This window comes from Pseudomonas sp. NFACC46-3 (genome assembly GCF_900114515.1).
Taxonomy (GTDB): domain Bacteria; phylum Pseudomonadota; class Gammaproteobacteria; order Pseudomonadales; family Pseudomonadaceae; genus Aquipseudomonas; species Aquipseudomonas fluorescens_Q.
Genome location: NZ_FOTH01000012.1, coordinates 115,344 through 164,909, shown reverse-complemented (window position 1 = coordinate 164,909; position 49,566 = coordinate 115,344). Strand labels below are relative to the sequence as shown.

Here is a 49,566-nt window from a genome sequence, read left to right as displayed (position 1 = left end):
AGTGGGCATCCCGGCATGGATGCCGGGATAGCCGCGCTGGGCCATGGATGGCCCTTCGCGGCGGGCCCACGGAGCAATGCCGGAGTGAGGGCATGCCGAGCCCTAGCGAGGCACCAAGTGGTGGGGCAAAAGCGTTTTGCTTACTTTTGCGCTTCTCAAAAGTGAGACGCCGTAAGGGCGGAACCTTAAGTGGCCGTTACCGCAGAAATGGATATGTACTCAATCAAACCTCAGTAACCGTCGGACTCATAGTCCGGGGTAAAAGCAAACCCAACCACCCGCTCAACCCCCGTCTCCAACCGCCCATCCGGCCAAAGCCGCAACCACCGATACCCCGGCGCCTGCGAGCCCACCGCAAAATCCTCACTCCCCGGCTCAAACTGAATACAAGTCGAAGGCGAAGCCAACAAACGAACCCCCTCGCGCACCCGGTCAACCTCCTGATGCACATGCCCCCACAGAACAGCGCGCACCTGGGGAAACCGATCCAACACCGCAAACAACGCCTCAGGATTACGCAACCCGATAGGCTCCATCCACACACACCCAATCGACACCGGATGATGATGCAGACACACCAGATGATGCCGCTCCGGCGCCTCACTCAACGCATTGGCCAACAGAATCAACTGCTCCTCAGCCAAAAACCCCGGCACCGAACCCGGCACGGCGGAATCCAACAGAGTGACGCGCCAGTTGCCAATATCCACCACCGGTTCGAGCAGCGTGCTCTTGACCGCCGCTTCAAGCATGACCTGCGGCTCATCATGGTTACCCGGAATCCAGCGCGCCGGCGCATCGATTCGCCCGCTCATCTGCCGAAACGCCTGATAGGACTCCAGCGTTCCGTCCTGGGACAAATCCCCCGTGGCCAGCATCAAATCGATCTTCGGCTGCTGCTCGAGCACCAGGTCAACGACCGCCCGCAGGCTGTCGCGGGTATTCATGCCCAGCAACGAACCGTCGGCCTCGGCAAACAGGTGACTGTCGGACAGCTGGACCAGCAACGCCGCATCAGCGGTGGTCAGGATGGATACGTTCGGCAAATCGCTCTCTCCCAGGCGCACTCACGCCGTTGGATGACGCCGCAATTATGCTGGGGAAGATCGAAAGGGGAAACCCGCGAACCGGAACCGGTTCACAACCAGTGTCCAGTATTTGAACGACAACTACCGAACGACTTCGAACTCGTGGCCCAGCGCCAGGCAATGACTCAGCCATTCACCCAGGAACAGGTTCAACTGGGCCTTTTCGTCCGGCTGGTGCATTGACGCATTGGGATAAGGATAGATGCCGCGAAAGCGTCGCGCATGTTCGGCACTGACGACTTCGGCCATGCGCGCATCGTGATAGACCTGAACTTCCAGCTGCGGCACCGGTAGCCAGGGCAGGCTGTGCTCCTGGCGCACCTGCAAGGTCGTGGTGTACGGGCAGGTCTGCAGCACTTCGAGGGCCAGCACGCCGAGCATCTGGTCGCCGTGGGTCACGGCGATACGCCGCGGCGCCGGATCGTTGCGCATGTCCGGCAACAAGCGCATCAGGCGGGCGTAGTTGGCCTCGCAGGCGGCCTGCAACCCCACCAGATCGACGCGATAGCGATCGCGCAGCTTGTTCAGGACCATAACCCCCTCACTTCCTCGCGGTTCAAGGCCAGCCATTGCAGGGCGATGATGCTCGGTGCATTGCAGATTTGTCCGTCGCGCACAGCTTGCAGGGCATCTTCGAAAGACCAGACCTTGACGCGGATATCTTCCGCCTCTTCCTCCAGGCCATGCAGCCCGCCCGCCCCCGTGCTGTCGCAACGCCCCAGGTACAAATGGACGAATTCATCGCTGCCGCCCGGGGATGGAAAATACTTGGTCATCGGCCAAAGCGCAGCGAAGGCAAGCCCAGCTTCCTCCTGCGCTTCACGATGAGCAACTTCTTCCGGTTGTTCGTCCTTGTCGATCAGGCCGGCCACCAACTCCACCAGCCAAGGGTTGGCGACCTTGTCCATGGCGCCGACGCGAAACTGCTCGATCAACACCACTTCATCGCGCTGCGGGTCGTAGGGCAACACGCACACCGCGTCATGGCGCACGAACAATTCACGGCTGATTTCGCGGCTCATGCCACCGGCAAACAATTCGTGACGCAAGTGCACACGATCGAGTTTGTAGAAACCCTGGAAGCAGCTCTCGCGCTTGACAATGTCCACGGTGCTCGGTGCGGCGTTGGCGAAATCGGTCATGACAATCCTCGTGTGCAATGGATCAATACGAGGTTCCAACCTCGGCTTCGCGCCATCCTAACGCGCCCGTACCCTTTGATGCAGCCCCTTTCCACTCATCGGGATGGACGGCAGAAGGTGAAAGAACTCTAATGAGCTTAGTGGCGAACTGATTGTCCTGCTGGCAGTCGAAGCGGGTAACTTTTCGCCTTTCCCTGTTCCATGAAGGACGCCCATGTCGCTTTTCAAAACTGCCTCCGTGGCCGCCATTGCCCTGACCCTGGGCGCTTGCCAAAGCCTGTTCCAACCCAATTACCGCGCACCGCTGGAAACCACCCGCGATGCGTCGGAGCAACTGCAACAAGGATGCGCCAGTGCCGACTGCCCGTTGGTGAACATCGATACCCTGCACTTTCCCACCGAGCCGGCCCTGGACGGCATCGTCGAAAAACGCCTGCTGCAAATGACCCGCACCACCCCGGACGCCCCGGTTGCACCGACGCTTGCCGCCTATCGCGAGCAGTTCCTGCGCAGCGCCGCGCCCCGCAACAGCAGCTATTTGCAGGCCAAGGTACGTGAGCAACATGACGGCCTGGTGATCATCGAACTGTCCAGCTACCTGGACACCGGCGGCGCCCACGGCACGCCGGGCCGCGGCTTCATCAACTATTCGCGCCAGCAACACAAGGTTCTGACGCTGTCGGACATGCTGCTGCCGGGCCAGGAGGAAGCCTTCTGGAAAGCCGCCCAGGTCGCCCACAACAGTTGGCTGATCAGCACCAAGCTGGATCAGGAACCCGAGTTCCTGAAACAGTGGTCCTTCCAGAAAACCCCACACGTGGCGCTGACCTACGGCGGGGTGATCCTCAAGTACGAAGTGAGCACCATCGCCCCGTACGCCCTGGGCCACATCGAATTGAAGATCGCTTACCCACGCCTCAATGGCATCCTCAAGCCCGAGCTGTTCCCCGGCCGTAGCTGAAAGCCCGGCCCAGCAACAGTTGCAGCAACCCTGCCAGAATCAGCGACGGCAGGGTTGCGCCGATGTCTGGATGGAAGTTGGCCAGCAAGTGATAAGTGCTCACCCCACCCAACCAGGCCAACAGGGCCGGCCAGCGCAATGCGGCTGATACCACTTGGCTGCTGCGCTTGCGCAGGATGAAGTGATCCACCAGCACCACGCCAAACAGCGGTGCGAACACCGAGCCGATCAGCAACAGGAAGTTCTGGTACTGCGCCAACGGCGCGAAGCAGGCGATCAAGGTACAGAGCACGCCAATCGCCAAGGCCAGGTGCTCGACCTTCAGCCCCGACAACATGCCACAGGAGACCGCCGCCGAGTGGATGTCGGCGAAGGCGTTTTCCGACTCATCCAGCAGAATCAGCAGCAACGGAATGCCCAACCCGGCGCCAGCCAAGGCCAATAGCAACGCATTGACTTCACCGCTCGGCGCGAACGCCAAGGTGTAGGCCACGCCCAGGCTCATCAGCCAGAAGTTACCGATGAAGAATCCCACGGCAGTACCGCCGAAGACATTCCTGGCACGTTTGCCGAAGCGCGAGTAGTCGGCGATCAGCGGCAACCAGGACAACGGCATCGCAATGGCGATATCAAACCCCACCGCCAACGGCATCGAGCCATCGCCTGCCTGGGCCCACAACGCCGCCAGGTCAGCCTTGGCGAACAGGTTCCAGGTCAACCAGATGCACGCCGCCAACAGCAGCCAAATGCCCCACTTACGCAGGACTTTACGCACGAACGTCAGCGGCCCGCTGACCGCAAGCAGGGTCGCCAGGGCGCCGAAGAACAGCGTCCACAGCAGTGGGTTGGAGCCCAGGCTGCCTTCGCTGAAGGCTCGGACACCGAGCAGGCTGGCGGCATCACGCATGACGATGATTTCGAACGAGCCCCAGCCGATCAACTGCAGCAGGTTCAACACCGCCGGCACGCTCGCGCCCTTGCCGCCGAGGCTGAGCTTGAGGGCCGCCATGGCCGACAGGCCGGTGTCGCTACCGATCACGCCGACGGCCGCCAGCAGCAGGACGCCCACCAACGTGCCGAGGAAAATCGCCAGCAACGAGCCGCTCAAGCCCAGGCCCGGCGCGAGCAAGGCGCCGACCTGCAAGACCATCAGGCCGATGCCCAGGGAGAACCACAGGGAAAACAGATCGCGGGCGCCGAAGACACGTTTGTCCAGGGGGACCGCGGTGTCTGGGGAGTAGGTGCTGGGTTGGATGTTCACAGAGATTCTCAAGGGAGATTATTGTTTTGGGTCGCAGATCACCCCTTGTGGCGAGGGAGCTTGCTCCCGCTGGTCTGCGAAGCAGACCCAATACCAAACGCCGCGTCCTGTCAGTCAGAATCGCGGTGCAGGTTTTGCGGCTGCTTCGCAGCCGAGCGGGAGCAAGCTCCCTCGCCACACAGGGTGAGCGGTGCTTTTGCAAGCACCGCCCGGATCAAACTTTCTTGTAAAGCTGACTTCCTTCCTGCTTGAACCGCTCGGCCTGTTCCGCCAAGCCCTGGGCAACATCGACATCCACCGCTTCAATGCGCTGGTTGGCCGCGTACTCGCGCACTTCCTGGGTGATTTTCATCGAGCAGAATTTCGGCCCGCACATCGAGCAGAAATGCGCCACCTTGGCCGAGTCCTTCGGCAGGGTTTCGTCGTGGTACGAGCGGGCGGTATCCGGGTCCAGGCCGAGGTTGAACTGGTCTTCCCAACGGAACTCGAAGCGCGCCTTGCTCAAGGCGTTGTCACGGATCTGCGCGCCCGGGTGACCCTTGGCAAGGTCGGCGGCGTGGGCGGCGATCTTGTAGGTGATGATCCCGGTCTTCACGTCATCCTTGTTCGGCAGGCCCAGGTGTTCCTTCGGCGTGACGTAGCAGAGCATGGCGCAACCGAACCAACCGATCATCGCCGCACCGATGCCGGAGGTGATGTGGTCGTAGCCCGGCGCGATGTCGGTGGTCAGTGGGCCGAGGGTGTAGAACGGCGCCTCGTCGCAGCACTCGAGCTGCTTGTCCATGTTCTCTTTGATCAACTGCATCGGCACGTGGCCGGGGCCTTCGATCATGCATTGCACGTCGTGCTTCCAGGCGATCTTGGTCAGCTCGCCGAGGGTTTCCAGCTCACCGAACTGCGCTTCGTCGTTGGCGTCGGCAATCGAGCCCGGACGCAGGCCATCGCCCAGCGAGAAGCTGACGTCGTAGGCCTTCATGATTTCGCAGATGTCTTCGAAGTGGGTGTAGAGGAAGTTCTCTTTGTGGTGCGCCAGGCACCACTTGGCCATGATCGAACCACCACGGCTGACGATACCGGTGACGCGCTTGGCGGTCATCGGCACATAGCGCAGCAACACGCCGGCGTGGATGGTGAAGTAGTCGACGCCCTGCTCGGCCTGTTCGATCAGCGTGTCGCGGAACAGCTCCCAGGTCAGGTCTTCGGCCACGCCGCCGACTTTTTCCAGGGCCTGGTAGATCGGCACGGTACCGATCGGCACGGGCGAGTTGCGGATGATCCACTCGCGGGTTTCATGGATGTGCTTGCCGGTGGACAGGTCCATGACCGTGTCCGAACCCCAGCGGATGCCCCAGGTCAGCTTCGCCACTTCTTCTTCGATGGACGAACCCAGCGCGCTGTTGCCGATGTTGCCGTTGATCTTCACCAGGAAGTTACGGCCGATGATCATCGGTTCCAGTTCGGTGTGGTTGATGTTGGCCGGGATGATCGCGCGGCCACGGGCGATTTCATCGCGGACGAATTCCGGGGTGATGACTTTCGGCACGCTGGCACCGAAGCTGTGGCCGGCGTGTTGCTGGTCCAGTAGGCCGGCGGCGCGGGCGACTTCCAGCTTCATGTTTTCGCGGATGGCGACGTATTCCATCTCGGCGGTGATGATGCCTTTGCGCGCGTAGTGCATCTGGCTGACGTTGGCACCGGGCTTGGCACGACGTGGGTTGTTCACGTGGGCGAAGCGCAGCTTGGTCAGCTCGGGGTCGGCCAGGCGTTCCTGGCCGAAGTTGGAGCTCAGGCCGGCAAGACGCTCGGTGTCGCCACGGGCTTCGATCCACGAAGAGCGCACGTCGGCCAGGCCTTTGCGCACGTCGATGATCACGTTCGGGTCGGTGTAGGGACCCGAGGTGTCGTACACCACGACCGGCGCGTTGATTTCGCCGCCGAAGTCGGTGGGGGTCACGTCAAGGCTGATTTCGCGCATGGGCACGCGGATATCCGGGCGGCTGCCCTGGACATAGATTTTTTGCGAGCGGGTAAAGGGCTGAACCGATTGCTCATCGACCTTGGCCGAATCGCTGAGGTTGGTCGCGTTTTTTGATTTTGTCGTCATCACGGGCTCTCCAGACACACATCCAGGCAGTGGATTTTTGTCGGAGCGAACCTGTAACGAATGGACGCGTCCCTGCACGAAAGTGCGGACGCTGTGCTTGCTGCTCGAGCATGTTCGAAAATCGAAAGTCGATGGTCGAACAACATCCCGGACGAAGCACAAGAGGACTCGCCGGGTGACGAGAAATCTTGTTCCCTACGCAGGCGCTAACCTGATCAGGTTCAACGGGATCCGAAATTATTCGATCTCAGCCTCATAGCAAGGCACCCCGACAAGAACCCGGCCAGTCTAGACACAACCACGAGAGAACGCCATCGCCAGGGCAAAAGGCGTGATGAATGGCGCATATACAGGATTGTTGCGGCGCGCAGGCGCAACTACACTCGCTACGCCGCGCCTCTTGTGCGCAATCATCTGAGAAGTAGGGAACGCCTCATGCTGCGCAAACTCTCACTGGCCCTTGCCGTGTCTTGTGCGTCCAATGGAATGGCCTGGGCTGCCGAAGCACCCTTGACCACCAGAACCGATCTGGTGAGCGTGTATCAGGAAGCGGTGGATAACAACGCCGACCTGGCCGCGGCTCGCGCCCAGTACGGCGCCCAGAAGGAAGTGGTGCCCCAGGCGCGTTCCGGGTTGCTGCCGAACCTTTCGGCCGGTGCCGACCTGAACAACACCCGTACCGAGCTCGACCAGCCGGCGATGACCGCCACCCGCAGTTCCACGGTTTACCAGGCCACGCTGTCCCAGCCGATTTTCCGTGCCGATCGCTGGTTCCAGTTACAGGCTGCCAAGTCAGTTGACGAGCAAGCGTCGCTGCAACTGTCGGCCACTGAACAGAACATGATCCTGCAGAGCGCCGAGAGCTATTTCAACGTGCTGCGCAGCCAGGACAACCTGGCCTCGACCAAAGCCGAGGAAGCGGCGTTCAAGCGTCAACTCGACCAGTCCAACGAGCGCTTCGACGTGGGCCTGTCGGACAAGACCGACGTGCTGCAATCCCAGGCCAGCTACGACACCGCCCGCGCCAATCGGATCCTCGCCCAGCGCCAGGTCGACGACGCCTTTGAAGCCTTGATCACGTTGACCAACCGCCAGTACAACTCGCTCCAAGGTATCGTCCACACCTTGCCAATCCTGCCGCCGGCACCAAACGATGCCAAGGCCTGGGTAGATACGGCAGCCAAGCAGAACCTGAATTTACTGGCCAGCAACTACGCCGTGACCGCCGCCGAGGATACGCTGCGCCAGCGCAAGGCCGGTCATGCGCCGACCCTCGATGCGATAGCCCAGTACAGAAAAGGTGACAACGACGGCCTCGGTTTCACCAACCCGAACCCGACCGGACAGCGCTACGGCGGCGATGCCGAGCAACGCACCATCGGTTTGCAGCTGAGTATCCCGCTCTACAGCGGCGGGCTGACCAGCTCCCAGGTGCGCGAGTCCTACTCGCAACTCACCCAGACCGAGCAGCAACGCGAAGCCCTGCGCCGGCAGGTGGTGGAAAACACCCGTAACCTGCACCGTGCAGTGAACACCGACGTGGAGCAGGTCCAGGCCCGGCGCCAGTCGATCATCTCCAACCAGAGCGCGGTGGAAGCCACGGAAATCGGCTACCAGGTGGGCACCCGCAACATCGTCGACGTGCTCGACGCCCAGCGTCAGTTGTACACCTCGGTGCGCAACTACAACAACGCCCGCTACGACTACATTCTCGACAACCTGCGCCTCAAGCAGGCGGCTGGGACGTTGAGCCCGGCGGACCTGCAAGACCTGTCGCGCTATCTCAAGCCCGACTACAACCCGGACCGCGACTTCCTGCCGCCGGACCTGGCCCAGGCAGCGGCGCAGCAGTTGCGCTCGCGGCCAGCGCAGTAACGTAGAGAGATAGTGTGTGGCAATAAGCTTTTGTGGTGAGGGGATTTATCCCCGCTGGGCTGCGCAGCAGCCCTAAAACCTGACAGCGCGGTGTGTCAGTCGTTTGAGAATGGGGTGCTTCGCACCCCAACGGGGATAAATCCCCTCGCCACAAAAGCGTGCTCCGAGTTCAAAAAAGGTGGGCTGCTCGTGATCAGTCGAGCAACCGCCCCAACCCCGCCAGCAACCGCTGCAACGCCCCCTGGTTGCTGCGCATCACCTTCAACCCCGCCTCGGCCATGCGCTGGGCATCGCGGGGCAGTTCGAACAGGCGCTGCACCGCCAGGGCCAGGCTTTCGGCATCTTCCACTTCCGCCAGCGCACCGGCGGCGCGCAGTTGCGCGGCGATTTCGAGGAAGTTGAACAGGTGCGGCCCGCTGAGTACCGGTTTTGCCAGCGCCGCCGGTTCGAGCAGATTGTGCCCGCCGTTGGGCACCAGGCTGCCACCGACAAACGCACTATCGGCCAATGCGTAGAGAAACAGCAGCTCACCCATGGTGTCGCCCAGCAGCACCGAGGCCTGGGCAGTGACGGGTTGCGCACTGGAACGCCGGACCGTGGCGAAGCCTTCGCTTTCGCACAGCTGGTGCACGGCATCAAATCGCTCGGGATGACGTGGCACCAGGATCAGCAACGCATTGGGATAGCTGTCGAGCAACCGACGGTGGGCAGCCAGCACCACTTCGTCCTCGCCTTCATGGGTACTGGCGGCGATCCACACCGGACGCTCCGTGGCTTGCCACTGGCGGCGCAAGGCGCTGGCGTCTTCGAGCAGTTGCGGGTCGATGGTCAGGTCGAACTTGATCGAGCCGGTGACCTCGACGGTTTCTACCCGGGCGCCCAACTGACGGAAACGCTCGGCTTCGGCGTCGGTCTGGACGGCGAACAGGCTCATCTCGGCGAGCATCGGCCGGGTAAGCTTGGGAAAGCGTGCATAACCCCGCGCCGAACGCTCCGACAACCGCGCATTGGCCAGGGCCACGGGAATGCCGCGTCTGGCGCATTGGTGAATATGATTGGGCCACAGCTCGGTTTCCATGATCACCGCCAGGGACGGCCGGACCCGGTCGAGAAAACGCTTGGCGGCGCAGGGCAAGTCGTAAGGCAAATAGCAATGCTGGATGCGCGGCTCGTTGGCGAACAACGCCCGGATCCGCTCCGAACCGGTGGGCGTCATGCAGGTGACGGTGATCGGCAGCTGTGGATAACGTTGCAGCAAGGCGCGGATCATGGGCGCGGCGGCAATGCTCTCGCCCACCGACACCGCGTGGACCCAGATCCCCCCCGGCAGCATGACCGGCAGTCCCCAGGAGAATCGCTCGCCAATGCGCCGGGCATAAGCCGGCGCCTTGCGGGCCCGCAACCACAGCCGAATCGCTACCAGTGGCAGCCCCAGGTAAAACAATGCGCTATAGAGAGTTCTGTTCATGGCGGCGGAGTTTATCGGTTTTTCAGCCGATCGCCTGCAACTGCACGGCAAAACGTTCCGCCAGCCAACGCGCGGCCGGGCCCAGGGGTTCATCGCGGCGCCAGACCAGTTCCACCACCAGGGCCGGCGGGGTCCATTCGCTGCTGAGCTCGACCATGTCGCCCAGGTAGGCCGGGTATTGCACCACATGCCGAGGCAACCAGGCCCAGCCCAGGCCACTCCTCAGCCATTCGGCCAACACATAGAAACTGTCGGCTCGCCAGACCTGCGGGCTGGCCTGTTCACTGCCGGGATAGACGCTGGACTGGGTGGCCATCAACAACTGGCGGTGGCGAGCCATTTCCCGACAGGTCACATAATCATGGTTCGCCAGTGGGTGGCCCCTGCCGCACACCGTCACCATCTCGACGCTGCCCAGCACCCGGCGCTCCAGTGCCTCGGGGATCTGGTCGTGATAGAACAGCAAGCCGAGGTCGGCGCGCCGCTCCACCAGTTTGCGCGCCACGTCGCCCTGGGCGGCGCTGGCCAATTGCACTTCGAGGGTAGGAAATTGCTCGGCCAGGGCCGCCAGGCTGTCGATGACCGGTTGATAGGGCATGGCTTCGTCCTGGGCCAGACGCAGCGACGCTTCCTGCCCGCGCATCAGGGCCAGGGCCCGGCCATTGAGACGCTCGCACTGACGCAGCACTTCCCTGGCCTCTTCGAGCAAGGCTGCGCCAGCGTCGGTGAGCCTGGGCTGACGGCCGCTGCTGCGCTCGAACAGGTTCACGCCCAAATCCGTCTCCAGCAACGCAATCGCACTGCTGATGGCCGATTGGGCTTTGCGCTGATCCCGGGCCACGGCGGAAAACGAACGCTTCTCGGCGACCCCGACGAACAGCCGCAATTGCTCCAGGTTCCACTGAACGTTCATGGCTCAACCTATCTTGATTACAGATAGGTAATGACTTTACCGCATCTGACCTATCTCTAGAATGGCCCCATCGAAAGACGCAACCGTCGAAGAGGAACCGCCTATGAACGCCTACTACTACCTGGCCATCGCCATCTGCGCCGAAGTGATCGCCACCGTTTCGATGAAAGCGATCAAGGGCCTGAGCACACCCCTGCCTTTGCTACTGGTCATCGTCGGCTACGCCACCGCGTTCTGGATGCTGACGCTGGTGGTGCGCACCGTACCGGTGGGCGTGGCCTATGCGGTCTGGGCCGGGCTGGGGATCGTCATGGTCAGTGTCGCGGCGTTGTTCATCTATGGGCAGAAACTGGACGTGCCGGCGATGCTGGGGATGGCGTTGATCGTGCTGGGGGTGGTGGTGATCCAGCTGTTTTCCAAGACGGCCGGGCACTGAAAACACACTGATCATTTGAGCTGGAATACCTCTGTGGCGAGGGAGCTTGCTCCCGCTTGGGTGCGAAGCGCCCATAAAAATGGGGTTGCTGCGCAACCCAGCGGGAGCAAGCTCCCTCGCCACAAAAGCTTTCCCTGCACGCTGCCGATGTTGATCGTCAACAAATTCCCTCTGCACCGAGTCTGTATACTGCGCCCTCGTCTTGAACACTGAGGTCGCTCATGCCATCCGTTATTTCCACCGACATTCTGATTGTCGGCGCAGGCGTCGCCGGCCTCTGGCTGAATGCACGCCTGCGTCGCCAGGGTTTTTCGACCGTGCTGGTGGAAAGCGCCAGCCTCGGCGGCGGGCAGAGTGTCAAATCCCAGGGCATCATCCATGGCGGCGCCAAGTACGCCTTGCATGGCGCCCTGACCGGTGCCTCGGAAGCCATTGCCGACATGCCGCGTCGCTGGCGCGAAGCCCTGAAAGGTGAAGGTGAGCTGGACCTGTCCGGCGTGCGCATGCTGTCCGACGCCCATTACCTCTGGTCCCCCGGCACCCTGGCCGGCAACCTCACCAGTTTCTTTGCCAGCAAGGCCGTGCGCGGACGGGTCGACCAGGTCAAGGGCGACCAGTTGCCACCGGCCCTGCAAGACAAACGTTTCAAGGGCAAGGTCTATCGCCTGGCCGAGCTGGTGGTGGACGTGCCGAGCGTGATCGCACGCCTGGCGGAACTGGCCGGCGACAGCTTGCTGGCCGGGCAACACATCGAACCGCTGCGCGAAGGTGGCGAGCTGATCGGACTCAAGGTCGATGGCCGCGAGATTCGCGCGCAACGCATTGTCCTCAGCGCCGGGGGCGGCACCGCCGACCTGCTCGACGCCTTGGGCCTGGACCAGCCAGCCATGCAGCGCCGACCGTTGCACATGGTCCTGGTCAAGGGGCCCAGCCTCAAGCCGCTCTACGCCCATTGCCTGGGCGGCGGCCCGAAGCCGCGCGTCACCGTGACCACTCATCCGGCGGCCGATGGCCAATGGGTCTGGTACGTGGGTGGCGATCTGGCCGAAGGCGATGGCGTGACCCGCGAGCCTGCCGCACAGATCGCCGCCGCCCAGAAAGAACTCGGCCAGTTGTTGCCTTGGATTGACCTGAGCACGGCGCAATGGGCCACGCTGCGGGTGGACCGCGCCGAACCGTTGCAGTCGGGCCTGACCCGCCCGGACAACGCCTTCCTCGCCGAGCAGGATCGCCTGCTGGTGGGTTGGCCGACCAAACTGGCCCTGGCCCCGGACTTCGCCGATCGGGTGGTCGATGCCCTGCAGCGCGATGGCATCCAGCCAAGCCACCCGGCTCCACTGCCGGACCTGCCGAAGCCGCCGATGAGCGTCCCTGCCTGGGAGCAACTGCTGCCATGAGCCAACCGACCCTGCATGACCTCTATCGCCCCCTGGGCCATGACGGCCCGCGGGTCTCCCCCTTGGGCCTGGGGACCGTCAAGCTTGGTCGCGACCAAGGCGTCAAATACCCCAACGGCTTTCAGATCCCCGATGACGACGAAGCACGCAGGTTGCTCAAACTGGCGCGCGACCTGGGTATCAACCTGATCGACACCGCGCCGGCCTATGGCCTGAGCGAAGAACGCCTCGGCCCGCTGCTGCGCGGCCAACGCCAGGACTGGGTGATCGTCAGCAAGGTCGGCGAAGAATTCAGCGACGGCCAATCACGCCATGACTTCAGCGCCGCCCATACCCGACTCTCGGTGGAGCGCAGCCTCAAGCGCCTGGAAACCGATTATATCGACCTGGTGCTCGTGCACTCCGACGGCAACGACCTGGCGATCCTCAACGACAGCGAGGTCTACCCGACCCTGGCGGCGCTCAAGCGCGAGGGCAAGATCGGCGGCTTCGGTTTTTCCGGCAAGACCGTCGACGGTGGCTTGAAAGCCTTGGAGCAAGGCGATTGTGCGATGGTCACCTACAATCTGAACGAACGAAACGAAAAGGCTGTCATTGACTACGCCAGCGAACACGGCAAAGCGATCCTGGTGAAAAAGGCCCTGGCCAGCGGCCACGTTTGCCTGAGCCCCGGGGTAGACCCGGTTCGCGCCAGCTTCGAACTGTTGTTTGAGCATCCTGGGGTCGCCAGTGCTATTGTCGGCACCATCAATCCGCTGCACCTCGCCCACAACGTCGCGACCGTAGCCAAGGTCCTGCGTAAAAACTGACGCCGCCCTACGCGGCCTTAAGGAAGGAGCCGACATGCCGCGTACGCTCATCAGAAAGAATCCCAGCAACTTCAAGACCCTGCCCCTGTTCGTCGAAGCGACACCCGAAGGCCTGACTTACCAGAGCGTCGGCATGCCGCTGAATTTCGCCCAGACCTTGCAGCGCCGCCGCCCGGTAGCCGTGGCCGATACCGAACGCTTTTCCTTGGAGTTGGCAAACCTGGGCGTTTCTGTGCGCCTGACCCTGCATTGGCAGAACCGCGACTATTGGGTACTGGTGCGCCAGCGCCGGCAGGATCGCGGCGATGTGGTGCTCAAGCTGATTTCCGGCTACGTCCCAGCCCACGAGTTGAACCTGCCACTGCTTACCGCCATCAGCGAAATTGCCGAAGAATGCCTGCTGGAAACCCCGGAAGGCTGGCTTGGCGGGCGTTTCAACGACACCTGGCTGCCGGCCCCCTACGCCACGGCCCTGCATTACAGCGAAGCCTTGCCGTTTCGGCTGACACCCCTCTCGGGCTCCGCCCGCCCGGTGCGCAGCGCCAACCTGCAACTGATCGAGCGACCACGGGCCTACGTGCATCTGCCGACGGCATCGCTGCAATTGATCTATGACTTGCGCCTGGATGTGCCCAAGGAAGCCAAGTCCCTGAGCCTGTTTCACGTCGATGAGCGTTTGGAGGGCGACCAGTTGGTGGCGCGCCTGGACCGCAAGCGACCTGATCTCTACTTGATGCCGCTACAGGACGGCCAACCCATGCCCGAGCTGTACACCTTGAAAAAGGACCAGCTATACCCGGCCAGCACGCGTGGGCTGTACCTGGCGGAGAGCTTTGCCAAGCAGGACGGCTGGCTGGTGCGAGACGAGCGGATTCGCTGGAAGGACTGGCTGCGCCAACAAGGGCTGACGCCACCGGGCAAGGAGTCAGGCCTGACTCGACTCAAGGGCAAGGCCCGGCAATTGCTCAAGAAGATCGTGCCGCGCAAGGTAGTTCGTTAAGACAAAGAACAACTAGTCGAACCTAACCTGTGGCGAGGGGATTTATCCCCGCTGGGCTGCGCAGCAGCCCCCAAAGCCTGACAACGCGGTATGTCAGATAGCTTTGAATGGGGGCGCTTCGCACCCCAACGGGGATAAATCCCCTCGCCACAAAGTCTTTTCGTCGCCAATTGAATCGCCAAACTCAGTTGTTGCGGATCTTCTCCACAATCGCCGTCGTCGAGCTGTTTTCCACCAGCCCCAACACCTTCACTGTGCCGCCGTAGGCGGTGACAATGTCCGCGCCCACAACCTGGTCGATCCCGTAGTCACCGCCCTTGACCAGCACGTCCGGCTTGACTTCGCGCAGCAGGTTTTCCGGCGTGCCCTCGCTGAAACTGATCACCCAATCCACCGCGCCCAGGCCGGCCAGGACCGCCATGCGTCGGTCGACGCTGTTGATCGGCCGCCCCGGCCCTTTGAGGCGGCTGACGGAGGCGTCGTCATTGACCGCGACGATCAGACGATCACCTTGGGCCCTGGCCTGCTCGAGGTAGGTCACGTGGCCTGCGTGCAGGATGTCGAAGCAACCGTTGGTGAAGACGATTCTTTCGTTGTGGGCACGGGCGTCGTCAACGGCCAGCAACAGTTGCTCCAGGCCCAGCACACCGCGCTCGGAGCCTTCCTCGCGCTGGATGGCGCGGCGCAGTTCCGGGGCGCTGATCGCCGCCGTACCCAGTTTTCCAACAACGATGCCGGCCGCCAGGTTCGCCAGGGCTACCGCATGGGGCAGTTCTTCCCCTGCGGCGATGGCGGCGGCCAGGGTGGAGATCACGGTGTCGCCGGCCCCCGTCACGTCGAACACTTCACGGGCACGGGCCGGCAGGTGCAACGCCGGGTGATCGGGGCGCAGCAGGGTCATGCCATGCTCGCCACGGGTCACCAGCAAGGCGCCGAGATCGAGGTCTTGCATCAGCTGGGCGCCTTTGCTCACCAGTTCGTGCTCATCGACACAACCGCCAACGATGGTTTCGAATTCGCTGAGATTCGGCGTGATCAGACTGGCGCCACGGTAGATGGAAAAATCCTTGCCCTTGGGATCGGCCAGGACCGGAATGCCACGGGCACGCGCGGCCTGGATCAGCGCCTGGTGGTTTTTCAACGCGCCTTTGCCGTAGTCCGACAACACCAGGACCTTGACGCCTTCGAGCAGGCTGTCGACCTCGGCACCAAGGGCCAGGGGGTCGGTGGCGAACGGCTCTTCGAAATCGATGCGCAACAGTTGCTGGTGACGACTCATGACCCGCAGCTTGACGATGGTCGGCTGGTGCGCAACACGCTGGAATATCGCACGTACGCCCGCGCCCTTGAGGCTGTTGGTCAAGCTGTCGGCAGCCTCGTCGTCGCCGGTCACGCCCACCAGGGAAGCCGGCGCGCCGAGGGCGGCGATGTTCAAGGCAACGTTGGCGGCACCACCGGGACGATCCTCGATATGCTCGACCTTGACCACCGGTACCGGCGCCTCAGGGGAAATTCGTGAGGTACCGCCATGCCAGTAGCGGTCGAGCATGACATCGCCGACCACCAATACAGGGGCTTGATCGAATCGCGGCATGGACAACTTCATGGAGCATCCCACATACAAAATGAACAGGGCGGGGATATTAGCACAGGGTTGGCGCAAGGCTCTTCTATGGCGGTGACGGGATGCGTTAGTCGTGCAATAGCGCCCACAGCCGGTCGCAGGCCTGGCCCAGCTCCAGCTTGTCGGTGTCGATTTCGCAAGCGGGTGTCAGCGGCACTTCGTATGGACTGTCGAGCCCGGTGAAATTCTTGAGCCTACCCGCGCGCGCCTCCCGATACAGTCCTTTTGGATCTCGTTTGGCACACACGTCAAAAGGCGTGCTCACATAGACTTCGAGAAAAGTGTCCGGGGCGAACAATTGCCGTGCGGCCTCACGGTCAGCCCGAAACGGGGAAATGGCCGCGACAATGACGATCAGTCCAGCATCGACCATCAATCGCGCCACCTCACCGATTCGTCGGATGTTTTCCTTGCGCGCCTCGGGACTCATGCCCAAGTCACTGCATAACCCCTGGCGCAGGTTGTCCCCGTCAAGGAGGCAGGTGTGGAGGCCTAGCTCGTGCAAGCGTACTTCCAACGCATTGGCCAATGTTGACTTTCCCGCGCCGGACAAACCGGTCAGCCAAATACATCGCGGTCGCTGGGATTTGATCGCCGCCCGGGCCTGCGCTGAGACTGTCAACGCAGAAGGCCCGATAGCCGGCCGTGATGTCGATATCTTTGTCGTCCTGTCCATAACCGAGTCTCTCCCTGAAATCGAAATCCTGGGGGTTTACCGGCCTCCGCGCTGCATCGCGCGCATACCGACTTATTGCCCAGAGCAAAGCATAGGCTGAACACCGCATGTCGACGGTTCGCTAATCATCCTTTGGCGACACATCCAGTGGGCGCGTCCAGAAAAGCTCATGTCGACGAACCGCCTTGCGGAAAAACTCATCCTCCCCGGTACGAGGCCAGCGACGCCCGGCCAACAACCGCTGGATCATTCGCCGCAGCTGTCTTTTGAAGGGTGGACGACCCTGCAAATCGTGCTGCATGCCTAAGGCCATCGCCTTGTCCATACGGGTTGGTGCATCCAGCAGCGGACTCCATAGGCCATCGGCCGGCAACGGCTCGATGGCTGGCGGCAAGGCGATACCATAGCCTGCCGGACCCATTGGCCAACGGTCGTTATCGTGCAGGTGGTTGGCATACAGCAGCAGGGTACGTGGGCGCCAGGTACTGAGTTCAATTGCCTCCATCAAGGCGCGAGTAGCGGCAACATGGTCGCTGTGAGGATCCAGTTCGGGATGAGGTGTCACTACCGCGTCCGGTCGGTGATGCTCAAGCAGTCCTACCAGATCGGCCACCAGGTTGCGCCAACTGGGCTGGCCGTCAACGTCACCGGGCAGACTCAGGGCGTTGAACCGGCGCACGTCCCGAGTATCACTATCGCCCGACTCCAGAGAGCCGAAGCTTCGCTCCGGTTGTTGCGCCATTGCCCCTAACTGAAGGCAGTAGTAGCCCAATTGCACACACTGCTGCTGCCCCACCCCGCCCCACAGCGGTACCGCCAGGCTGTCCCAGCTACGCAGGCGGCCCTTCAGACGAGCGGCTTGAGCCATGTCCAGGCCCATATCGCGATAGTTATCGGCTTCGATTTCACCCTGGGTGAGCGTGACAATGGCCACATCGCTCGCCCGACTATAGAGACCAAAAGCCGCGAGTTCGGCATCATCGGCATGAGGAGCAATGATAAGCAAACGTTGCTGGCCAAAGTCCGGGTTGCTCAGGACATGAAGGGTCGCCTGTGACGCCAGGCTGCAAAAACGGCCGTGCACTCTCAGGGCGCCGCTTGCCAGTAGCGAATCCTGTCCGGACAGATTGAGGAAACGTTCCCCCGCGGCACCACGCTCCAGATCCTGGCGATCGTCACCGATCCATACCTGAGGATCGAAAAAACGCCCCAACCAATGGCTTTTGACCCGCACTTGCAGAATCAGGGTCTGCCCCGCGCTGAACGCGCCCGCCACCTGCAAGAGGCCATCGTTCAAAATGGCAGAAAACTGCAGCGTGCCTGCAGGGAAGTCATAACGATAGTCGTCGTCCGGAGCATAGAACAGATGATCGCAAAACCAGGCCTCGTGGGCGACCCAGCCCAACAGCAGGAAAAGCGGCGACGCCCACCACGACACAAAAAAACCCAGTGCCGACGCCACCAGCAACATGCCAATCAGTATCAGGCGTTTGCGTTGACGATGGCGTTTGAGCAATTGCTGTTTGCGTCCGCTCATGGCTGTTTACCCTCGCTCAAACCTGATAGACCGGAACCCGGTGACACCAGCGATCCTTGTATTCGCGATCGGCACGGCCGAACGAATAACGCAGCGGCTTGCCCAGGGCGCGGGCCTGCTCCCAAGCGGTTTGGGTATTGACGAAACTGAGCACGCTGCCAGGACTGAACTCGCGACTCTGCGGGTCGACGCCGCCGTTGATGTATTCAAGGCTGGTCCACTTGGGTGCCTCGACCCGGTACAGGATCTGAATAGCCACCGGCTCGTCGTTCAGGTAAATCAAGGACCCGGTCATGAACTCTCGCATCAGGCCGAACACGTCAGCCAGATGTTTTTTGCCCGGGGCTTCGAAGTTCCAGCGGCGTTGGAACAGGTCTGCATAGATGGCCGCCTGTTCGCTGGCGCTCAGCTCCAGCATAGGCCGGATACTGCCACCCGCATCCTCCAACAAACGCTGCTCGCGACGTTGGTTGTAACGAAACTTCTTACTGTATTCCTCGGGTTCACGGGCCAGCGCCAAACCTTCAGGCTGCTCAACAAGGCCGGTCATGTTCCGGGCATTGAGCTCGGACACATAGCGCATGCGATGTCGTACACGAATCCGAGCGTCTTCGGCAACCGGCAGGATGACCTCGGCATTGCCAAGATCGAGCATGCCACGCTTGCCTTCACGCTTGAGCACATCCTTGGATAAGGCCACATGACGTCCCCAGGTCGGGATCGCAGCACACAATTGCCCGTCAACGAACCACCCCAGGTAACGCACCGGAATACCTACAAGCCCGGCCAGGCGCTCGACCACATTGGGATGAGTTGCCACACTGCCGCCAAACTGTTGCCAGGCCTGGGCGTAAGCCACAGCATCAATGGGGGTCCAACCACTTTCTCGCCAAGACCGCCAGTAACTCAAAATCAAACGAAGGACTCCTTCGCTGCCTCTTCGGCACCTTCGACGAAATCTTTCTCGTGCAACCGGGCATAGAAGCCATTGAGTGCCAGCAACTCGGCATGAGTACCGCGCTCGACGATGCGCCCCTTGTCCATCAACAGGATCAAGTCGGCCTTCTCGATAGTCGACAAGCGGTGAGCAATCACCAGCGTGGTGCGCCCTTTTATCACTTGATCCAAAGCTGCCTGGATGTGGCGCTCGGACTCGGTATCAAGGGCCGAGGTCGCCTCATCCAGAATCAACAACGGTGCGTTCTTGAGCAGCGCACGGGCTATCGCCAGACGCTGACGCTGCCCTCCGGAAAGCAGGACGCCGTTTTCGCCCACCAGCGTGTCGTACCCCTGAGGCATCTGTTCGATGAACTCGGCGGCGTAGGCATCTTCGGCCGCCTTGCGCACAGATTCGAACGGCGCATCGGCAAGGTCACCATAAGCGATGTTATTAGTGACGCTGTCGTTGAACAGAGTGACCTGCTGGGTCACGAGGGCAATGTGGCGCCGCAGGTTGGTAAGCTTGTATTGCTCGACGTCCACACCATCGAGCAGGATCTGGCCCTGGTCATGGTGATAGAAACGCGGGATCAGGTTGGCCAAGGTCGACTTTCCGCTGCCCGAACGCCCCACCAGAGCAATCATCTGACCTTCTTCGGCCGTAAAGGAAATGTCATCGAGCACGATCTTCTCGGTACCCGGATACTGAAAGCTCAGGTTACGCACTTCCAGACGCCCGTTGACACGAGCCATCTCCTTGGTCCCCGTATCGACTTCCGGTTCCTCGTCGAGCTGCTCGAAAATGCTATCTGCTGCGGCCAAGCCTTTCTGGATCGTGGCGCTGACTTCCGACAACTGACGGATGGGCTTGGGTAACAAACCGGCGGCGGTGATATAAGCAACCAATTCGCCGGCAGAAGCGTCGCCGCGAAGGTAAAGCACCAGGTACATCAACACGGCCATGCCGATGTAGATCACCAACTGCAACATCGGCGTATAGATCGACTGGGTCCGGGTCATACCCAGGCTGCGGTTCATGTTATCGGCACTGGCCTTGTGAAACCGTTCGATTTCGTAACTTTCACCGCCAAAGCTGCGAACCACACGGTAGCCCTGGATCGTCTCCGAGGCCACGTGGGTCACATCGCCCATCGCCACCTGGATTTTCTTGCTCTGTTTACGAAATTTCTTGCTCGCGCTACTCACCAGAATGGCAATAACCGGCAGAATCGCCAGCAATACCAGCGTCATCTTCCAATTGCTGTACAGCAAATAACCGAACAGGAACACCACCGTCAGGCCCTCACGGATCACCACCTTGATCGCATCGGTGGCGGCACCGGTGACCATGGTCACGTTATAGGTAATACGGGATATCAGATGGCCGGAGTTATGGTTGTCAAAGTAACGGTTGGGCAGGGTCAAAAGGTTGTCGAAGAGGGCGCAACGCAGGTCGTGGACAACGCCACGGGCAACCTTGGCCAGGTAGTAATTACCCAGGAATGAGCCTATGCCTTGGTAGACGGCAATGAGCACGATCAACAACGGCACGCCGAGCACCAGCGAAACGCCCATGAACTGAGTGTCGTTGGGCTTCTGCAAGGCATCGAGAAAATGCTTGAGCATATCTGCCAGCATCGGCTGGCTGGATGCGAACAGCACGAAACCGATAATACTGATGGCGAAAGCACCCCAGTACGGGAGCACGTATTTCAGCAACCGCAGGTAAATCGTCATGCTCGACTGCTGGTCGGAATTGGCCATTCGGTGCGCCTCGGACGTTTGAAAAAAGAGACAAGATGTAGATTGTAACAGCGAACGAATTACAACACCGGCGCAGTCAGGACTGAACGACTGGGCAGCACAGCGATAGCAATTCGCTTTCGCGTCATAAGCATCAGGAAACAGAAACGCTCTGGGTGGAGCGTTCGGTTTCAGCGCTCCCCCGAGCGGCCAACACAATACTCAAAGCAATCGGCAGCCAAGTGATCAACCAATCGGCGTTCGGTTTGAGCCAGAGACCGATGCCATCGGTCAGCAACGACGCTCCGGAAAAAACCCAGAGTGCCAGCAACACTTGACCCAGCGGCTGGGCTCGCGAAATCCAGCCGCGCCAGCCAGCCGCCAGCCACAGCCAGCCGAACAACAGCAGGCCAGGCACCCCGAGACGCACTCCGGTATCCAGAAAGAGGTTATGGGGATGCTTGAAGGACCTCGCTATTTCAGGGACCGGAATCAGGTACTCATTGAATCCCAACCCCGTTACCCAGTGGTCCAGAATCAACTGAATACCACCTCGCCATAGCTCGGGACGGTAAGAGACGCCACGCTGCAATAGAATCTCGGGTTTGAATAGAGCAATGCACGCCACTCCCAACGCCCCCAGAAGGATCAGGCCGCTTCCCAGGCGTGACGGTCGCGCTACGGCCATAACGAAAAAACAGACGACCAAGCCGATCCAAACACCACGCGTTTGGCTGAAGCCCAGAAACAGCGCATATCCGATCGCTGGGATCAGCAGCAACGCCATCACAACAGGAGGGAAGCGCCTGGTTCGCAGTGTGAACGCGCCCATGATTGCCAAGGCGCCCACCGCGTGCGCCGCCATGATCGCGGTGTCCCATAAGCCGATGGCGATCACCCGGGAGTGCAAAGACCGCGCGGATAGACCATAAAAATACACCCAAGAAGCGGCCGCAAAAACACCACCGATAATCGATGCGTACAACAACATGGACTCTAGCCGCCATTGGCGGTTCTGTGCCGCCAGCAACACGCCTGCCAGGGTCAAGGCTACATAGAATGTCACCTTGACCTTGCCGAACACGTTATCGCCCCCCTCGACCGCCAATACCAGGAACGTCCAGGCAACGAACAAGAGGAAAAAAATGCACTCCGGCTGTTTGAGTAACAGGCGAAAATCCCGATGAACCAGCGCCAGCAAGGCGGGCAGCCAGAGCAGCACAATCAACATCTGGTGATAAAGTTTGTTGCTCGGCAGTACCCACGGGCCACATAACAAAATGAGGAGCCCGATGGATGCCCACACCGCCAGGACATCCTTGCTAATAAACCTTTTCATTTCTGACAGCACTTAACTTTTCCCCAGCATTCGATCGGCAACTCGTTGCAACTGAGCTTTATCTGCGTTCTTCCAGCCCCCCTTAATGCAATAGTGCTCGCTAAGGTAGTGCAGGAAGTTACGTCTTAATTGCTCGTCAAGCGGCCATCGCGGGAATGCACGCGCCAATTCCACCGCCTGTTCAGCGGTGTCGGCATGCATCACCAGCCCCTCTATGTTGAAAAACGCTTGGCCCAAGGTAAGCACGGGCCTGCCCAGGAGCAGGCTTTCCAGGCCAACCGTCGAATTGATCGTCATCACAAAAAGACTGGACTCGATCAATTGCTGGGTAGAGTTACCGTTGGCGAACAGCACACGATCACCGGTACGCTCATGCAGTTCTGGATACGTCTCTCGACTGGACGGATGCTCCTTGAACACCACTGTCAGCCCCGTCTCTTTAGCCAGTCGTTCGCCCAAGGCAAACATCTCGCGCATGTTGCTGATCCAGGGAGAAAACAGCCGAACCTGGCTATCTCGGTCATCTTGAAACGGAACAAAGACGAACTGCTGCGGCAGCGCAATGGGTGCCGGGCCAGTGGTACGAGGCGGACGGGGGATCAGCACTGGTGCGGCCTGGTTTTCAGGCACGAGGTAAGGATAGTTGAGGTAAAAATCGGCCTCACGCGGAACCGCATTCAGGTAATTCACGCCCTTGGGGTCCACCGTCGTGGTATCGGGCAACAGGCCATTCTCGAAAAAGAACGTCTTGCAACTCGACGGGGCCAGCGCCGTCAGCAATCGGCAATAGCGATGGGAACCATTCCAGAATACCAACGCATCAGGACGCTCACGATTGAGCAAAGCCTGGGCCCGCAGTGCCATCCCAAAAAGTTCAAGACGTAGCAATAGGCGGTAAAGCCGACCATTGCTCTTGTTCTTGACGCGACGCTCCTCGCATTTCTCTTCGATCAAGCTCTCCCAGTCGATGCGAGAAAGGATCCTGGATATCTGGAGCGCCCCAAACCAAGGCATCTGTGAAGGGGTAACTACTTTGCCTTGTAGTTCTGTTTCGTTGAGCAACCGATTGAAGTAAAGGCCTTGATGAGCGGCCAAGGAAATGAACAGCATTGTCGTCATGGAGTGTCCAGAAGATAGGCAGCACCTACACGCCAGCCGACGCATGGCGAATAGCAACATGGATCAGAACCAACACTCTGTGACAGAGTCCAGGCGACCCCATGGACAGCGCCGGGATCCTTTGAAATGTGGCGCGACTATACCACAGCTGTTTTTGCAGCATGCACACTGCGGTAACATAGCCTGCGGCTCATCCATCGGGCCAGTTTTTGGAGCACTGATGCAAACGCTCGACCATGCACTTTATCTCAGCCTGCGCGAAGGTGCCGAGGTTCTCGAAGCCGATGGTAAAGGGGATAAAGTCCTGCGCCTGACTGATGGCTCGATACTCAAGCTGTTTCGTCGCAAACGCCTGCTGACCTCCGCGCTCTGGGCTCCTTACGCCAAGCGCTTCGCCGATAACTGCCGAACGCTGCGCGAACGCGGCATCGAGTGCCCGGAAATTCTCCAGGTTTATCGCATCCCCAGCATCAAGTGCGATGCCGTCCATTACACTCCACTGCCTGGCTACACCCTGCGTCAACTGCTGAACGTGGATACTAATGAGGATCTTCAGGCGCGATTGGGAGAGTTCGTTGCACGGTTGCATCAGAACGGCATCTACTTTCGCTCCGCGCACCTGGGCAACGTCGTATTGACGCCGCAAAACACGTTGGGACTGATCGACATTGCTGATCTGCGCACCTACCGCAAGCCGCTTCGCAAAGGCCTGCGCCTGCGCAATTTCAAGCATATGTTGCGCTATCGGCAGGAGCGCGATTGGCTACTCAAGGACAACCAGTTCCTGGAGCACTACATGACCCACCAACACCTGTGCAATGAACTGGAAGTGAGGCTGGCGCTCAACGCTTAAGCCATCTACCCCCGAGGTCAACCGACTGCAGGCAGCCTGAAGGTCTCGAAGTCCCGCACAGGCTCTACGTCGTGCAACAGGTTATCGACTAGTTGAACGGTTTTCGCCAACCCCTGAGAACCGTACACCAAGTGATAATCGGCGAAATGGCGGGCTCGGGCCACATGCCCCTGGTAGTCGCACTCAAGCGCCTGCAACTGACGGGACAATTCAGGTTCATCACGAACTTGAGGTCCAAAAAAAAGCGAATGGGAAAAAATGTCCTGATCACTGCCCGCGTTCACATGGATCACCGGCCGGCCCGCCAACCCTGCCTCGATACCGGCATTGGACATGATATTGATCACAACGCTGGCCTGGGCCAGCGCCTGGGCTAGCGAGCACGTGATATCCAGCAGTTCTACGTTGGCCAATCGCTCGGCAGCAGCGCTCCAGAATTGCGCCTTGCTACGCGGGTGACGCTTGAACAGTACGCGATAGTGCGGATTGCGTTCGGCCCAATCGCACAATAGCTGATAGGTGTTCTGGTAGCCCGAGTCTTTCTCCCGATCAGGACCAACCCCCAAAACCAACACCGTTCGGAGCGCCGGGTCGGCGACAGGCAGATCATAGGTTTCATCGACCAGGTAGGACCCGACCAGCACGACTGTCGACTCACCAAACCGCAAGGTTCGCTCTTGCAAGGCAACGAGCGAACTGCGCCCAAAGACGCCGTAGAAATCAAAGTCGTTCATCGCCAGCCGCCGAGAAGACTCCAGCGTCGCGGCGTGGGCCAGATGCAGCAGTCGAGCGCCACGCGCAGCCAATGCCAGGCGCAGAAATGGCGCATGGAGACTACCGTTGCGCTCGTTGATCAACACCTTGGGCTGATAGGTCATCACTAACCACTGGGCATGGGCCGCGTATACCAGATATCGCAGCGGTACAGACTGCGCAGGTGCCACAAGCATTCGCTGCGCGCAAGCATCTGACGGCGAGCGTAAAGCGGCTTCCTTCAGATGGTGTCCGCGCTCACGCAGGGCCTCGATCAAAATATTCTTGCGCTGCAATGCCATGGACTTGGGGGCCGAATGCAGCAACAGCACCTCACAGTGCATGGGGTCGACCGAACCACTCAAGCACGCGTTGGCGCGTATCCCGACAGCAACATCGACGAGCACATCACGAACCAGGCGCAGCAGGCTGCCAAAGCGACCATGACGCTCGCGTAGCAACTTCCAACGATAACGATCCAGCTCCCGTGCCTTTTGCGCCCAGCATCCATCAACCTGGAGCACTCCTTCGCCGGACAACGGCGCACTCATTTGAACAACAACCGAATGGCCTTGCGGGTATAGGGCCAACGCGTGAGAGAACGAATATCGGTGCGCACAGCTTGAACATAAAAAGCCCTGGCGTTGACATAGTCGCCAGCGGTGTAGCAATCACGGAACAACGACAGGCAGCGCTGAGCCATGAAAGCCTGGCGCAAGTCCTGCAGTTCAGGTAAGCGCGCAGGGGAAAACACCTCGTCAACCATCCCAATGCCCGCCGCCAGGCTTTGCTTGAGGTCGTGCCGCATACTGTCATCATGCTTATAGATCAACGCCAGCGGCTGATCGAGAACGCTGCACGGGAAACGCGCCAACACCTGGGCAAACACCGGGATATCTTCGACGTTACGCAAGTGCTCGGGGTAATTGCCCGGCGCAAACACATCGCGATGCATCACGCAGGCACCGTTGGACAGCGTCACCGTCTTGTCCAGCAAGTAGCCACGCACACGTTCGCGCGGTGTGGCAGGCAAGGGTTTTACGCGATGCTGGACCCGACGGCCATCGGCAAACACCGACCAGTGCCCACCAATGATAAAACGGCTCTCGGGATGACTGGCGATATGTTGGGCCACCGCAGCCAGCGCGCCTGGAGCCATCTCATCATCGGCATCCAGGAAGATCATGTATGGCCCTCGTGCCTCCTCGATCCCGCGATTACGAACCGAAGATAGACCACCATTGGGTTTACGCAGAACTCGAAAGCAATTCGCATGTTCAGCCTGGAGCTGTTCCAGCACTTGTGGCGTCGCGTCAGTTGAACCGTCATCGATCACCAGCAGTTCAGCTGGAGCATCTCCCAGCTGCGCCACAACAGAGTTCACCGCACGCGGCAATGTCTTGGCGTAGTTATAAGCAGGGATGACAACGCTGATCAACGTCTCAGTCATAAGCGTCCACGCCATCTTTGACCACTAGGATGTCTTCCATGATCAGGTACTGCAGATCGGAACCGAAGAACATGTTCAGCGCGTCGGTGGGCGAGCAGATCATCGGTTCGCCACGACGGTTGAGCGAAGTGTTCAGCGACACGCCGTTGCCGGTCAGGACTTCCAGGGCCTTCATCATGTCGTAGTAGCGCGGGTTGTATTCGCGCTTGAGCACCTGGGCCCGAGACGTGCCGTCTTCATGGACGACTTCCGGCACGCGGGTTTTCCATTCTTCGGCCACTTCGAAGGTGAACGTCATGAACGGCGCCGGGTGGTCGACCTTGATCATCTGCGGCGCAACGGTGTCGAGCATCGACGGGCAGAAAGGCCTCCAGCGCTCGCGGAACTTGATCTGTTCGTTGATGCGATCGGCCACGCCGCTGGCACTTGGGCAACCGATGATCGAACGACCGCCCAAGGCCCGCGGGCCAAACTCCATGCGCCCCTGAAACCAGGCCACCGGGTTGCCGTCGACCATGATCCTGGCGATGCGCTCGGGGGTGTTGTCGATCTTGCGCCACGCAGGCTTGCTCGGATGACGGGCGCATGCAGCGATCACATCTTCGTTGCTGTAGGCCGGGCCGAGGTAGACGTGTTCCATCTTCTCTACGGGTACGCCACGGGCGTGGGACACATAAGCCGCAGCACCCACAGCAGTACCGGCGTCGCCGGAAGCCGGTTGCACGAACAGCTCCTTGACGTCGTCACGGGCGATGATTTTCTGGTTCAACTTGACGTTCAACGCGCAGCCACCCGCGAAGGCCAGCTTGCCGGTCTCCTTGAGCACGTCGCCCAGGTAGTGGTCGATCATCTGGAGCGCGAGCTTCTCGAACAGCGCTTGCATGCTCGCCGCGTAGTGAATGTACGGCTCGTCGGCGATGTCGCCTTCGCGTTTCGGGCCGAGCCATTCGATCAGCTTCGGCGAGAAGTAAAAACCCTTGCCCTTCTCTTTATAGCGACGCAGGCCGATCACGTTGGCGTAGTCGGTGTTGATCACCAGTTCGCCGTTTTCGAACGAGGCCAGACGCGAGAAATCGTACTTGCTGGCATCGCCATAGGGCGCCATGCCCATGACCTTGAACTCGCCGTCGAGCATTTCAAAGCCGAGGAACTCGGTGATCGCGCCGTACAGGCCGCCCAGGGAGTCCGGGTCGAAGAATTCCTTGATCTTGTGGATCTTGCCGTTTTCGCCGTAGCCAAAGAAGGTCGTGGCGTATTCGCCCTTGCCGTCGATGCCCAGGATCGCGGTTTTCTCCTGGAAGCCCGAACAGTGGTAGGCACTGGAGGCGTGAGCCAGGTGATGCTCGACCGGCTCGATCTTGATTTTCTTCGGATCGAAGCCCAGTTGCTCCAGGCACCAGACGATCTTGCGGCGATAGCGCTTGTAGCGACGGTTGCCCATCAGGATCGCGTCGAGGGCCCGGTCCGGGGCGTACCAGTAGCGCTTGGCGTAGTGCCAGCGCGCCTCGCCGAACAGGCTGATCGGGGCGAACGGGATCGCCACTACATCGACGTCGGAAGGCTTGATACCGGCCTGCTCCAGGCAGAACTTCGCCGACTCGTAGGGCATGCGGTTCTTTGCATGTTTATCGCGTACGAAGCGCTCTTCCTCGGCCGCTGCGATCAGCTTGCCGTCAATGTACAACGCAGCGGAAGGATCATGGCTAAGGGCGCCGGACAGGCCAAGAATCGTCAATGCCACAGGGGTCTAGCCTCTTAATGTCTGCATACGGGCGACAAGCGCCGCGAACAATTGATGTGCCGCGAGCCCAGGGCACGGGGCAGCTAAAGGGCGGGATTATAGCTTAAAAGCGGCATTAAGCCTCTAGCGGTGAGTGGGGAGCTTGTGGGTTTTGCCGCTCGGGCGTTCATTGACAGTCCATGGCCACCAACATAGGCTTCACGCAAATGGACTGGGAGATCCCGGTCGGCGTCTAAGCCTCGGTGAGTTTCATCGGGGCTTTTCGCTTTCTGGAGCGCAAATACCCCTCCCCCCAAACCTTCCTCCCCGTAGTGCGGTCAGCATCCCTGTAGCTGAACCACCGCTATCGCGAGCAAGCTCGCTCCCGCATGGTTTGCGGATGCTCACAATGTTTGCAGACGATACAAAAACCTGTGGGAGCGAGCTTGCTCGCGATAGCCGATAGCGGCAGTCCATTTCAAACCCGAATCCGCCCCTTTCTCGGCCTGAAGGTGTACGCGGTCCGTGGCGAGGGAGCTTGCTCCCGCTCGGCTGCGCAGCAGCCGCAAGACCTACCGTCTATTTTTTCCTGGCACACCGCGCTGAATGGTTTTGGGGCTGCTGCGCAGCCCAGCGGGAGCAAGCTCCCTCGCCACGGTGACCGGTTACAAGACAGATGGCGCGGTATCGACGTCCTTCGGCAACCGCCCATCAATCATCCGATACAACGCACTGTCCTGCGGCCAATTACGCATGAACCGCGCGCGATCACGGGCGTAGGCCTGGGCGAAGCTGGCGTGGGTGCGGTGTTGGCACATCGAGTCGAGGTCGATCAACGCCCAGCGGTCTTGCTGCCAGAACAGGTTGTGGCCCTTGAAGTCGCCGTGACTGATGCGTTCGCGGATGAGGTCCGCGAACAAGCGATCCAGCGCCAGCAATTCCGTCTCGGGGGCGTCACCGTTTTGCACATAAGGGCCGAAGCATTCGATGATGTCCGGCCCTGTCAGGTGTTCGGTGACCAGGTAAGCACCGCGACGCAGCCACAGGAAACGCTTTTCCAGCAGAGCCAGGGGCTTGGGCGTGGCGATGCCGAGAAAGGCCAGGCGATGGCCTTCGCGCCAGGAATGCCAGGCGCGACTCGGGCGCCAGAAGCGCTTGAGCCAATGGGCGAAGTTCTTGATGTTGTAGCGCTTGATCACCAAGGTGCGACCGTTCACCTCGACTTTGCCGACACTGGCCGCGCCGCCGGTCTTGAATAGGTGTCCCTGGTCGAGCAATGCATCGGCCTGCTCTAGCACCGGTGTCATGGCCGCTTCTTCATCACGGCGGATCGCCCGCAGGCCAAACGCCCCGCGTTGCACGCTGAACAGGCTGCACTCGCGCCCGACTTTCGCGAGGAAATCCTTCAGGCGCCAGGCTTGCACCTTGTCGATCTGTTTTTGCAGCGCTTCCATGGGCAGCGCGTGTTCGGCGTTGCCTAGCAGGTAATGCACCAACAGCTCTTCATTGAACGGCTGGAGGGCTTTGGGAAGCTGAGCGAAAAACACTCCCAGGTTCTCCAGGACTTTCTGCCGCGACAGCGGTTGACCTGGGGTTTCAGCACGGATGCCGGCGCCGTCGATCAAGTAGAGCTTGCCGTCGTGCCGCAGCAGATTGTCCAGGTGCAAGTCTTCCTGCCATAGGCCTTTGCTGTGCAATTGCGCGATAGCGCCCAGGGCTTCGGCCAATACCGCCGTTTGCTCGTCAGCCAGCAATGGCAGGTGCTCGACCTGTTTCCAGGCATCCCCCAGGCTCTCGGCGCCTTCGAGCAATTGGAACAACAACCAGCCGCCTTCACCCTCTTTCAGGCCATCGGCGAGCAACAGCGGCGTCGTCAACCCTTGCTCCGCCAGCAGGCGCACGCCTTGCAGTTCCCGTTGAAAATGCCGGGCGGCCTTGCTGCCCACCAACAACTTGGCCAGCACCGGCCGGCCGCGCCAGACGCCCGCGCCAACGTAACGCTGCCCCGGCAACACCCGCAACAGCGAAAGCAGCTGCAACTTCGCCGGACCGGCGGCATCGGCCAGCTCCAGGCTCAGGGGCAGGCTGGGACTGCGGCCGGCGTTCTTCAGTTCGGACAAGTGCATCAACGGGCTTCCTTGTGGCTGCGCCGGATGGTCAGGCGGGTCATCCAGTTATCGACCAGCGCTCCGTCGAGCGGCTGGTCCAGATAAACAGACAGCAATTGGCGCACCTCGTCGTGACTCCAGATCGAGGCGCGACGCAGCAACGGCTCCAGGTCCTTGATCCGATCTCGCAGGCCGAACAGCAGTGGCCGGGTCTTTTCCAGATCAATCAATTGCGCCTGGTAACCGCTATCGCTGGCTTGCAGAAAGATGTGTTTTGGATAGAAACAACCGTGCACCTGATGCATGCCGTGCAGACGCCGCGCCAACTGGCCGCAGGCTTTCAAAATGGTGGTGCGTTGCGCCGCCGTCAGGGTCGACCAGCGCCGCAGCAGTGAATCCAGGTCATCCCAGCCGTCCAGGGCTCGGGTCAGCAAGACCGCTCGCACCTCGCCATTCACCTTGCGCTGACCATAGAACACCGCTTGCAGGGCCGGAATCCCCAACTGGCGATATCGGCTGATGTTGCGAAACTCCCGGGAAAAACTCGGCTCGCCAAACGGGTGGGACAAGGTCCGGGTCAGGTAATTGCTCTGGCGCTTGAGGTAATAGCCCTGCCCCTCCAGGTCCAGCCGGAACACACTGCTCCAGCCGTCACCCAAGGTGTTGGGAACGTCCACCGCGTCCAGTTGCCGCGCCCACAAGGCCTCGAAGCTGTCCAGGCCATGACGTTGCAACAACGCCCGGTCTTCAGCGGCCAGAAAATCAGTCATTCACGCCCCTCGAAAAATCTCACCACGTGACGGATGCGTTTCTTGTCGCACGCATTGAGCCGGTCGCGCTGGCGGTATTGCAGGTAGAACCGCAGGCGCTGCGTGGCCGACAAGTGATACTTGGCCACTTTGTCCAGGCACGCCAAATCCTTGGTGATGCGGTACTTGAGCCAGAAGCCGCGCCAGAAGTCGCCGTTCGGGCAGTCGATCAGGAACAGCTTCGCCTGGTCATCGACCAGCAGGTTGCGCCATTTCAGATCATTATGGGTGAAGCGCTGCTCGTGCATGGTCCGTGTGTAACCGGCCAGTTGCCGGCTCACGCCTTCAACCCAGGCGCGGTCGGCCAGCCTCGGATCGCAACGCTCGGCCAGCGCCGAGAGGTCTTCTGTATGCGGCAGTTCGCGGGTGATCATCGCGCCACGGGCATAGGCCGCGCCGTTTCGCTCCAGGCCCCAGGCGACGATTTCGGCGGTAGGGATGCCCCACTTGGCGAAGCGCTTGAGGTTCTGCCATTCGGACTTGACCCGCGGCCTGCCCAGGTAACGGCGCAAGCCCTTGCCCGCCCCGACGTAGCGCTTGACGTAGTAATTCACACCGTTGCGCTGCACCCGGATCACCTCTGACAACGGATCACGGGTCAAACGCTCCCCTTGCAACGCGAAGACCGCCTCGAGGCTGCCGAAATCCTGCGCCAGGTCGGCGTAGGCCGGCTCCAGTGTCCAACCTGACATCAGAGCGCGTCCCCGTATCGCTGCTTGCGGGCATACAGCTTGTTGGCCTTGCCTTCGAGCCAGGCCAGCAGCGACGCCTCTTCCGCGAGGATCCGGCGCAACGGCTGCTGGAAATAGCCCTTGAGAAAACGCAATTTGTCGCGCCGGGTCAGGCCAATGTCCAGCGCCGAGAAATACAGCGCCGCCAGGTCCTTGTTGCGCCAGCGAGCGGTAATGGCTGGACGGGTCTGGGCACGGTGCAGGTCGATCACCGAAAGCTTGAAGTCGGCAGGCGTCACCGGCTTGTCGGTGTGCAGCAGGAAGTGGCAGATGTAGCAGTCGCGATGGTTGACCCCGGCGCGGTGCATCATGCCGGTCATGCGCGCCACTTCGGCGATCAGGGCACGCTTGAGTGCCGGTGGCGGCGGCTGCTTGACCCAGTCGATGCTGAAGTCTTCGAGGCTGACGGTCGGCGCCAGCTCTTCGGTGACGATGAACGAGTGCTGGTCCGCCGGATTGCTGCCCTTCTCGCCGTAGGCGACAGCGGTCATGGTCGGCACGCCAGCCTCCTGCAAACGCTGGATAGCCTTCCACTCCTGCCCTGCCCCGAGGACCGGCAGCTTGGCGGTGAACAAGTTCTTGAAGATCTCGCCCCAACCGATGCCACGGTGGATCTTCACGAAAAAGCCGCGACCGTCCACCTCCGTGCGCAAGGTGCGCCGGGCTTCCAGTTCACGATAGACCTCGCCCTTGAGCGCTTCGACTTCGGTGAACGCATCGCGCCCGGCCCAAAGGCTCTTGAACGGTTCGGCCAGCATCAACTTCATTGTGTGTGCTCCGCCAAAATCACATCGGCCGCGTGCTGCGGCATGCTGTAGAGGTCGGCCGTCTCGGCGAAGGCCAGACCGTTGCGGCTCCAGGCCGTCCGGGCATCGGCATCGTTCAACATGCGGCCCAGATACTCGGTGAGCTGGGCTTGTTCGAACGGCTCGTCCAGCACCAGGCCACTGTCGGCCTCGGCGATGTAATGGGCGTACCCACACACCGCGCTGACCAGCACCGGCAATCCGGCCACCAGCGCTTCGAGCAGTACGGTGCCGGTGTTCTCGTTGTACGCCGGATGGATCAACAGGTCGGCACCCAGCAGGAAACGCGGGATGTCGCTGCGCCCCTTGAGGAACCGCACATTATCACCGAGCCCCAGTGCGGCGCTCTGCAGTTGGAATACCTTGGGGTCGTCCTGGCCGATTACAAACAACCGGGTGCGTTTTCTCAATTCGGCGGGCAGCGCGGCCAGGGCCTTGAGGCTGCGATCCACGCCCTTGGTCTTGAACCCGGAACCGATCTGCACCAGCAGCAGGTCGTCATCGGCCAGTTCGAATTCGGCCCGGAACGCCGCGCGGATCTCGTCGGCGTCGGCGGGCCGACGCCGGTCCTGGGCGATGCCCGGCGGCAGCAGGTGAAAGCGCTCAAGCGGTGTGCCGTAGTGCTTGATGAACAGTGGCTGCTGGACTTCGGAAATCATCAGCACGTCGGTCTTGGCATCCTTGGCGAACACCGCCCGCTCGTACTCGGCGAAATGCCGGTAGCGGCCCCAGCGCCGGTACAGCGAATTACGCAGGTTCTGCGCTTTGTCTTCGAAGCAGCCGTCGGCAGCGTAGTACACGTCCAGGCCGGGCATTTTGTTGAAGCCGATCAAACGGTCCACCGGGCGCTTGGCCAGGTCGGCCTCCATCCACGCACTGAGCTTCTCGTTACGGCGATGGTTGAACAGCGCCTTGACCGGCGCGACCAGCACTTCGAAGCCGGGCGGCACGTCACCTTCCCAAATCAGCGTGTAGACGCGGATCTGGTGACCGCGTCGCTGGCACTCCAGGGCGATGCGCATGAAGTCACGCTGCAGGCCACCGAAGGGGAAGTACTTATAAAGGACAAAAGCCAATTGCATCAGCGCGACTCCTCAGCCAATAACGTGCTCAGGTGGCTGGCAACACGCTCGGGGTTCAGACGCGTGAAGCACAGGGGCTGCTCGCGTTTCAGGTCAAACCGCCGGGCATCTTCGGCGGTGGGTGGGTAAGTGCACTGCTTTTGCATGCAAGGCGCACAGGGGAAATCGCTGGCGAGATGGATCTGGCCCTTGCCGTAGGCGCCGGTCAGCACCGGATTGGTCGGGCCAAGCAACGAAATGGTCGGTACGTCCAGGGCCGCAGCCAGATGACCGAGACCGGTGTCCACGGCCACACAGGCCTGGGCACCGGCAAGCACCTTGCCCATGCCGCCGAGGTTCAGCTTCGGCAGCACCAGGGCGTTGCGCAACCCGTTGGCGATGCGTTCGGCCCGGGCCTTTTCGGCGGGGTTGCCCCACGGCAGTTTTACCACCACGCCGAACTGCCCCATGCGCTCGGTGAGCTGGCGCCAGTAAAGTTCGGGCCAATGCTTGGACTCCCAGGTCGTGCCGTGCAGGAACACCACGTAGGGATAGGGGCGTGGCAATTCCACCAATCGATCGACGTTGAGGCCATAGTTACCCAGCGTCTGCGGCAAGTCATACCCCAGCGCCAGGGCAAACAGCTGCCGTACGCGCTCGACCGCATGCTGACCACGGGCCACCGCCAGGCGCCGGGAATAAAAGCGCGCCGCCAGGGGTTCACGCGCCGAATTTTTATCCAGACCGGCCACCGGAGCCTTGACGTAGCGAGTCAGCCAGGCGCTTTTCAGCAGGCCTTGGGCGTCGATGACCAGGTCGTACTTTTCGGCCCGCACGCTCTGCTTGAAGCGTCGCCATTCGCCACTCTTGATGGTTTGCCAGAGGTTCTTGCGCCAGCGACGGATCGCTACCGGAACGACTTTGCCCACGGCCGGGTGCCAGGTGGGGATTTCGGCAAAGCCTTCTTCCACCACCCAATCGAACTTGATGCCGGGAATCGCCCGCGCCGCGTCGGTCAGCGCCGGCAGGGTGTGGACCACATCCCCCAGCGAAGAGGTCTTGATCAGCAATACCCGCAAGTTACCGAACCTCCACGGGTGTGCCCTGCAAACGCTCCAGGGCCTCGTTCACCGACGATGGCATGAGCTGGCGCAGGCAATTGTAATGACCGAAGCGACAGGTGCGGTCGAAGCACGGACTGCACTCGATACCCAGCCGCACGACTTCGACCTGGTCGGCCAACGGTGGCGTAAAGCCCGGCGAGGTGGAACCGTAGACCGCCACCAATGGGCGATTCAGGGCCGCGGCCACGTGCATCAGGCCGGAGTCGTTGGAGACCACCGAATCGGCGCAGGACAACAGGTCGATGGCCTCGGCCAGGGACGTGTCGCCGCTGAGGTTTACCGACTCTTCCCGAAGGCCCGGGATCAGCCGTGAGCGGATGTCCTCGCCCACCGGATGATCTTTTTTCGAGCCGAACAGCCAGACCTGCCAGCCTTCGCGAATCTTCGCCTCGGCAACCTGGGCGTAATGCTCGGCCGGCCAGCGCTTGGACTCACCGAACTCGGCCCCCGGACACAGGGCCAATACCGGTCGGTCCAGGCTCAGGCCGAACTTGGCCAGCGCCGCTTCGCGGGTGAGCGGGTCGATCTGCAGGCTCGGTCGTGGATACGGCTTGGGCAACTCGGTCCCAGGCTCGTAGGCCAAGGCCATGAAGCGCTCGATCATCAGCGGGTAGCGCTCTTTGTCCAGGGTGCGCACGTCGTTGAGCAGGCCGTAGCGAAACTCGCCACGCCAGCCGGTGCGCTTGGGGATGCCCGCGAAAAACGGCACCAGTGCCGATTTCAACGAATTGGGCAACACAATCGCCTGGTCGTACTGACCGGCCAGGGATTTGCCAATGCGCCGACGGGTCGCCAGCTCCAGCACGCCGTGGCCGAGCGGGAAGCTCAAGGCCTTGCGTACCTCGGGCATACGCTCAAGGATCGGCCGGCTCCACTCGGGGGCCAGGACGTCGATTTCGCACTGCGGATGACGCTGTTTCAGGCACTGGAACAGTGTCTGCGCCATCACCATGTCACCGACCCAGCTGGGCCCAACGATCAGAATATTCATGTAGTTTCCAAAAACGCTACGGGGAGGCCTACGCCTCCCCGCCTCGAGAATCACTGTGGCTCAGGTCGCGAAAAAACCGGCAATCTACTGTGGGAGCAGGCTTGCTCGCGAAGAGGCCGGCACATTCAACATCCCAGTTGACTGACACTCCGCTTTCGCGAGCAAGCCCGCTCCCACGTTTTAAGCTTCAGCTCAGCCCCAGCTCCCGCCAGATCCGCAGCACCTGCCGACGCTCCTCCACGAACTGGTCGCCTGCGATCACCCCGGCATCTTTCTGCAAGGCCTGGCGGTGAGCGGCGGAGCGATAGGCTTTGTAGGCTTCGCGCAACAGCGTGGCATCTTCGGCCGACATCAGCCCGACTTCCTGCAACCCGTCCAGAATGCGGATGTTATCGGTGTAGCGCACCAGCGATGGGTGTTCCTCGGACCACGCCAGAGCCGCGTATTGCACCATAAATTCAATATCGACGATACCTCCGGCATCCTGCTTGAGGTCGAAGGGCGCCGTGGCCTCGAAGGCATTTGGCGCGGTTCCGGCGGCGGTGACCTTGCTGCCCAGGTTGTCGCGCATCTTGGCGCGCATTTCGCTGACCTCCTGGCGCAGCGTCGGCAAGTCACGCTTGCGCCCCAGCACCTGGCCGCGGACCTTCTCGAACGCCTGGCCCACGTCCTGGCTGCCCACCAGCACCCGCGCCCGCACCAACGCCTGATGCTCCCAGGTCCAGGCTTCATTCTCCTGGTAACGGGCAAACGCCCCGAGCGAACTGACCAGCAACCCCGACGCCCCGGATGGCCGCAGGCGCATATCCACTTCATACAACTGCCCGGAGTTGGTCTGCGCGGTCAGCAGATGAATGATCCGCTGGCCGAGCCGGGTGAAGAACTGCGCACCATCGATGGGTTTGGGACCGTCGGTTTCCGCGTGCGGATCGCCATCGTGGATGAACACCAGGTCCAGGTCGGAACCATGTCCCAATTCCAGGCCGCCGACTTTCCCATAACCGACAATAATGAAGCCCGGATCGCACAGACTGCCATCGGTGCGCAAAGGCACGCCGTGCTTGGCGGCCGTCTGGCGCCAGGCCAGGGCCAACACTTGTTCGAGAATCGCCTCGGCCAGCCAGGTCAGGTAATCGCTGACTTTCATCAGCGGCAGGCTGCCGGCGATTTCCGAGGCGGCCACCCGCAGGCGGTGCGCCAGCTTGAAATGCCGAAGCGCCTCCATTTGTTGCTCAAGGTCATCCTCAGGGATGCGCGTCAGGCGCTCACGCAACTCTGCCGCCAACTCCGGCGCCAAGGGCGGCTTGAACAGCCGGCCCTCATTGAGCAATTCATCGAGCAGCAAGGGGAAACGGGTGATTTGTTCAGCAATCCACGGGCTCGCCGCGCACAACGTCAGCAAACGGCGCAGGGCGCCAGGGTTTTCCGTCAACAACACCAGGTAGGCCGAGCGGCGGGCTACCGCTTCGACCAAGGGCAGCACCCGCTCCAGCACCAGGTCTGGATCGGCATGTTCCACGGCTTGGGCCAGCAGGCGTGGAATGAAGGCATCCAGACGCTCGCGTCCCAGGCGCTGCATGGCGCGCAGTTGCGGGCTGCCGCGCAGGGCGGCCAAGGCCTTGAGGGCTTTAGGTGCATCGACGAAGCCACCCTCCTCCAACTGACGACACGCCGCCTCTTCATCCTGGCTGTCTTCCCACAACGGCAACCATTCACCGCCCACCACGACTTCGCTCTCGCCACCCGCCTCTTCATCCGGGTCGGCGATGACCTGGCCGAAATGCCAGGCCACACGCCCTCGCCAGTACATCAATTGCTCGTGAAAGGCCGACCAGTCGGCAAAACCCAGCATGAACGCAATGCGCGCCTGGTCCTGCGGGTTGTCCGGCAACATCTGGGTCTGGCGATCGGCGATGGCCTGGATCGCATGTTCGGTATAACGCAGGAATTCATAGCCTTGGCGCAGCTCGTCGATCACCTTGGCCGGCAGATAGCCCTGGCCTTCGAGTGTCCCCAGCACCTTGAGCAGCGGACGCTGCTGCAAGCTCAGGTCGCGGCCGCCATGGATCAGTTGGAACGCCTGGGCAATGAACTCCACCTCACGAATGCCGCCCGAGCCCAGCTTGATGTTGTCGGCCATGCCCTTGCGCCGCACCTCCTGCTGGATCAGCTGCTTCATGGTGCGCAACGCTTCGATGGCGGAAAAATCCAGGTAACGGCGATAGACGAACGGGCGCAGCATGTCGAGCAACTGGGCACCGGCCACCTGGTCGCCCGCCACCACACGCGCCTTGATCATGGCGTAGCGTTCCCAGTCGCGGCCCTGGTCCTGGTAATACTGCTCCAGGGCATTGAAACTCAGCACCAGGGCACCGGCTGAGCCATAGGGGCGCAGGCGCATGTCGACGCGGAACACAAAACCGTCGACGGTCATCGGGTCCAGGGCCTTGATCAGGCGCTGGCCGACACGAATGAAAAACTCCTGGTTATCCAGTGGTCGCTTGACGCCAACGGTTTCGCCGCCCTCGGGGTAGGCGAAGATCAGATCGATGTCCGACGACAGGTTCAGCTCCACGGCACCCAGCTTGCCCATGCCCAGGATGACCATCTGCTGCGGCTCGCCGCTGCGCCGTCCGGTGGGTGTGCCGAATTGCTGGCTGAGGCGCTGGTACAACCATCGATAGGCCTGGTCGATGCAGGTGTCGGCCATGTCCGAGAGGTCGCGGCAGGTCTGGACCAGGTCGGCCTGGCGGGTCAGGTCACGCCAGATGATCCGTACCTGCTGGCGGGTTCGCTGGCGGCGCAGGACGCGGCCCAGTTCTTCTTCAGTCTCGGCGGCCCGCACGGCGGCACCGATCTGCGCGCACATTTCACCGGACGCCAGGCTGCGGTCCAGCTCGCCGCTGCGCACCAGCTCCAGCAGCATTACCGGGTCGCGGAGACTCTGCTCGATGACAAAGTCGCTGGCGGCGGCAATACGGTTGAACGCCTCCCAGCGCTGCGGGGTCCAGGCCGACAGCCCGTGGTCGTCGTCGAGCAAGGCGACCACCGCACGGAACGACTGCTCGGCACGACTGACCAATGACTGGAGAATGGCCGGCACCGTTTCCGATATTGGGACAAGCGAGGGCAGGCTCATGGTCTATCCTTGATCGGCGCGGGAGAGGCTGGATGTAGTGTTTTTTCCAAATACACTACCTGATCGACTGTCGAACAAAGATGATAAATAGCTGAAAATCTGATTTTATTGGCAGCCGGCATCAAGTTTTTACCTGTACGAGTTGGCTAATGACCAACAGTAACGATTATTCTCACAACGAAACGAGGGGCCATAAGCCGCTCATGTGTAGTTTTACTACTCGTCTATACATTCGAAAGGCTGAAACGGTCGACGATTTGTAGTAAAACTACACGCCGCCGAAACAACCTTCGGCAATCCAAGAATTTATATCGTCTGCCCACAAGGCCAGTCGCAAACTCAGGCAACCGATTCTGGTAGCCTTTCCGCCCTGGAGCAAGCCATGCAAGACCTCGATCCCGTCGAAACCCAGGAATGGCTGGACGCCCTGGAATCGGTTCTCGACAAAGAAGGCGAAGACCGTGCTCATTATCTGATGACCCGTATGGGCGAACTCGCAACCCGCAGCGGTTCGCAACTGCCCTATGCCATCACCACGCCGTACCGCAACACGATCCCCGTTACCCACGAAGCACGCATGCCTGGCGACCTGTTCATGGAACGCCGCATTCGCTCGCTGGTACGCTGGAACGCGTTGGCCATGGTCATGCGTACCAACCTGAAAGATTCTGACCTGGGCGGTCACATCTCCAGCTTCGCCTCCAGCGCGACGCTGTATGACATCGGCTTCAACTACTTCTTCCAGGCCCCGACCGACGAACACGGCGGCGACCTGATCTACTTCCAGGGCCACGCATCGCCAGGCGTCTACGCCCGTGCGTTCATGGAAGGCCGCATCTCCGAAGACCAGATGAACAACTTCCGCCAGGAAGTGGACGGCAACGGCCTGTCTTCGTACCCGCACCCTTGGCTGATGCCGGACTTCTGGCAGTTCCCGACCGTTTCCATGGGCCTGGGCCCGATCCAGGCGATCTACCAGGCACGCTTCATGAAGTACCTGGAAGCCCGTGGCTTCATCCAGCCAGGCAAGCAGAAAGTCTGGTGCTTCATGGGTGACGGCGAGTGCGACGAGCCAGAATCCCTGGGCGCGATTTCCCTGGCCGGCCGCGAGAAGCTGGACAACCTGATCTTCGTCATCAACTGCAACCTGCAGCGCCTCGACGGCCCGGTTCGCGGCAACGGCAAGATCATCCAGGAACTCGAAGGCGTGTTCCGTGGCGCCCAGTGGAACGTCAACAAAGTCATCTGGGGCCGTTTCTGGGACCCACTGCTGGCCAAGGACGTCGACGGCATCCTGCAACGTCGCATGGACGAAGTCATCGACGGCGAGTACCAGAACTACAAGGCCAAGGACGGCGCGTTCGTCCGTGAGCACTTCTTCAACACGCCTGAACTCAAGGCGATGGTTGCCGACTTGTCCGACGACGAGATCTGGAAACTCAACCGTGGCGGCCACGACCCGTACAAGGTCTATGCGGCGTACCACGAAGCGGTCAACCACAAGGAACAACCAACCGTCATCCTGGCCAAGACCATCAAGGGTTATGGCACTGGCGCCGGCGAAGCGAAGAACACCGCGCACAACACCAAGAAAGTCGATGTCGACAGCCTGAAGTTGTTCCGCGACCGCTTCGACATTCCGGTCAAGGACAGCGAGCTGGAAAACCTGCCGTTCTTCAAGCCTGAAGAAGGCAGCGCCGAAGCCCGTTACCTGGCCGAGCGCCGTGCCGCACTGGGCGGTTTCGTGCCGCAGCGTCGCGCCAAGAGCTTCAGCGTTCCGACCCCACCACTGGAGACCCTCAAGGCGATCCTGGACGGCTCGGGCGACCGTGAAATTTCCACCACCATGGCCTTCGTGCGGATCCTCGCGCAACTGGTCAAGGACAAGGAAATCGGCCAGCGCATCGTTCCGATCATCCCGGACGAAGCCCGTACCTTCGGTATGGAAGGCATGTTCCGCCAGTTGGGCATCTACTCGTCCGTTGGCCAGCTCTACGAGCCAGTCGATAAAGACCAGGTGATGTTCTACCGCGAAGACAAGAAGGGCCAGATCCTCGAAGAAGGCATCAACGAAGCAGGTGCCATGAGCTCCTTCATCGCCGCCGGTACTTCGTACTCCAGCCACAACCAGCCGATGCTGCCGTTCTACATCTTCTACTCGATGTTCGGCTTCCAGCGTATCGGCGACCTGGCCTGGGCGGCCGGCGACAGCCGTACCCGCGGCTTCCTGATCGGCGGTACCGCAGGCCGGACCACGCTGAACGGTGAAGGCCTGCAGCACGAAGACGGCCATAGCCACATGCTGGCCGGGACCATCCCGAACTGCCGCACCTATGATCCGACCTATGGCTACGAGCTGGCGGTGATCATCCAGGACGGCATGAAGAAGATGACCGAAGAACAACAGGACGTCTTCTACTACATCACCGTAATGAACGAGTCCTACCAGCAGCCAGCCATGCCGGCCGGTGTCGAGGCAGGCATCGTCAAGGGCATGTACCTGCTCGAAGAAGACACCCGCGAAGCGGCGCACCACGTCCAGTTGATGGGCTCGGGCACCATCCTGCGCGAAGTGCGTGAGGCAGCGAAGATCCTGCGTGAAGAGTTCAACGTCGGCGCCGACGTCTGGAGCGTCACCAGCTTCAACGAACTGCGTCGCGACGGCCTGGCCGTAGAGCGCAGCAACCGCCTGCACCCAGGCCAGAAGCCAAAGCTGAGCTACGTCGAAGAATGCCTGAACGGCCGCAAAGGTCCGGTCATCGCGTCTACCGACTACATGAAGCTGTTCGCCGAGCAGATCCGCCAGTGGGTTCCTTCCAAGGAATTCAAAGTGCTGGGCACCGACGGTTTCGGCCGTAGCGACAGCCGCAAGAAGCTGCGTCACTTCTTCGAAGTCGACCGTAAGTTCGTTGTGTTGGCAGCCCTGGAAGCCCTGGCTGACCGTGGCGATATCGAACCTAAAGTGGTGGCCGAAGCCATCGCCAAGTTCGGCATCGATCCAGAAAAACGCAACCCACTGGACTGCTGAGGAGAATTTTCGTGAGCGAACTCATTCGCGTACCTGACATCGGCAGCGGTGAAGGTGAAGTAATTGAACTGTTTGTGAAGGTCGGCGACCGTATCGAAGCCGACCAGAGCATCCTGACACTTGAATCGGACAAGGCCAGCATGGAAGTGCCTGCGCCGAAGGCCGGTGTGATCAAGAGCCTGAAAGTGAAGCTGGGCGATCGCCTGAAAGAAGGCGACGAACTGCTGGAGCTGGAAGTCGAGGGCGCCGCTGCGGCACCTGAAGCGGCAGCGCCTGCAGCGGCCCCGGCGGCGGCTGAAAAGCCCGCCGCGGCACCGGCTGCCGAGGCGGCTCCCGCTCCGGCTGCTGCGCCTGCGGCGGCCACGGTCCAGGACATTCACGTTCCGGACATCGGTTCGTCGGGCAAGGCCAAGATCATCGAAGTGTTGGTCAAGGCCGGCGACACGGTCGAAGCCGACCAGTCGCTGATCACCCTGGAATCCGACAAGGCCAGCATGGAAATCCCGTCGCCGGCCGCCGGTGTGGTGGAAAGCGTCGAGATCAAGCTGGAAGACGAAGTCGGCACCGGTGACCTGATCCTGAAGTTGAAAGTAGCCGGCGCCGCCGCTCCGGCCGCGCCAGCCCAGGCCGCGGCACCCGCTGCCAAGACCGAAGCCGCTCCGGCTCCGGCTGCTGCCGCACCTGCCGCCAAGGCCGAAGCCGCGCCCGCCCCGGCCGCCGCACCAGCCCCAAGCGGTGCCAAGGTGCACGCCGGCCCTGCGGTGCGTCAGCTGGCCCGTGAGTTCGGTGTCGAGCTGTCCGCCGTCGGCCCAAGCGGCCCTCACGGTCGTGTGCTGAAAGAAGACGTGCAAGCCTACGTCAAGGCCATGATGCAGAAGGCCAAGAACGCACCGGCCGAAGGCGCCAGCGGTGGCGCGGGTATCCCGCCGATCCCGGCGGTGGACTTCAGCCGCTTCGGCGAAACCGAAGAAGTGGCCATGACTCGCCTGATGCAGATCGGCGCGTCGAGCCTGCATCGCAGCTGGCTGAACATCCCGCACGTGACTCAGTTCGACCAGGCCGACATCACCGAGCTGGAAGCTTTCCGCGTTGCGCAGAAAGCCGTGGCGGAAAAGGCCGGCGTGAAGCTGACCGTACTGCCCCTGCTGCTCAAGGCCTGTGCGCACCTGCTCAAGGAACTGCCGGACTTCAACGCCTCCCTGGCCCCGAGTGGCAAGGCTGTGATCCGCAAGAAATACGTGCACATCGGCTTTGCCGTCGACACCCCGGAAGGCCTGCTGGTACCGGTCATCCGCAACGTCGACCAGAAGAGCCTCTTGCAGCTGGCTGCCGAAGCCGCTGCCCTGGCCGAAAAAGCCCGGAACAAGAAGCTCACCGCCGACGACATGCAAGGCGCCTGCTTCACCATCTCCAGCCTCGGCCACATTGGCGGCACCGGCTTCACGCCGATCGTCAACGCGCCGGAAGTGGCGATCCTGGGTGTTTCCAAGGCCACCATCCAGCCTGTCTGGGACGGCAAGGCCTTCCAGCCGAAGCTGATGCTGCCACTGTCGCTGTCCTACGATCACCGTGTGATCAACGGCGCCGCCGCTGCACGCTTCACCAAGCGTCTGAGCGACCTGCTGGGCGACATCCGCACCATCCTGCTGTAACACCGCACGGCCCTCCCTTGGGGAGGGCCATTCGGAGCACTGTTTTCCGAGCGCCACGCTCGTACCTCAACCCCGCCCGTTTGGCGGGGCTTTTTTTGCCTGGAATTCCAGACAGGCTGCCTGGATGCTGGATGTCCCGGCCTCATCGCGAGCTTGCTCCCACAGGGACAACACAAGTCCTTTGTGGGAGCGAGCTTGCTCGCGATGGCGGAAAATCAGGCACCGCGGAAACTTTCCTACCTCGCAAGCTTGAAATGACTACGCCCCCTGTTAGTCATTACCCACAACTTGCGCCCTCTCTTCGATCAATATTTATCCTGCATCGAGCTTTAGCATCGGAGCCTCAAGGCAACTTGATGTTTGCCCCCACTGCTGAAACTTCGAATGGATTCGAATATGTTCAAACCTACCGTTGGCCCCATTGTCGGCCACACGACAACCGACCACGCCCGGATATTCCTGCGCGGCGATCGCGACAACAACCGGGTATTCGCCGGTATTCGCCACCGGCGCCAAGGCGATACACGCTGGTCGAAAGGGCATTTTGTCCAATTGAAGGCCTACCGCGACATGTCCGATGTCATCGTGTTGAAAGGCCTTCAACCCGATACCGCCTACGAGTACCAGGCCGGCTGGTTCAGCCCCCTGAGCCCGACCCATACCGTGGAAACCGTCCAGGAACTGCCACTGCAATGGCCCAGGACCACCTACTGCTTACGCACGCCGGCCAGCAAAACCGATGCGCCACGCGCTTATATCGTGGGCTCTTGTCGCTACTTGCGAATCGCCGCCGGCATCCCATTGCTACCTGGGCTTGGCGACCGCACCTTTGCCGGCATCAACCGCCTCGTGGCGCAGGCCAACCCACCGATCAGCGCGGTATTGATGACCGGCGACCAGGTTTATCTGGATGACCTGAATGTCATCGGACCGGACCGAACCTATCAGAACATCCTTTTCAGATACCGATCGGTATTTACCCAGCCGCATATCCGGAAACTGATGTCTGGCACCCCTACCTACATGATCCTTGACGACCATGAAATCGAAGACAACTGGCCCGCCAGGAAAACCGTCAACGACGACATCCTCTACGCAAATGCCATGGGCGCTTATAGGCTTTATCAGGCCAGCCACGGGCCAGCCCATGAACTGTCGAGCGACGGAACATTACACAAGTCGTTAACCCGTTACTGGTACACCTTCTCCCACGGCGATATCCAATGGTTCGTCACCGACAGCCGGACGCAACGCAACCTGTCGGCGAATGACCGGCGCATCCTCGACGAAGAACAGGAACAGTCCCTGCTCCAATGGCTCATCGACAGCCCCGCCAGGGTCAAACTCGTCGTGACCAGCGTCATGTTCTTCCCTGACAGCAAGCACGATGACGGCGACGCCTGGCAGGCCTTCCCGGAACAACGCCTGCGCCTGCTGGAAACCATACGCCGCCATCGGATCAAAAACGTGATTTTCGTCTCGGGCGATGTCCACGGCTCCATGACCAGCCGCCTGCGTCACAGCGAGGATCCTGATTTCGAGGTCAACACCGTCGTTTCCTCACCGTTCTACAACAGTAAATTGCTGCCTTTTGCAAAAGCCTCGGATTTTATTTTCCACAGGCCCATGGCCCGTACCCAAAGCGGCCAGTACCGCTATGAACTGACCAGCAAAGTGGTGAGCCAGGACAACTTCGCCCGCCTGCATGTCACGGCCCAGAGCCTTCAAGTCACCTTCCACGACCGGGACGGCAACCCCTTGCAGACGGTCGACATCCCACTGCAATGATCTTCCATGCCCTCTGATCGGTCGGCGACTGGAGAAATCCTCTCGTCGGCCGATAAAAGGTTTATAGCACTTGGCCTTCATCTCTCTTGTCAGCCAGTGCCGCAATGATGCAACCTTGCGCCAATCCGTAATAACGAGGGCGTCAGCCCGGCGCGATCAGCATTTTCGAAGCGAGTTTCCCCATGAAAAGCCAACCCGATGCCGCCAGCCGTATGGCGGCCGAGGTAGTGACGCAGTTACCGGTGCCCTCGCGGCTCGGTATGCTGCGTTTCGAACGGCTGAATGAAGCAAGCTGGGCGCTGTTGTTCCTCGATCCCAACTGCGAGCGATACTTCGGCCTGCCCGCCGTAGAGCTGTGCTCGCTGGTCAGTGCGCCTTACGCCAGCTTGATGGAACCCGAAGCACGCTATCAACTGCACGACACCATCCAGCAACAATTGGCCCAGGCCGCGCATTACCAGATTCGCTACACGCTCCACACCGCCAAGGGCCCGATGAACGTGCTGGAGACGGGTGAGGCCTATAAGCAACACAATCGTCATCTGCTGCGCGGTTACCTGCTGGCAGTGGACAATTTGCTGCAAGGCGAACCCTCCGTGCCGGCACTGGACCTGGAAACCCAGAACTCACGCCTGCAGATCGCCCTGGAACTGAACCAGCGCGCCCAGCAAGAACAACTCCAGCACCTGGACCGGGTACGCGCCCAACAGGACTTGATCCTGCTGCTGACCCGTCAACGCTACAGCGCCAACAACTCCCTGCTCGAAGCCGCCGAACTCATCACCCGCAGCGCCTGTGACATCTACCAGATCGACTGCGCCAGCCTCTGGAATCTGGACGATGGCAAACTGGTACCGATTTCCGCCTACAACCGCGCGTCCCAGGCGTACTTCCTGCCCGCGGTGATCGACGCCAACGACTTTCCCGACTACATGGAGGCGCTGCAGACCTGCCGCGCCATTGACGCCCACAATGCAATGCGCGACCCACGCACCCGAGAAATGGCCGAGAACCTGCGCGCCCGCGACGTCAATGCCATTCTCGACGCCAGCGTGCGTATCGACGGCCAGGTGGTGGGCGTGCTGTGCCTGGAGCAAGTAGGCGTCACCCGCGCCTGGCAGTCGGATGAAATCGCCTTTGCCGGCGAGCTCGCGGACCAGTTCGCCCAAGTCATCAACAACCATAACCGACGCACCGCCACCAGCGCCCTGCACTTGTTCCAGCGCGCCGTGGAACAGAGCGCCAACGCGTTCCTGCTGGTCAATTGCGACGGTGTGGTGGAGTACGTCAACCCGAGCTTCACCGCGATCACCCAGTACACTACCGAGGAAGTCCACGGCCAACGCCTCTCGGAACTGCCGGCCCTGGAGAACCTCAGCGAACTGCTGTTCGACGCCCCCTCGGCGCTGGCCCAGAGCAACAGTTGGCAGGGTGAGTTCAAGAGTCGACGCAAGAACCTGGAGCCCTACTGGGGCCAGCTGTCGATTTCCAAGGTCTACGGCGATAACCGCGAGCTGACCCACTACATCGGCATCTACGAAGACATCACCCAGACCAAGCTGGCCCAGCAGCGCATCGAGCGCCTGGCGTACACCGACAACCTGACCAACCTGGGCAACCGTCCGGCGTTCATTCGCAACCTCGATGAACGCTTCGCCCGGGACAGTGATTCGCCCATCAGCCTGCTGCTGGTGGACATCGACAACTTCAAGCGCATCAACGACAGCCTCGGCCACCAAACCGGTGACAAACTGCTGATCAGCCTGGCCCGGCGCCTGCGCAACAGCTTGAGCCCCAGCGGCAGCCTGGCGCGATTTGCCAGTAACGAATTCGCGGTCCTGCTGGACGACACGAGCCTGGAAGCCGGGCAACAGATCGCCAGTCAGTTGCTGATGACCCTCGACAAGCCGATGTTCGTCGATAACCAGTTGATCAGCGTGACCGGCTCCGTGGGCCTGGCCTGCGCGCCGCTGCACGGCCGCGATCCGCAGACCCTGATGCGCAACGCCGGCCTCGCCTTGCACAAGGCCAAGGCCAACGGCAAACACCAGGTCCAAGTGTTCACCGAAGCACTGAATGCCGAGGCCAGCTACAAGCTGTTCGTGGAAAACAACCTGCGTCGCGCCTTGACCCAGAATGAACTGGACGTGTTCTACCAACCCAAGCTGTGCCTGCGCAGCGGCCGTCTGCTGGGCATGGAAGCGTTGCTGCGCTGGAACCATCCGGAAAAGGGCATGATCCGCCCGGACCAGTTCATCAGCGTGGCCGAAGAAACCGGCCTGATCATTCCCATCGGCAAATGGATCGCCCGCCAGGCCTGCCGCATGAGCAAGCAATTGACCGCCGCCGGCCTGGGCAACCTGCAGGTGGCGATCAACCTGTCGCCCAAGCAGTTCTCCGACCCGGACCTGGTCGCCTCTATCGCCAGCATCCTCAAGGAAGAACAACTGCCGGCCCGGTTGCTGGAGCTGGAACTGACCGAAGGCCTGTTGCTGGAAGCCACCGAAGACACCCACTTGCAGCTCGACCAGCTCAAGCGCCTGGGGCTGACCCTGGCCATGGACGACTTCGGCACCGGTTACTCGTCCCTCAGTTACCTGAAGAAATTCCCGATCGACATTATCAAGATCGATCGCAGCTTCATCCACGAAATCCCGGACAACCAGGACGACATGGAAATCACCTCGGCGGTGATCGCCATGGCCCACAACCTGAAACTCAAGGTCGTGGCCGAAGGCATCGAGACCGCCCAACAACTGGCGTTTCTACGGCGCCACCGCTGCGACGTCGGCCAGGGCTACCTGTTCGACCGGCCAATCCCGGGCGCGGAGCTGATCGAAAAGCTCAAGCGCTACCCGCGTGGGCCTCTGGTCTGACAGCTGCGTATAGCTTGCGGCGGCTTTTCTGAGGCACACTGACGGTCTATTTCGCTCAACTCAATCTGACTGAAAGGACTGATAAATGGTCTTGCGCTCGGAAATCCTGGTGAACAAAAACGTGCTCCCTACTCAAGAACAAGCCCTGCCTGGCCGTGAAACCCCGATGACCGTGCCGGAAAAACACTTCGTCCTCGACGCACCGCTGCTGGGGCCGTTTGCCATGGACGTGGATTTCGCGATCTTCGGCCTCGGCTGTTTCTGGGGCGCGGAACGCAAGTTCTGGCAGCGCGAAGGCGTGGTCAGTACCGCGGTGGGTTACGCCGGTGGTTTCACACCGAACCCGACGTACGAAGAAGTCTGCTCGGGCCTTACCGGCCACAGCGAAGTGGTGCTGGTGGTCTACGAGCCGGCGAAAGTCAGCTACGAACAGCTTCTGAAGATGTTCTGGGAACTGCACAACCCGACCCAGGGCATGCGCCAGGGGAACGACATCGGCACCCAGTACCGCTCGGTGATCTATGCCACCACCCCAGCCCAACTGGCGGCGGCCAAACACAGCGAGCAAGTCTTCCAGGCCGAGTTGACCAAGGCCGGCAAAGGCACCATCACCACCGAAATCGAAGAAGCGCCAACGTTCTACTTCGCCGAGGCCTATCACCAGCAGTACCTGGCGAAGAACCCTGAAGGCTATTGCGGGATTGGCGGGACCGGCGTGACCTGCCCGATCTGACTGTCCGGCCCTGAACAGCTTCGCGAGCAAGCCAGCTCCCACAGGTCTGGCGGCGTACACAACTCTTGCGTACGCCTAAGATCCCATGTGGAAACGAGCTTGCTCGCGATAGCGCCCTTCCAGGCGCCAGCAAAACTCAGCTTTCAGCAATCAACCAATCCATCTGCCACCCGCCCTGGGTCTGCCCCAGCTTTTTCGACAGCCACGGCAGCAGTTCACGCAACTCTTGCTCCAGCCCCCACGGCGGGTTGGCAATCGCCAGGCCGGAGCCGTTCAGGCTGTTGGGCGTGGCCAATGGATGCACCAGCAGTTCCACCCGCAACAGCTTCGGCGCGCCCGTGCCGGCCAGGTCCTGGTAGAAGCGGCGCAACATCCGCTGGTCCTTGACCGGGTACCAGATCGCCGCCACCGTCTGGCGCATCCGGCCAATGGCTTCCTTGAGGGAGGCGGCGCAGCGCTGCATCTCGTCCAGCTGTTCGAAGGGCGGATCGATCAGCATCAAGGCACGCTTCT

General features: G+C 61.1%; 38 protein-coding genes and 1 riboswitch (1 of these 39 cut by a window edge). Of the genes, 12 read left to right on the top strand and 26 right to left on the bottom strand.

Annotated elements, in window-relative coordinates; all coding sequences use genetic code 11:
• Positions 1 to 230: 230 nt before the first annotated feature.
• From cpdA to BM300_RS14630, 3 genes are all read right to left on the bottom strand, one after another.
• Positions 231 to 1,046: a 3',5'-cyclic-AMP phosphodiesterase gene (cpdA, locus tag BM300_RS14640; RefSeq protein ID WP_092146649.1), complete on the bottom strand. Its 816-nt coding sequence runs from the start codon at positions 1,044 to 1,046 to the stop codon at positions 231 to 233.
• Between the two features lie 123 nt (positions 1,047 to 1,169).
• Positions 1,170 to 1,622, bottom strand: coding sequence for a DUF1249 domain-containing protein (locus BM300_RS14635; protein WP_003186471.1), 453 nt, complete (start codon positions 1,620 to 1,622; stop codon positions 1,170 to 1,172).
• Entirely contained in the window at positions 1,613 to 2,230 is a 618-nt protein-coding gene (locus BM300_RS14630) for an NUDIX domain-containing protein (protein ID WP_092146653.1), read from the bottom strand. Before BM300_RS14630 ends, BM300_RS14635 begins: the two co-directional genes overlap by 10 nt.
• 214 nt (positions 2,231 to 2,444) lie before the next feature.
• On the opposite strand from BM300_RS14630, the gene BM300_RS14625 reads away from it, so the two are divergent.
• Positions 2,445 to 3,191, top strand: a complete 747-nt coding sequence (locus tag BM300_RS14625) for a DUF3298 domain-containing protein (protein WP_072340089.1) — start codon at positions 2,445 to 2,447, stop codon at positions 3,189 to 3,191.
• On the opposite strand, the gene cytX is transcribed toward BM300_RS14625, so the two are convergent.
• Together cytX and thiC are read right to left on the bottom strand one after the other, a co-directional pair.
• The gene (cytX, locus tag BM300_RS14620; protein ID WP_092463216.1) at positions 3,160 to 4,452 is read right to left on the bottom strand and encodes a putative hydroxymethylpyrimidine transporter CytX; all 1,293 of its coding nucleotides are present in this window, start codon (positions 4,450 to 4,452) and stop codon (positions 3,160 to 3,162) included. The genes BM300_RS14625 and cytX overlap by 32 nt on opposite strands.
• Positions 4,453 to 4,666: 214 nt before the next feature.
• Positions 4,667 to 6,556 (bottom strand): phosphomethylpyrimidine synthase ThiC, encoded by a 1,890-nt coding sequence (gene thiC, locus BM300_RS14615; protein ID WP_092222401.1) that lies wholly within the window; start codon positions 6,554 to 6,556, stop codon positions 4,667 to 4,669.
• Between the two features lie 175 nt (positions 6,557 to 6,731).
• A riboswitch (TPP riboswitch) is annotated at positions 6,732 to 6,837 on the bottom strand.
• A gap of 154 nt (positions 6,838 to 6,991) precedes the next feature.
• Here thiC and BM300_RS14610 point away from each other — a divergent pair.
• Positions 6,992 to 8,431 carry a TolC family outer membrane protein gene (locus BM300_RS14610; protein WP_092463214.1) on the top strand — a complete coding sequence of 480 codons (1,440 nt, stop codon included), beginning with the start codon at positions 6,992 to 6,994 and terminating at the stop codon, positions 8,429 to 8,431.
• Between the two features lie 193 nt (positions 8,432 to 8,624).
• Here the strand turns inward: BM300_RS14610 and waaA are convergent, their stop codons facing one another.
• Both waaA and BM300_RS14600 read right to left on the bottom strand, forming a co-directional pair.
• Positions 8,625 to 9,899: a lipid IV(A) 3-deoxy-D-manno-octulosonic acid transferase gene (waaA, locus tag BM300_RS14605; RefSeq protein WP_092463212.1), complete on the bottom strand. Its 1,275-nt coding sequence runs from the start codon at positions 9,897 to 9,899 to the stop codon at positions 8,625 to 8,627.
• Positions 9,900 to 9,921: 22 nt separating this feature from the next.
• Positions 9,922 to 10,812 (bottom strand): LysR family transcriptional regulator, encoded by an 891-nt coding sequence (locus BM300_RS14600; RefSeq protein WP_092146663.1) that lies wholly within the window; start codon positions 10,810 to 10,812, stop codon positions 9,922 to 9,924.
• 103 nt (positions 10,813 to 10,915) lie between these two features.
• On the opposite strand from BM300_RS14600, the gene BM300_RS14595 reads away from it, so the two are divergent.
• The 4 genes from BM300_RS14595 (at position 10,916) to BM300_RS14580 (ending at position 14,454) form a co-directional block, all read left to right on the top strand.
• Complete coding sequence (locus BM300_RS14595; protein WP_046065574.1) at positions 10,916 to 11,248, top strand: DMT family transporter; 333 nt, start codon at positions 10,916 to 10,918, stop codon at positions 11,246 to 11,248.
• A 221-nt stretch (positions 11,249 to 11,469) separates the two neighbouring features.
• Positions 11,470 to 12,645 carry an NAD(P)/FAD-dependent oxidoreductase gene (locus tag BM300_RS14590; RefSeq protein WP_092463210.1) on the top strand — a complete coding sequence of 392 codons (1,176 nt, stop codon included), beginning with the start codon at positions 11,470 to 11,472 and terminating at the stop codon, positions 12,643 to 12,645.
• Complete coding sequence (locus BM300_RS14585; RefSeq protein WP_092463208.1) at positions 12,642 to 13,454, top strand: aldo/keto reductase; 813 nt, start codon at positions 12,642 to 12,644, stop codon at positions 13,452 to 13,454. Before BM300_RS14590 ends, BM300_RS14585 begins: the two co-directional genes overlap by 4 nt.
• Positions 13,455 to 13,488: 34 nt before the next feature.
• Complete coding sequence (locus BM300_RS14580; protein WP_092463206.1) at positions 13,489 to 14,454, top strand: metal ABC transporter ATPase; 966 nt, start codon at positions 13,489 to 13,491, stop codon at positions 14,452 to 14,454.
• A 184-nt stretch (positions 14,455 to 14,638) separates the two neighbouring features.
• Here BM300_RS14580 and hldE read toward each other — a convergent pair whose 3' ends face one another.
• The 7 genes from hldE to BM300_RS14545 form a co-directional block, all read right to left on the bottom strand.
• A complete protein-coding gene (gene hldE, locus BM300_RS14575; RefSeq protein WP_063323214.1) occupies positions 14,639 to 16,060 on the bottom strand; it encodes a bifunctional D-glycero-beta-D-manno-heptose-7-phosphate kinase/D-glycero-beta-D-manno-heptose 1-phosphate adenylyltransferase HldE in 1,422 nt (473 codons plus the stop codon).
• Between the two features lie 85 nt (positions 16,061 to 16,145).
• Entirely contained in the window at positions 16,146 to 16,754 is a 609-nt protein-coding gene (gene cysC / locus BM300_RS14570) for an adenylyl-sulfate kinase (protein WP_063323215.1), read from the bottom strand.
• Positions 16,755 to 16,875: 121 nt separating this feature from the next.
• Complete coding sequence (locus tag BM300_RS14565; protein WP_092345509.1) at positions 16,876 to 18,291, bottom strand: PIG-L deacetylase family protein; 1,416 nt, start codon at positions 18,289 to 18,291, stop codon at positions 16,876 to 16,878.
• A 16-nt stretch (positions 18,292 to 18,307) separates the two neighbouring features.
• Positions 18,308 to 19,204, bottom strand: a complete 897-nt coding sequence (locus BM300_RS14560; protein ID WP_092222551.1) for a GNAT family N-acetyltransferase — start codon at positions 19,202 to 19,204, stop codon at positions 18,308 to 18,310.
• The gene (gene msbA / locus BM300_RS14555) at positions 19,204 to 20,994 is read right to left on the bottom strand and encodes a lipid A export permease/ATP-binding protein MsbA (protein WP_092222392.1); all 1,791 of its coding nucleotides are present in this window, start codon (positions 20,992 to 20,994) and stop codon (positions 19,204 to 19,206) included. The genes BM300_RS14560 and msbA overlap by 1 nt, the downstream gene beginning before the upstream one ends.
• Before the next feature lie 133 nt (positions 20,995 to 21,127).
• Positions 21,128 to 22,312 carry an O-antigen ligase family protein gene (locus tag BM300_RS14550; RefSeq protein ID WP_092222390.1) on the bottom strand — a complete coding sequence of 395 codons (1,185 nt, stop codon included), beginning with the start codon at positions 22,310 to 22,312 and terminating at the stop codon, positions 21,128 to 21,130.
• Between the two features lie 12 nt (positions 22,313 to 22,324).
• Positions 22,325 to 23,431, bottom strand: coding sequence for a capsular polysaccharide export protein, LipB/KpsS family (locus BM300_RS14545; protein ID WP_092146679.1), 1,107 nt, complete (start codon positions 23,429 to 23,431; stop codon positions 22,325 to 22,327).
• Positions 23,432 to 23,651: 220 nt separating this feature from the next.
• Here BM300_RS14545 and BM300_RS14540 point away from each other — a divergent pair, with 220 nt between their 5' ends.
• Positions 23,652 to 24,284: a BUD32 family EKC/KEOPS complex subunit gene (locus BM300_RS14540; RefSeq protein WP_092146681.1), complete on the top strand. Its 633-nt coding sequence runs from the start codon at positions 23,652 to 23,654 to the stop codon at positions 24,282 to 24,284.
• 17 nt (positions 24,285 to 24,301) lie between these two features.
• Here BM300_RS14540 and BM300_RS14535 read toward each other — a convergent pair whose 3' ends face one another.
• The 11 genes from BM300_RS14535 to glnE form a co-directional block, all read right to left on the bottom strand.
• On the bottom strand, positions 24,302 to 25,588 hold the full coding sequence (locus tag BM300_RS14535) for a glycosyltransferase family protein (RefSeq protein ID WP_092463202.1): 1,287 nt from the start codon (positions 25,586 to 25,588) through the stop codon (positions 24,302 to 24,304).
• Complete coding sequence (locus BM300_RS14530) at positions 25,585 to 26,487, bottom strand: glycosyltransferase family 2 protein (RefSeq protein ID WP_092463200.1); 903 nt, start codon at positions 26,485 to 26,487, stop codon at positions 25,585 to 25,587. Before BM300_RS14530 ends, BM300_RS14535 begins: the two co-directional genes overlap by 4 nt.
• Positions 26,480 to 28,228: a carbamoyltransferase family protein gene (locus BM300_RS14525; protein ID WP_053181410.1), complete on the bottom strand. Its 1,749-nt coding sequence runs from the start codon at positions 28,226 to 28,228 to the stop codon at positions 26,480 to 26,482. Before BM300_RS14525 ends, BM300_RS14530 begins: the two co-directional genes overlap by 8 nt.
• A gap of 644 nt (positions 28,229 to 28,872) precedes the next feature.
• Positions 28,873 to 30,333, bottom strand: coding sequence for a lipopolysaccharide kinase InaA family protein (locus BM300_RS14520; RefSeq protein WP_092345503.1), 1,461 nt, complete (start codon positions 30,331 to 30,333; stop codon positions 28,873 to 28,875).
• Complete coding sequence (locus BM300_RS14515) at positions 30,333 to 31,085, bottom strand: lipopolysaccharide kinase InaA family protein (RefSeq protein ID WP_092146687.1); 753 nt, start codon at positions 31,083 to 31,085, stop codon at positions 30,333 to 30,335. Before BM300_RS14515 ends, BM300_RS14520 begins: the two co-directional genes overlap by 1 nt.
• Positions 31,082 to 31,816, bottom strand: coding sequence for a lipopolysaccharide kinase InaA family protein (locus BM300_RS14510; protein WP_092146689.1), 735 nt, complete (start codon positions 31,814 to 31,816; stop codon positions 31,082 to 31,084). Before BM300_RS14510 ends, BM300_RS14515 begins: the two co-directional genes overlap by 4 nt.
• A complete protein-coding gene (rfaP, locus tag BM300_RS14505) occupies positions 31,816 to 32,622 on the bottom strand; it encodes a lipopolysaccharide core heptose(I) kinase RfaP (protein ID WP_092146691.1) in 807 nt (268 codons plus the stop codon). The genes BM300_RS14510 and rfaP overlap by 1 nt, the downstream gene beginning before the upstream one ends.
• Complete coding sequence (locus tag BM300_RS14500; protein WP_092222382.1) at positions 32,619 to 33,743, bottom strand: glycosyltransferase family 4 protein; 1,125 nt, start codon at positions 33,741 to 33,743, stop codon at positions 32,619 to 32,621. Before BM300_RS14500 ends, rfaP begins: the two co-directional genes overlap by 4 nt.
• Entirely contained in the window at positions 33,743 to 34,801 is a 1,059-nt protein-coding gene (waaC, locus tag BM300_RS14495; RefSeq protein WP_063323228.1) for a lipopolysaccharide heptosyltransferase I, read from the bottom strand. The genes BM300_RS14500 and waaC overlap by 1 nt, the downstream gene beginning before the upstream one ends.
• 1 nt (position 34,802) lies before the next feature.
• A complete protein-coding gene (waaF, locus tag BM300_RS14490) occupies positions 34,803 to 35,837 on the bottom strand; it encodes a lipopolysaccharide heptosyltransferase II (protein ID WP_072340041.1) in 1,035 nt (344 codons plus the stop codon).
• 187 nt (positions 35,838 to 36,024) lie between these two features.
• The gene (glnE, locus tag BM300_RS14485; protein ID WP_092146696.1) at positions 36,025 to 38,976 is read right to left on the bottom strand and encodes a bifunctional [glutamate--ammonia ligase]-adenylyl-L-tyrosine phosphorylase/[glutamate--ammonia-ligase] adenylyltransferase; all 2,952 of its coding nucleotides are present in this window, start codon (positions 38,974 to 38,976) and stop codon (positions 36,025 to 36,027) included.
• 382 nt (positions 38,977 to 39,358) lie between these two features.
• Between glnE and aceE the strand changes: the two genes are divergently transcribed.
• The 5 genes from aceE (at position 39,359) to msrA (ending at position 49,053) form a co-directional block, all read left to right on the top strand.
• Complete coding sequence (gene aceE, locus BM300_RS14480; RefSeq protein ID WP_072340037.1) at positions 39,359 to 42,004, top strand: pyruvate dehydrogenase (acetyl-transferring), homodimeric type; 2,646 nt, start codon at positions 39,359 to 39,361, stop codon at positions 42,002 to 42,004.
• An 11-nt stretch (positions 42,005 to 42,015) separates the two neighbouring features.
• A complete protein-coding gene (gene aceF, locus BM300_RS14475; protein WP_092146698.1) occupies positions 42,016 to 43,656 on the top strand; it encodes a dihydrolipoyllysine-residue acetyltransferase in 1,641 nt (546 codons plus the stop codon).
• A 396-nt stretch (positions 43,657 to 44,052) separates the two neighbouring features.
• Positions 44,053 to 45,444, top strand: coding sequence for an alkaline phosphatase D family protein (locus BM300_RS14470; protein ID WP_092345497.1), 1,392 nt, complete (start codon positions 44,053 to 44,055; stop codon positions 45,442 to 45,444).
• Between the two features lie 182 nt (positions 45,445 to 45,626).
• Complete coding sequence (locus tag BM300_RS14465; RefSeq protein ID WP_092146702.1) at positions 45,627 to 48,320, top strand: putative bifunctional diguanylate cyclase/phosphodiesterase; 2,694 nt, start codon at positions 45,627 to 45,629, stop codon at positions 48,318 to 48,320.
• A gap of 85 nt (positions 48,321 to 48,405) precedes the next feature.
• Positions 48,406 to 49,053 (top strand): peptide-methionine (S)-S-oxide reductase MsrA, encoded by a 648-nt coding sequence (msrA, locus tag BM300_RS14460; RefSeq protein WP_072340029.1) that lies wholly within the window; start codon positions 48,406 to 48,408, stop codon positions 49,051 to 49,053.
• A gap of 136 nt (positions 49,054 to 49,189) precedes the next feature.
• On the opposite strand, the gene BM300_RS14455 is transcribed toward msrA, so the two are convergent.
• Positions 49,190 to 49,566 carry the end of a 23S rRNA (adenine(2030)-N(6))-methyltransferase RlmJ gene (locus BM300_RS14455; protein ID WP_072340026.1) on the bottom strand. 463 nt of this gene lie beyond the right edge of the window, so only the last 377 of its 840 coding nucleotides appear in the window; its start codon lies off the right edge, out of view; it ends in the stop codon at positions 49,190 to 49,192.

Coding starts and splice junctions, on each gene's coding strand:
- BM300_RS14545 (WP_092146679.1), bottom strand. CDS start 23,431: ATGACGACAATGCTGTTCATTTCCTTGGCCGCTCATCAAGGCCTTTAC.
- BM300_RS14600 (WP_092146663.1), bottom strand. CDS start 10,812: ATGAACGTTCAGTGGAACCTGGAGCAATTGCGGCTGTTCGTCGGGGTC.
- BM300_RS14610 (WP_092463214.1), top strand. CDS start 6,992: ATGCTGCGCAAACTCTCACTGGCCCTTGCCGTGTCTTGTGCGTCCAAT.
- BM300_RS14465 (WP_092146702.1), top strand. CDS start 45,627: ATGAAAAGCCAACCCGATGCCGCCAGCCGTATGGCGGCCGAGGTAGTG.
- waaA (WP_092463212.1), bottom strand. CDS start 9,899: ATGAACAGAACTCTCTATAGCGCATTGTTTTACCTGGGGCTGCCACTG.
- glnE (WP_092146696.1), bottom strand. CDS start 38,976: ATGAGCCTGCCCTCGCTTGTCCCAATATCGGAAACGGTGCCGGCCATT.
- BM300_RS14515 (WP_092146687.1), bottom strand. CDS start 31,085: ATGACTGATTTTCTGGCCGCTGAAGACCGGGCGTTGTTGCAACGTCAT.
- BM300_RS14595 (WP_046065574.1), top strand. CDS start 10,916: ATGAACGCCTACTACTACCTGGCCATCGCCATCTGCGCCGAAGTGATC.
- BM300_RS14565 (WP_092345509.1), bottom strand. CDS start 18,291: ATGAGCGGACGCAAACAGCAATTGCTCAAACGCCATCGTCAACGCAAA.
- BM300_RS14470 (WP_092345497.1), top strand. CDS start 44,053: ATGTTCAAACCTACCGTTGGCCCCATTGTCGGCCACACGACAACCGAC.
- BM300_RS14520 (WP_092345503.1), bottom strand. CDS start 30,333: ATGCACTTGTCCGAACTGAAGAACGCCGGCCGCAGTCCCAGCCTGCCC.
- BM300_RS14635 (WP_003186471.1), bottom strand. CDS start 1,622: ATGGTCCTGAACAAGCTGCGCGATCGCTATCGCGTCGATCTGGTGGGG.
- BM300_RS14585 (WP_092463208.1), top strand. CDS start 12,642: ATGAGCCAACCGACCCTGCATGACCTCTATCGCCCCCTGGGCCATGAC.
- aceE (WP_072340037.1), top strand. CDS start 39,359: ATGCAAGACCTCGATCCCGTCGAAACCCAGGAATGGCTGGACGCCCTG.
- BM300_RS14530 (WP_092463200.1), bottom strand. CDS start 26,487: ATGACTGAGACGTTGATCAGCGTTGTCATCCCTGCTTATAACTACGCC.
- BM300_RS14590 (WP_092463210.1), top strand. CDS start 11,470: ATGCCATCCGTTATTTCCACCGACATTCTGATTGTCGGCGCAGGCGTC.
- BM300_RS14500 (WP_092222382.1), bottom strand. CDS start 33,743: ATGCAATTGGCTTTTGTCCTTTATAAGTACTTCCCCTTCGGTGGCCTG.
- BM300_RS14510 (WP_092146689.1), bottom strand. CDS start 31,816: ATGTCAGGTTGGACACTGGAGCCGGCCTACGCCGACCTGGCGCAGGAT.
- BM300_RS14550 (WP_092222390.1), bottom strand. CDS start 22,312: ATGAAAAGGTTTATTAGCAAGGATGTCCTGGCGGTGTGGGCATCCATC.
- BM300_RS14535 (WP_092463202.1), bottom strand. CDS start 25,588: ATGAGTGCGCCGTTGTCCGGCGAAGGAGTGCTCCAGGTTGATGGATGC.
- BM300_RS14625 (WP_072340089.1), top strand. CDS start 2,445: ATGTCGCTTTTCAAAACTGCCTCCGTGGCCGCCATTGCCCTGACCCTG.
- msbA (WP_092222392.1), bottom strand. CDS start 20,994: ATGGCCAATTCCGACCAGCAGTCGAGCATGACGATTTACCTGCGGTTG.
- rfaP (WP_092146691.1), bottom strand. CDS start 32,622: ATGAAGTTGATGCTGGCCGAACCGTTCAAGAGCCTTTGGGCCGGGCGC.
- BM300_RS14540 (WP_092146681.1), top strand. CDS start 23,652: ATGCAAACGCTCGACCATGCACTTTATCTCAGCCTGCGCGAAGGTGCC.
- BM300_RS14630 (WP_092146653.1), bottom strand. CDS start 2,230: ATGACCGATTTCGCCAACGCCGCACCGAGCACCGTGGACATTGTCAAG.
- msrA (WP_072340029.1), top strand. CDS start 48,406: ATGGTCTTGCGCTCGGAAATCCTGGTGAACAAAAACGTGCTCCCTACT.
- thiC (WP_092222401.1), bottom strand. CDS start 6,556: ATGACGACAAAATCAAAAAACGCGACCAACCTCAGCGATTCGGCCAAG.
- BM300_RS14580 (WP_092463206.1), top strand. CDS start 13,489: ATGCCGCGTACGCTCATCAGAAAGAATCCCAGCAACTTCAAGACCCTG.
- hldE (WP_063323214.1), bottom strand. CDS start 16,060: ATGAAGTTGTCCATGCCGCGATTCGATCAAGCCCCTGTATTGGTGGTC.
- cysC (WP_063323215.1), bottom strand. CDS start 16,754: ATGGACAGGACGACAAAGATATCGACATCACGGCCGGCTATCGGGCCT.
- waaF (WP_072340041.1), bottom strand. CDS start 35,837: ATGAATATTCTGATCGTTGGGCCCAGCTGGGTCGGTGACATGGTGATG.